General features: G+C 64.1%; 43 protein-coding genes, 1 tRNA gene and 3 pseudogenes (1 of these 47 running past the window's edge). 31 read left to right on the top strand and 16 right to left on the bottom strand.

What is annotated here, in order from left to right:
- Positions 1-302, top strand: partial view of a filamentous hemagglutinin family protein gene (locus AC3WK8_RS19150; RefSeq protein WP_103325540.1) — the 3' portion only. It extends 12,226 nt beyond the left edge of the window; 302 of the gene's 12,528 nt are visible here — the last part of the coding sequence; the start codon falls outside the window, past its left edge; the stop codon is at positions 300-302.
- A gap of 60 nt (positions 303-362) precedes the next feature.
- Here the strand turns inward: AC3WK8_RS19150 and AC3WK8_RS19145 are convergent, their stop codons facing one another.
- Both AC3WK8_RS19145 and AC3WK8_RS19140 read right to left on the bottom strand, forming a co-directional pair.
- Positions 363-1,259 carry an alpha/beta hydrolase family protein gene (locus AC3WK8_RS19145; RefSeq protein WP_256592306.1) on the bottom strand — a complete coding sequence of 299 codons (897 nt, stop codon included), beginning with the start codon at positions 1,257-1,259 and terminating at the stop codon, positions 363-365.
- Between the two features lie 44 nt (positions 1,260-1,303).
- Entirely contained in the window at positions 1,304-2,101 is a 798-nt protein-coding gene (locus tag AC3WK8_RS19140) for a crotonase/enoyl-CoA hydratase family protein (RefSeq protein ID WP_103325538.1), read from the bottom strand.
- Between the two features lie 168 nt (positions 2,102-2,269).
- Here AC3WK8_RS19140 and AC3WK8_RS19135 point away from each other — a divergent pair, with 168 nt between their 5' ends.
- Positions 2,270-2,836 (top strand): TetR/AcrR family transcriptional regulator, encoded by a 567-nt coding sequence (locus tag AC3WK8_RS19135; protein ID WP_085598287.1) that lies wholly within the window; start codon positions 2,270-2,272, stop codon positions 2,834-2,836.
- 45 nt (positions 2,837-2,881) lie between these two features.
- On the opposite strand, the gene AC3WK8_RS19130 is transcribed toward AC3WK8_RS19135, so the two are convergent.
- Positions 2,882-3,337, bottom strand: coding sequence for a hypothetical protein (locus tag AC3WK8_RS19130; RefSeq protein WP_022644122.1), 456 nt, complete (start codon positions 3,335-3,337; stop codon positions 2,882-2,884).
- A gap of 146 nt (positions 3,338-3,483) precedes the next feature.
- On the opposite strand from AC3WK8_RS19130, the gene AC3WK8_RS19125 reads away from it, so the two are divergent.
- On the top strand, positions 3,484-3,783 hold the full coding sequence (locus AC3WK8_RS19125; RefSeq protein ID WP_085598407.1) for a MafI family immunity protein: 300 nt from the start codon (positions 3,484-3,486) through the stop codon (positions 3,781-3,783).
- Positions 3,784-3,793: 10 nt separating this feature from the next.
- Here AC3WK8_RS19125 and AC3WK8_RS19120 read toward each other — a convergent pair whose 3' ends face one another.
- Positions 3,794-4,999, bottom strand: coding sequence for an MFS transporter (locus AC3WK8_RS19120; RefSeq protein ID WP_085598286.1), 1,206 nt, complete (start codon positions 4,997-4,999; stop codon positions 3,794-3,796).
- Positions 5,000-5,119: 120 nt separating this feature from the next.
- Between AC3WK8_RS19120 and AC3WK8_RS19115 the strand changes: the two genes are divergently transcribed.
- Positions 5,120-6,028, top strand: coding sequence for a LysR family transcriptional regulator (locus AC3WK8_RS19115; RefSeq protein ID WP_103325537.1), 909 nt, complete (start codon positions 5,120-5,122; stop codon positions 6,026-6,028).
- A gap of 14 nt (positions 6,029-6,042) precedes the next feature.
- Here the strand turns inward: AC3WK8_RS19115 and AC3WK8_RS19110 are convergent.
- Together AC3WK8_RS19110 and AC3WK8_RS19105 are read right to left on the bottom strand one after the other, a co-directional pair.
- A tRNA-Gln gene (locus tag AC3WK8_RS19110) sits at positions 6,043-6,117 on the bottom strand.
- A 169-nt stretch (positions 6,118-6,286) separates the two neighbouring features.
- Positions 6,287-6,991, bottom strand: coding sequence for a hypothetical protein (locus tag AC3WK8_RS19105; protein ID WP_103325536.1), 705 nt, complete (start codon positions 6,989-6,991; stop codon positions 6,287-6,289).
- Between the two features lie 198 nt (positions 6,992-7,189).
- Between AC3WK8_RS19105 and AC3WK8_RS19100 the strand changes: the two genes are divergently transcribed.
- From AC3WK8_RS19100 to AC3WK8_RS19085, 4 genes are all read left to right on the top strand, one after another.
- Positions 7,190-8,785, top strand: coding sequence for an FAD-binding oxidoreductase (locus AC3WK8_RS19100; protein WP_103325535.1), 1,596 nt, complete (start codon positions 7,190-7,192; stop codon positions 8,783-8,785).
- Between the two features lie 4 nt (positions 8,786-8,789).
- Positions 8,790-10,385: a glycerol-3-phosphate dehydrogenase/oxidase gene (locus AC3WK8_RS19095; RefSeq protein WP_103325534.1), complete on the top strand. Its 1,596-nt coding sequence runs from the start codon at positions 8,790-8,792 to the stop codon at positions 10,383-10,385.
- Positions 10,386-10,398: 13 nt separating this feature from the next.
- Positions 10,399-11,970 (top strand): FGGY-family carbohydrate kinase, encoded by a 1,572-nt coding sequence (locus AC3WK8_RS19090; RefSeq protein WP_085598281.1) that lies wholly within the window; start codon positions 10,399-10,401, stop codon positions 11,968-11,970.
- Positions 11,971-12,138: 168 nt separating this feature from the next.
- Complete coding sequence (locus AC3WK8_RS19085) at positions 12,139-14,265, top strand: TonB-dependent receptor family protein (protein WP_103325533.1); 2,127 nt, start codon at positions 12,139-12,141, stop codon at positions 14,263-14,265.
- 36 nt (positions 14,266-14,301) lie between these two features.
- Here AC3WK8_RS19085 and AC3WK8_RS19080 read toward each other — a convergent pair whose 3' ends face one another.
- Complete coding sequence (locus AC3WK8_RS19080) at positions 14,302-14,799, bottom strand: hypothetical protein (RefSeq protein ID WP_085598279.1); 498 nt, start codon at positions 14,797-14,799, stop codon at positions 14,302-14,304.
- A gap of 128 nt (positions 14,800-14,927) precedes the next feature.
- On the opposite strand from AC3WK8_RS19080, the gene AC3WK8_RS19075 reads away from it, so the two are divergent.
- Positions 14,928-15,299 (top strand): hypothetical protein, encoded by a 372-nt coding sequence (locus AC3WK8_RS19075; protein WP_085598278.1) that lies wholly within the window; start codon positions 14,928-14,930, stop codon positions 15,297-15,299.
- 123 nt (positions 15,300-15,422) lie between these two features.
- Positions 15,423-15,971, top strand: coding sequence for a hypothetical protein (locus AC3WK8_RS19070; protein WP_256592305.1), 549 nt, complete (start codon positions 15,423-15,425; stop codon positions 15,969-15,971).
- A gap of 60 nt (positions 15,972-16,031) precedes the next feature.
- Here AC3WK8_RS19070 and AC3WK8_RS19065 read toward each other — a convergent pair whose 3' ends face one another.
- The 4 genes from AC3WK8_RS19065 to AC3WK8_RS19050 all read right to left on the bottom strand — a co-directional run bounded on the left by AC3WK8_RS19065 (position 16,032) and on the right by AC3WK8_RS19050 (position 20,168).
- Positions 16,032-17,741, bottom strand: a complete 1,710-nt coding sequence (locus tag AC3WK8_RS19065) for an amidase (RefSeq protein WP_103325531.1) — start codon at positions 17,739-17,741, stop codon at positions 16,032-16,034.
- Between the two features lie 294 nt (positions 17,742-18,035).
- Positions 18,036-18,893: a tetratricopeptide repeat protein gene (locus tag AC3WK8_RS19060; RefSeq protein WP_103325530.1), complete on the bottom strand. Its 858-nt coding sequence runs from the start codon at positions 18,891-18,893 to the stop codon at positions 18,036-18,038.
- Positions 18,890-19,303 carry a hypothetical protein gene (locus AC3WK8_RS19055; protein ID WP_103325529.1) on the bottom strand — a complete coding sequence of 138 codons (414 nt, stop codon included), beginning with the start codon at positions 19,301-19,303 and terminating at the stop codon, positions 18,890-18,892. The genes AC3WK8_RS19060 and AC3WK8_RS19055 overlap by 4 nt, the downstream gene beginning before the upstream one ends.
- A 19-nt stretch (positions 19,304-19,322) precedes the next feature.
- A complete protein-coding gene (locus AC3WK8_RS19050) occupies positions 19,323-20,168 on the bottom strand; it encodes a suppressor of fused domain protein (RefSeq protein WP_103325528.1) in 846 nt (281 codons plus the stop codon).
- Positions 20,169-20,292: 124 nt separating this feature from the next.
- Here AC3WK8_RS19050 and AC3WK8_RS19045 point away from each other — a divergent pair.
- A pseudogene (locus AC3WK8_RS19045) lies at positions 20,293-20,490 on the top strand (polyamine ABC transporter substrate-binding protein); the annotation flags it as partial.
- 191 nt (positions 20,491-20,681) lie between these two features.
- Here the strand turns inward: AC3WK8_RS19045 and AC3WK8_RS19040 are convergent.
- Both AC3WK8_RS19040 and AC3WK8_RS19035 read right to left on the bottom strand, forming a co-directional pair.
- Positions 20,682-22,205: an NAD(P)/FAD-dependent oxidoreductase gene (locus tag AC3WK8_RS19040; RefSeq protein ID WP_085598405.1), complete on the bottom strand. Its 1,524-nt coding sequence runs from the start codon at positions 22,203-22,205 to the stop codon at positions 20,682-20,684.
- A complete protein-coding gene (locus AC3WK8_RS19035; protein ID WP_085598272.1) occupies positions 22,205-23,233 on the bottom strand; it encodes a LysR family transcriptional regulator in 1,029 nt (342 codons plus the stop codon). The genes AC3WK8_RS19040 and AC3WK8_RS19035 overlap by 1 nt, the downstream gene beginning before the upstream one ends.
- A 484-nt stretch (positions 23,234-23,717) precedes the next feature.
- Between AC3WK8_RS19035 and AC3WK8_RS19030 the strand changes: the two genes are divergently transcribed.
- The 8 genes from AC3WK8_RS19030 to AC3WK8_RS18995 are packed head-to-tail and all read left to right on the top strand — an operon-like array spanning position 23,718 to position 43,255.
- The gene (locus tag AC3WK8_RS19030) at positions 23,718-23,984 is read left to right on the top strand and encodes a phosphopantetheine-binding protein (RefSeq protein WP_085598271.1); all 267 of its coding nucleotides are present in this window, start codon (positions 23,718-23,720) and stop codon (positions 23,982-23,984) included.
- A 13-nt stretch (positions 23,985-23,997) separates the two neighbouring features.
- On the top strand, positions 23,998-25,347 hold the full coding sequence (gene pltA / locus AC3WK8_RS19025; protein ID WP_053129118.1) for a 1H-pyrrole-2-carbonyl-[peptidyl-carrier protein] chlorinase: 1,350 nt from the start codon (positions 23,998-24,000) through the stop codon (positions 25,345-25,347).
- A 36-nt stretch (positions 25,348-25,383) separates the two neighbouring features.
- Positions 25,384-32,775 carry a type I polyketide synthase gene (locus AC3WK8_RS19020; protein ID WP_103325527.1) on the top strand — a complete coding sequence of 2,464 codons (7,392 nt, stop codon included), beginning with the start codon at positions 25,384-25,386 and terminating at the stop codon, positions 32,773-32,775.
- A 49-nt stretch (positions 32,776-32,824) separates the two neighbouring features.
- Positions 32,825-38,149 carry a type I polyketide synthase gene (locus AC3WK8_RS19015; protein WP_103325526.1) on the top strand — a complete coding sequence of 1,775 codons (5,325 nt, stop codon included), beginning with the start codon at positions 32,825-32,827 and terminating at the stop codon, positions 38,147-38,149.
- A 49-nt stretch (positions 38,150-38,198) separates the two neighbouring features.
- A complete protein-coding gene (locus AC3WK8_RS19010) occupies positions 38,199-39,833 on the top strand; it encodes an NAD(P)/FAD-dependent oxidoreductase (RefSeq protein WP_103325525.1) in 1,635 nt (544 codons plus the stop codon).
- 1 nt (position 39,834) lies between these two features.
- Positions 39,835-40,977, top strand: a complete 1,143-nt coding sequence (pltE, locus tag AC3WK8_RS19005; RefSeq protein WP_085598267.1) for an L-prolyl-[peptidyl-carrier protein] dehydrogenase — start codon at positions 39,835-39,837, stop codon at positions 40,975-40,977.
- Positions 40,974-42,470: an L-proline--[L-prolyl-carrier protein] ligase gene (gene pltF / locus AC3WK8_RS19000; protein ID WP_103325524.1), complete on the top strand. Its 1,497-nt coding sequence runs from the start codon at positions 40,974-40,976 to the stop codon at positions 42,468-42,470. The genes pltE and pltF overlap by 4 nt, the downstream gene beginning before the upstream one ends.
- Positions 42,471-42,472: 2 nt before the next feature.
- Positions 42,473-43,255: a thioesterase II family protein gene (locus AC3WK8_RS18995; RefSeq protein ID WP_085598265.1), complete on the top strand. Its 783-nt coding sequence runs from the start codon at positions 42,473-42,475 to the stop codon at positions 43,253-43,255.
- 5 nt (positions 43,256-43,260) lie between these two features.
- Here the strand turns inward: AC3WK8_RS18995 and AC3WK8_RS18990 are convergent, their stop codons facing one another.
- Positions 43,261-43,896 carry a TetR/AcrR family transcriptional regulator gene (locus AC3WK8_RS18990; RefSeq protein ID WP_085598264.1) on the bottom strand — a complete coding sequence of 212 codons (636 nt, stop codon included), beginning with the start codon at positions 43,894-43,896 and terminating at the stop codon, positions 43,261-43,263.
- A 112-nt stretch (positions 43,897-44,008) separates the two neighbouring features.
- On the opposite strand from AC3WK8_RS18990, the gene AC3WK8_RS18985 reads away from it, so the two are divergent.
- The 7 genes and pseudogenes from AC3WK8_RS18985 to AC3WK8_RS18955 all read left to right on the top strand — a co-directional run bounded on the left by AC3WK8_RS18985 (position 44,009) and on the right by AC3WK8_RS18955 (position 51,808).
- Entirely contained in the window at positions 44,009-45,022 is a 1,014-nt protein-coding gene (locus AC3WK8_RS18985) for an HlyD family secretion protein (RefSeq protein WP_103325523.1), read from the top strand.
- Positions 45,019-46,788 (top strand): ATP-binding cassette domain-containing protein, encoded by a 1,770-nt coding sequence (locus AC3WK8_RS18980; RefSeq protein ID WP_103325522.1) that lies wholly within the window; start codon positions 45,019-45,021, stop codon positions 46,786-46,788. The genes AC3WK8_RS18985 and AC3WK8_RS18980 overlap by 4 nt, the downstream gene beginning before the upstream one ends.
- A gap of 9 nt (positions 46,789-46,797) precedes the next feature.
- Positions 46,798-47,940 (top strand): ABC transporter permease, encoded by a 1,143-nt coding sequence (locus AC3WK8_RS18975; protein WP_103325521.1) that lies wholly within the window; start codon positions 46,798-46,800, stop codon positions 47,938-47,940.
- Positions 47,941-47,944: 4 nt separating this feature from the next.
- Positions 47,945-49,063 carry an ABC transporter permease gene (locus tag AC3WK8_RS18970; RefSeq protein WP_085598260.1) on the top strand — a complete coding sequence of 373 codons (1,119 nt, stop codon included), beginning with the start codon at positions 47,945-47,947 and terminating at the stop codon, positions 49,061-49,063.
- Between the two features lie 21 nt (positions 49,064-49,084).
- Complete coding sequence (locus AC3WK8_RS18965; protein ID WP_103325520.1) at positions 49,085-50,581, top strand: efflux transporter outer membrane subunit; 1,497 nt, start codon at positions 49,085-49,087, stop codon at positions 50,579-50,581.
- A gap of 65 nt (positions 50,582-50,646) precedes the next feature.
- On the top strand, positions 50,647-51,252 hold the full coding sequence (locus tag AC3WK8_RS18960) for a LysE family translocator (protein ID WP_103325519.1): 606 nt from the start codon (positions 50,647-50,649) through the stop codon (positions 51,250-51,252).
- A 119-nt stretch (positions 51,253-51,371) separates the two neighbouring features.
- Positions 51,372-51,808, top strand: a pseudogene (locus tag AC3WK8_RS18955) (HIT family protein).
- Positions 51,809-51,824: 16 nt separating this feature from the next.
- Here the strand turns inward: AC3WK8_RS18955 and AC3WK8_RS18950 are convergent.
- Both AC3WK8_RS18950 and AC3WK8_RS18945 read right to left on the bottom strand, forming a co-directional pair.
- Complete coding sequence (locus AC3WK8_RS18950; protein WP_103325518.1) at positions 51,825-52,268, bottom strand: hypothetical protein; 444 nt, start codon at positions 52,266-52,268, stop codon at positions 51,825-51,827.
- Entirely contained in the window at positions 52,265-52,480 is a 216-nt protein-coding gene (locus AC3WK8_RS18945; RefSeq protein ID WP_103325517.1) for a hypothetical protein, read from the bottom strand. Before AC3WK8_RS18945 ends, AC3WK8_RS18950 begins: the two co-directional genes overlap by 4 nt.
- 413 nt (positions 52,481-52,893) lie before the next feature.
- Between AC3WK8_RS18945 and AC3WK8_RS18940 the strand changes: the two genes are divergently transcribed.
- The 5 genes and pseudogenes from AC3WK8_RS18940 to AC3WK8_RS18920 form a co-directional block, all read left to right on the top strand.
- Complete coding sequence (locus tag AC3WK8_RS18940; RefSeq protein ID WP_053129140.1) at positions 52,894-53,496, top strand: transposase; 603 nt, start codon at positions 52,894-52,896, stop codon at positions 53,494-53,496.
- A 32-nt stretch (positions 53,497-53,528) separates the two neighbouring features.
- Positions 53,529-55,217: a ShlB/FhaC/HecB family hemolysin secretion/activation protein gene (locus tag AC3WK8_RS18935; RefSeq protein ID WP_172681613.1), complete on the top strand. Its 1,689-nt coding sequence runs from the start codon at positions 53,529-53,531 to the stop codon at positions 55,215-55,217.
- Between the two features lie 21 nt (positions 55,218-55,238).
- Positions 55,239-57,056 (top strand): DUF2341 domain-containing protein, encoded by a 1,818-nt coding sequence (locus AC3WK8_RS18930; protein WP_103325516.1) that lies wholly within the window; start codon positions 55,239-55,241, stop codon positions 57,054-57,056.
- An 11-nt stretch (positions 57,057-57,067) separates the two neighbouring features.
- Entirely contained in the window at positions 57,068-57,490 is a 423-nt protein-coding gene (locus AC3WK8_RS18925) for an ExbD/TolR family protein (protein ID WP_053129146.1), read from the top strand.
- 3 nt (positions 57,491-57,493) lie between these two features.
- Positions 57,494-57,671, top strand: a pseudogene (locus AC3WK8_RS18920) (energy transducer TonB); the annotation flags it as partial.

Here is a 57,671-nt window from a genome sequence, read left to right as displayed (position 1 = left end):
TGACCGCGACGATCAACACGGGTGCCATGACTTCGGCCAGCGCCGCGGGCTCGGCGGCTTCCCAAGCCGCACAAGATGCGGTCCGCAACCAGCAGGCGACGGCCAGGCAGGGCCGGGCATCCATCGTCACCGTGGAGGTGCTGGGCTTTGGTTCCGAGCAGGTGCAGCGTCCGCGCGAGGAAGCCAGCCAGGCCCCGGCCTACAACCCCGACAGCCCGGTGCAGGTACTGGGCGCCGGCCCGCTCAATGAGCAGGCGCGGGCTCGCCTCACCGAAGAGGAGCGCAAGCAACTGACGCTATAAGGTTCTCTCGTGGTAGCAACGCTTTGGGGGCGATCATCGATCGCCCCTTTTTTGTCCGGATCAGTTCGGCAGCGGGGTGGGCTGGCCCAGCAGCCAGTCGAGGATATCGTCCCACAGGGGCTGGGCATCGTCGCGGAAGTAACCCATATGGCCATAGGGGCGGGCACCGGCTGGCGGCTTGAGATCGAGCCGGGTCATGGGGGCGTTGCAGTAGCCCTTGGCGAAGGCATCCAGCGAGCGCGGCGGGGCCCAGGGATCGTCCACCGAGGTGGCGAACAGGCAGGGCGTGCGTACGCTGGCGTAGAGCTCGGCCAGGTGTGCCATCTGCGGGTCGTCGAAGTAGTAGTGCGGGTATTCGCACCAGCGCTTGAGGTCGCGGTAGACCCCCAGCGGCAGGTCCTCGCCCATGCCCAGTAGGCTCCAGGCCATGTAGCCCTTGTATGCCACCAGCGGTGGCAGGACGAGCTTCCATAGCAGGCGCATTTTCAGCGCCTCGCGCCAGTGCATCCAGCCGCTCCAGCCGGCGCCGCTACCCAGGCTGTAGCAGGCGCTGACGGCCTGGTGGTTGGGTAGCAGGCCGAAGGCGTGGCCGCCGAAGGAGTGCCCGACCCAGTACAAGGGCAGCGCGTCGTGGCGTAGCAGTTCCACGGCCGCTGCCAGGTCCTGGTAGGCCCAGTCCAGGAAGGACATGGCAAACCCCTTGAGGCTCCCGGCGCGGGATTGGCCGATGCCCCGGTAGTCCAGGGTCAGCACGTTGAAACCGCGGCGCGCGGCATGTTCGGCGAAGCGCCGGTAGAAGCGCTGCTGGACACCGGCGGCGCTGGCCAGGAGCAGGTTGCCCCTGGCAGTGCCGATGGCCGGGTAGCGCAGGGCGCCCAGACGATAGCCATCGGCGGCCACCAGGGTCAACGGCTCGCTGCTGGCGGACGGCTGATCGGTACGGACTGCAATGTTCAATACAGGCATCCTTGAGGCAGAGGTTCGGGAGCGGGCTGGGTGGTTCAACGGCCGAGGAACACCGGCTGGCGTTTTTGTAGCATGGCCATCACGCCCTCGCGAGCATCCTCGCTGCGCACCTGCTGCATGAGCTGAGGGTTGAGCTGGGCCAGGGCCGCCTCTTCTCCCTGCTCCAGGGCGAGGAAGGCCGACTGCAAGGTCGCCCTGACTGCCAACGGCGCCGCCTTGGCGATGCGCTCGGCGTAGTCGATGGCCCGGGCCAGCAGGTGTTCAGGGGCCACTACCTCGACCAGCAGGCCCATGTCCAGGGCCGTGGCCGCGTCGAACTCCTCGCCGGTGAGCATGTAGCGCATGGCCCGGGTCCAGCCGGCCACCCGGGGAAAGCGCAGTGTGGCGCCGCCGGCCGGGGAAATGCCGCGCAGCACTTCCAGCTGGGCGAAGCGTGCATTGCTGGCGGCGATGGCGATATCGGCATTGAGCAGCAGCTCGATGCCGGCGGTCCAGCAGGCGCCCTGTACCGCCATCACCACCGGTTTGCTGCGCCGTGGCCCGATCACGCCCCAGGGATCGATGCCGTCTTCGGGGTAGGCGATGCCGCCACTGGCCAGCTTCGGCGTCAGCTCCATCAGGTCCAGCCCGGCGGTGAAGTGCTCGCCGTGGGCGAACAGCACCGCGCAGCGCAGTTGTTCATCGCGCTCGTATTCGCCCAGGGCCCGGGACAGGTCCTCGAGCATGGCGCTGTCGAAAGCGTTGCGCTTGGTGGCCCGGTCCAGGCCGATCAACAGCACCTGGCCTCGTTGCTCCCGGGTGACCCGACCTGCTGTGCTAGTGGCTTGGTTCATCTTGGCGTTCTCCTGAAATGCGTTGTTGGTTGAATGAGCGAGCGCCTGGTGAGTTATTGACCAAGCGTTCGGTTATTGAAACTAAACAAACATTCGGTAACCGTCAAATTGAGGCAGGGCCGCTTATACCTTAGAATCACTGGCCGTGATCCCGCCCAGGAGTGAGCCATGCGCCCCCCGAAGATTTCCCGCGACGAACTGCTCCAGCGCTGCGCCAGCACCTTCAAGCGCCTGGGGTATCACGGCACGACCATGGATACCCTGGCCGCCGCTTGTGGCCTGACCAAGGCCTCGTTCTATCACCATTACCCGAACAAGGAATCGCTGTTGCGCGATGTGCTGGAGCAGACCCACCAGGTCATCGCCGGGAGCTTGTTCGCCGTGGCTTTCGATGAGCAACTCACCCCGGGCCAGCGCCTGGAAAAGATCGGGCGCAAGTCCATGAAGCTGTTCCAGGACGGGGCCATCGGTTGCCTGATGGGGGTGATCGCGGTGGATGCGACCTATGGCAAGAGCGAGCTGATGCAGCCGATACGGGCCTTTCTCGATGATTGGGCCAAGGCCCTGGCCCAGCTGTTCGTTGCCCGGTACGAACCGGAGCAGGCCCTGGCCATGGGAAGGCAGTTGGTGGCGGACTACGAAGGGGCGATCTTGCTCGCGCGGATCTATGGCGAGCCGGCCTATATCGAGCAGGTGACCCGGCGGGCCCTGGCGAGCCTCGGCGAGGGCCTGTAGCCGCGGCGGCTGAGCACGGGCGCACAGCCGCCACAGGCCGGGGGGTCAGGGAACCGTGGCGATCATGCAGCCCATGTAGCCGGCCTCGTGGTAGATGACCCAGGTCTTGTTGGCCGTGGCAAAGTCCCGCAGACCGTGCTTGGCCACGTCGCTGTAGCCCAGGGCCACTGCCCAGCGGGCTTCCACCGGTTCGGTGTACTTGGTCAGTTTGGTGATGTCCTTGCGAGTTTCGGCCAGCAGCCGGTTACCGGCATTGGTGGCGCTCTCGACCTTCAGCTCGATGGCGTAGTCTTCGACGCCCTGGCGCGCCAGGACATCCAGGCGCAGGTCCTGGTTGGGCTTCGGATAGGGCACTTCCCGGGCAGCGCTCAGGTGGGCCGCGCGCAACAGCATCAGGAATTCCACCTGGAACCACACTTCCCAGGCGGCTCCGGTACTGATGGCCGCTTCGATGCGGGCGTGGTCGTTGAGGATCAACTGGCTCAATTGGGTGTTTTTCATGGGGCATCGCTCTTTGCAGGGGAGATGCACAGAGGAACGGGACGCAGCAGGGGTTGTGAAGGCTTGGCGGCGTGACGGGGGCCGGTTGGCAAATCCCGCGGGCGGTACCCGACAAGCGATTTCCAGAAAACGAGGAGTGTATGAGCATGCCTGTATCGATCGACCCTTGGCGAACCGACTTGATCCAGGTGCTGGACGAGGCGTCGTGGCTCATGGCCCAGGCCTACCAGCAGTTGGGTGGCCGGGTGCCGCCGGAACATGCATTGGCCCAGGCGGGGCTGGAACACGGACGGGAGATCGTCCTTGACTACCTGGAACATAACGAGGCCGGCCTGGCTTTCGAGCATCTGCGGTACATGATCGAGGAGCCGCCCCTGGTCTTGTCCGAGGCGGCCCGGTGCGCGTTGCTGCGTATTGCTCGGTACCTGGGCCAGGCACCTGCCTGAGCGCTGCCCTTCAGTCCGCGGGCCTGGCTTGCGCCTGCCCGAGGTTGGCGGCGCCCAGGCAGTAGAACAGCCCGCCGCCGACGACGAACAAGCCCAGCATCCAGAAGATCGCCTGGGGTGGCTGGCTGGCCAGGACCAGGCCGCAGAGCATCGGTCCCAGGGCGCCGCCGAGGTTGGACAGGTTCTGTGCGCCGTAGTACAGCCCGCGCAGGTGCTCGGGGGCGATGCAGTCGATGAACATGTACTCGGCAGGGAAGACGATGATCTCGCCCAAGGTGAACACGGCCATGGCCAGCACCCACAGCGCCAGGCTGCTGGCCATGGCGAAGCCGCCGATGCCCAGCAGGAACAGACCCAGGCCCGTGGCCAGCCACAGGTTCAGGTGCTGGCGTAGGATGCGCCGGCCAATGGCGTACTGCAGGCAGATCACCAACAGTGCGTTGGTGGCCACCAGGGTGCTGATGGTGGTGTAGGCAACCTCAGCCGAGGTGGTGATCACCAGGTACTGCGACAGGTAGGCCGAGAACTGGCCGAAGACCACGGCGCTGAGCAGGCCGCCCAGGGTGAAGCAGACCAGGCGGTAGTCCGCCAGCAATTGCTTGCCCAGGGCCAGGAACGCCAGGGGTGGCTGGGCGGGTTCAGTGACGAGCGGGACTCGCTCGCCCCGGGCCAGGTACAGGCAGAAGAACCCGCCACCCAAGGCCGCGGACAGCACGAAGGGCAGGCTGATATCCAGCTTGGCCAGCCCGGCGCCGAGGAACGGGCCGATCGCGTAACCGATGTTGGTCAGGGTGTACTTGATGGAAAACCCCGTGCTGCGCTGGTTTTCCGGGAGCTGCCGGGCCAGGCCGGCCTTGATGGCGATATCGAACACCGCGTAGGCCAGGTTGATCGCCAGCAGGCACAGGTAGAACGACCAGAGGTTGCGGGCGGCGAAGCTACCGACGAAGCCCAGGGTGAACACCGCGCAGCAGTACAGGACCAATCGATGGTTGGCCATCCTGTCCACCAGGAAACCGCCATAGAGGCTCAACACCGATCCGATGATCAGGCTGCTGCCCAGCACCAGGCCGATTTCGGCGACATCCAGCTGGAAGCTGCCTGCCAGGTAGATCACCAGATAGGGCAGGGTCACCGCCCGGGCCAGGGTCAGCACCAGGGTACCGGCCAACATCAGGTTGAGGGCCGCCGGATAGTGTTTCAGGGTGCGCAGCATCTGTGCCTCTTGCAGTGATACCGATGGAGTGCTGATCAGCTTACTGTGGAATTTGGTTCTGTTTTATGATGCTTTTTATCGACTGAGGTGAATCAGATTCATTAATAGACAGGATGCCAAATGTTTTCCTCCGAACGCTTGAAGGGTATCGACGTGTTTGTCTGCGTGGCCGACTGTGGCAGCTTCAAGGCGGCCGGCGAACGCTTGAACCTCACGGCGTCGGCCATCAGCAAGGCCGTCGCTCGCTTGGAAGCGCGGCTGCAGGCGCGATTGTTCCGGCGTACCACCCGCAGCCTGGCCCTGACCGATGCCGGCCTGGCGTTCTATCGCACTTGCAGTGGCGTGCTGGCCGAACTGGAAGAGGCCGAGCTCGAGCTGCAGGTGCAACAGCATGAGCTGCGCGGCAAGCTGCGCATCGACCTGCCGGGGGCATTCGGCCGGGCCCAGGTCCTGGGGCCGATTCTCGAATTTGCCCGGGAGCATCCGCAGTTGCAGCCCCATGTGACCTTCTCCGAACATCTGGCCAATCCCATCGAGGCCGGGGTCGATATCGCCGTGCGCCTGGGTGGCCCCGACCTGTGGCCGGCGGAGCTTGGGCATCGGTACCTGGGAACCGAGCAATACCTGTTCTGTGCCGCCCCGGGTTACCTGGCGCAACGTGGCGAACCAGCGGTGATCGCCGACCTGGAGCGGCACCAGTGCATCGCCTATGGCTGGGCGGACGGGCGCGTGCACCCCTGGAGCTTCGCCACCAGCGAGCCGGGGCAGATCGAGCGCCGGTTGATTGCCGCCAGTTGCGTAGTGGGTGCGGGGGAGGGCTTGCTGATGGCGGCGCTGGGCGGTTATGGCATCGCCCACTTGCCGTCGTGGCTGGTCAAGCGCCAACTGGAAGATGGCAGCCTGGTGGAAGTCCTGCCGCATCTGGCGACCCGCGGGCAGACGATCAACCTGCTATGGATGAAAAGCCGGCAGGGGTTGCCCAAGGTCAACGCGATGCTGGAGTTCCTGGCGCAAAGCCTGGTGGAGTGAACTGGGAAGGAAAATGGCAGGGGCGGCTGGATTCGAACCAACGCATGGCAGGATCAAAACCTGCTGCCTTACCGCTTGGCGACGCCCCTGTAGCTGTTGCGACGTTACTTGCCTGAAGTGCCGGTCCGGGGAGGACCGCTGCAAGAACGGGCGCAAATTTAACAACTCGCTGGCAGTTTGGGAAGCCCCCAGCGCAAAAAAAATCGGTTTGAAAACAGCTGCTTAGTCCTGCACGGGAGTTCTTTCCCCGATTGACACTCAATCGACGAGGTAGGCGTCCTGGGTATCCTGCAGCGGCCGGGCGTGCTCCAGGGCGCGGCGAATGGCAATGAGCTCCGCGCCCGCGAGCACTCGCCGGCCAAATTCATAAGTATTCCCGCCGGGGCCAAGATGCACCGATAACAACCCGCTGACCTGGTCACCGATGATCTCCAGGATCATCTCCATCATGCCTTCGTTGCCATTGGCGGCGCTCAGGCAGGTCAATCCGCCGACGTCGGCGCGCCCGCACCCATGGGCTTCATCCCAGCTCAGGCACGCGCCCTGCGGCCTGCCGATGCCAGGCAGGCTCCAGGCCTGCTGGTCCAGCGGCTGGGCCTTGAGTGCCGCCAGCAGTGGGGTATAGGCCAGGACCTGCAAGGCAAAGCGCTGCCGGCCCCGATGCAGGTCATGCATCGGCTGGGCGGGTGACTGCTGCGCCCCGCTGACCCTGGCCCGCAGCAAGTGGCTGTGGGCCAGTTCCGAAGGTTGTTCGCTCCAGCCGTTGATATCGCTCACGGGTGGGTGCCAGATCAACTGCAGGGTCTCACCGACCATCAACCGATCCTGCGGCTCGAAGAACGCCGAGATGCCCTGGCCTACTTGCGGCAGCAGCTCGCGCAGGCTCAAGGCCGGGGCGCCATAGTCGATGCCCAGGTCCGGGGACCAGAACAGCGGGGAGCAGGTTCTCAGCGAGGCGGGCATGGGGCGATTCGATCCTGGGGACGGGTAGGGGATTGTTCGGTAGCACAGGCGACTTGTCACCTGCCTCGCTCCTGGCGCGGGCGTGGCTGACTCAATCGGCTACACCAACTGGCTCGATGCGACCGTGACAGGTGGCAGCGGCGCACTAGTATAGGGAGCCTTACGCAAGATCTATAAGAACAGCAGAAGGACATACGCATGCGACGCTGGAATGGCTGGGGGGATGCATCCACGGTGGTCGAATTGCCGGCCGAAGGCGCGGGCTTTCTTGCCGAGCGCCTGGGGCCGGGATTCAGGTTGCCGGAAGCTTCCCTGGAACAGGCCCTGGCCCGGGTACCTGCATCGCGGTTGCCGACCCACCCGCTGTACAGCATCGAGCCCCAGGAGCGGCTGTTGCACGCCCGGGGCCAAAGCCTGGCGGACTGGCTGGCGTTGCGTGAAGGCGAGCTGGGGGTCTATCCGGATGCGGTGGCGTTTCCGGAAAGCGCCGGGCAGATCCGCCAGTTGCTGGCATTGGCCGAAGAACATGACTGGTGCCTGATCCCCTATGGGGGCGGCACCTCGGTGGCCGGCCACATCAACCCCGTTTGGTCCGAACGGCCGGTGCTGACGGTGTCCCTGGCGCGCATGAGCCGCCTGCTGGACCTGGACGAAGACAGCCTGCTGGCCACCTTCGGCCCCGGCGCCAGCGGCCCCCAGGTGGAGAGCCAGTTGCGCGCCCGGGGCTACACCCTCGGGCACTTCCCGCAGTCCTGGGAGTTGTCGACCCTCGGCGGTTGGGTGGCCAGCCGTTCCAGCGGCCAGCAATCGCTGCGCTACGGGCGCATCGAACAATTGTTCGCCGGCGGCACCCTGGAGACCTTCGCCGGACCGATGCCGATCGCCACGTTCCCGGCTTCCGCCGCCGGGCCCGACCTGCGTGAAGTGGTATTGGGCAGCGAAGGGCGCTTCGGGATCATTTCCGAGGTCAAGGTACGGGTCAGCCGCTTGCCGGACGACGAGCGTTTCTACGGGGTGTTCCTGCCGGACTGGCCCCAGGCCCTGCAGGCTGTGCGGGCCTTGGCCCAGGCCCGGGTGCCGTTGTCGATGCTGCGCCTGTCCAACGCCGTGGAGACCGAGACCCAACTGGCCCTGGCCGGCCACCCGACGCAGATCGCCTGGCTGGAAAAGTACCTGGCGCTGCGGGGCGCGGGTCAGGGCAAATGCCTGTTGACCTTCGGCGTGACCGGCAATCGCCGGCAGAACGCCTTGTCCCTGCGCCAGGCGCGCCAGCATTTGAAGGCCTTTGGCGGGGTGTTCACCGGCACCCTGCTGGGCAAGAAGTGGGCGCAGAACCGCTTTCGTTTTCCCTACCTGCGCGAAAGCCTGTGGAATGCCGGCTATCTGGTGGACACCCTGGAAACCGCTACCGACTGGAGCAATGTCGATACGCTTTTGCAACGCATCGAGAACAGCCTGCGCGACGGCCTGGCCGCCGAGGGCGAGCAGGTGCATGTGTTCACCCACCTGTCCCATGTCTATGGCGAAGGCTCGAGCATCTACACCACCTACGTGTTCCGTCCTGACCGCCAGTACCCGGCGACCCTGGCCCGCTGGCAGGCGCTCAAGCATGCGGCCAGCCGGACCATCGTCGAGCACCGGGGCACCATCAGCCACCAGCATGGGGTGGGCAAGGATCATGCACCCTACCTGCCACGGGAAAAGGGCGCACTGGCCATCGAGACCCTGCAGGCCCTGAGCCGCCATTTCGACCCGGCCGGACGCTTGAACCCCGGCACCCTGCTGGAGCAGTAAGGCCATGGGCCAGGACTGGAACGGCCAATGGCGGCAACAGGCGCTGCCGAGCCTCGCGGCGCAGCGCTGGGACCTGATCGTGATCGGCGGCGGCATCAGCGGCGCCGGGATCCTGCGTGAGGCGGCCCGGCGTGGTTGGCGCTGCCTGTTGCTGGAGCAGCGGGATTTCGCCTGGGGCACCTCCAGCCGGTCTTCGAAGATGGTCCATGGCGGCTTGCGCTACATCGCCAAGGGCCAGTGGCGCCTGACCCGGGACTCGGTGCGCGAGCGCCAGCGCTTGTTGCAAGAGGCTCCCGGGCTGGTGGACTCCATGAGCTTCCTGATGCCCCATTACCGGGGCCAGTTTCCCGGGCCGCGGGTGTTCGGCAGCCTGCTGAGCCTGTATGACGCCCTGGCCGGACGGCGCAACCACAGGTTCCACGATGCCGGGCAGTTGCAGTTCCTGGCGCCTGGGGTCAAGGAGCCGGGCCTCTTGGGCGGCACCTGTTTTCTCGACGCCCTGACCGACGATGCGCGGCTGGTGATGCGGGTATTGGCCGAGGCCCGGGCCGATGGCGCCCAGGCGTTCAATGGCCTGCGCGTGACCCGCTTGTTGCGTGATAACGGGCGGGTCTGCGGGGTCGAGATCGATGACAGCGAAGGCGGCGCGCCCTGCCAGTTGCGCAGCGAGAGCCTGGCGGTGGCCACCGGGGCCTGGGCCGAGCGTTTGCGTCCGGCGGATGCCGGGCGTCAACTGCGACCGTTGCGTGGCAGCCACCTGTTGCTGCCGGGTTGGCGACTGCCGGTGGCCCATGCCTTCAGTTTCATGCATGCCGAGGATCGCCGGCCAGTGTTCGTCTTCCCCTGGGAAGGCGCCACCGTGGTCGGTACCACCGACCTGGACCATCGCGAAGATCTGGACCTGAGCGCCAGCATCAGCCAGCAGGAGCTGCATTACTTGCTGGCGGCCTGCGCCCAGCAGTTTCCCGAGGCGCGGATCGTCGCCGGCGACGTGCTTTCGACCTGGGCCGGGGTGCGCCCGGTGGTGGCCGCTGGCGGTGCGGACTCCGAGGACAAGCCCTCCAACGAAACCCGCGAGCATGTGCTGTGGCAGGAGCCGGGATGCGTGACCCTGGCCGGCGGCAAGCTCACCACCTTCCGGCCCCAGGCCATCGAGGTGCTGGCCGCTTGTGGGGCGATGATCGGACGCAGTGTCAGCGACGACGGCGCCCCGGTGTTCGCTCCGGTCCCGACCGTGGAGATTCCCGGCCTCAGCGGCGCCCAGCAGCGGCGCCTGGCCGGGCGCCATGGTCGCGACCTGCCGCGGCTGGCACAACTGGTGGAGCAGGTGGGCCACGAGTGCGTCGGCGCCAGCGACACCCTGTGGGCCGAGCTGGCCTTTGCCGCCGAGGCGGAAATGGTCCTGCACCTGGACGACCTGCTGCTGCGCCGCACGCGCCTGGGCCTGCTGCTGGCCAAAGGCGGCGCCAGCTACCTGCCAGCCATCCGCAACCTGTGCCAGGAGCGCCTGGGCTGGAGCGACGCCCATTGGCAAGCCGAAGAACAGCGTTACCTCGCCCTGTGGCAACGCCACCACAGCTTGCCCAGCACTGATGCCTAACCAAGAGAGCCCCATGGATAATCACAACAACAAGCGGGACTACCTGCTGGCTATCGATAACGGAACCCAGAGCGTACGCGCGTTGCTGTTCGACCTTCAGGGCAACCTGATCGGCAAGGGCAAGGTGGAACTGGAGGCCTACTACTCGACCCAGCCCGGTTGGGCCGAACAGGACCCGGACTACTACTGGGCCAAGCTCGGCGAAGCCTGCCAGATCCTCTGGCAGCAGACCGGCATCGACCGTTCGCAGATCCGCGGGGTGTCCCTGACCACCCAGCGCGGCACCCTGATCAACGTCGATGCCCAGGGGCGGGCGCTGCGCCCGGCGATCCTCTGGCTGGACCAGCGTCAGGCCGAACTCGAGGGCAAGCTCAAGGGGCCCTGGAGCTGGCTGTTCAAGCTGATTGGTGCCGAGGCCACGGTGGATTACTTCCGCGCCCAGGCCGAAGCCAACTGGGTGGCGCAGAAGCAGCCTGACATCTGGGCCGCCACCGACAAGTTCCTGCTGCTGTCGGGGTTTCTCACCCATCGCCTGACCGGCCATTTCGTCGACTCGGTGGGGTGCTGCGTGGCCTACCTGCCGTTCGACTACAAGCGCCTGCGCTGGGCCGCTCCCAGCGATTGGAAATGGCAGGCCCTGGCGGTACGCCGCGAACAACTGCCGACCCTGCACAAGCCTGGTGAAACCCTGGGCCGGATCACCGCCGAGGCCAGTCGCCACACCGGCATTCCCGAGGGCCTGCCGCTGATCGCTGCGGGAGCCGACAAGGCCTGCGAGGTGCTGGGCTCCGGGGTCCAGGATTCCACCACGGCCTGCGTCTCCTACGGCACCACGGCCACCATCACCACCACCCGCTCGCGTTACCTGGAGGTGGTGCCGCTGATTCCGCCGTATCCGGCAGCGGTGCCGGATCACTACAACTGCGAGGTGATGATCTTCCGTGGCTATTGGATGGTCAGTTGGTTCAAGCAGCAGTTCGGCCTGCGCGAGGTGCAGCAGGCGGCGGAGCAGGGGCTGGAGCCGGAACAGTTGTTCGACGCCCTGGTCCAGGCAGTGCCGCCAGGGTCCATGGGCCTGACCCTGCAACCCTACTGGTCGCCGGGTATCCGTGAGCCGGGGATGGAGGCCAAGGGTGCGATGATCGGTTTCGGCGACGTGCATACCCGGGCGCATATCTACCGGGCGATCCTCGAGGGCCTGGCCTATGCCTTGCGCCAGGGCATGGAGCGCATGGAGAAACGCTCGAAGCTCAAGATCACCCGCCTGCGGGTGGCCGGTGGTGGTTCCCAGAGCGATGCGGCGATGCAACTGACCGCCGATATCTTCGGCCTGCCGGTGGAGCGTCCGCATGTCTACGAGGCCTCGGGACTGGGCGCGGTGATCGCCTGCGCGGTGGGGTTGGGGCTGTACCCGGATTTTTCCACGGCCATCAGCGCCATGACCCGGGTCGGCGCGGTGTTCGAGCCCCAGCCCCAGGCCCGGCAGATGTACCAGCGGTTGTACAGCCAGGTGTACTTGCGCATGTACCGCCAGCTCAAGCCGCTGTACCAGAGCATCCGCGAGATCACCGGTTATCCGGCCTGAGGTAGGCCCCGATCAGGCGGGCGTCGAGGCTCGCCTGCCATCGCTCCATGCTCCCTTGCGCCGGGCCGCCCCCGCGTCCTGGCAAAAAAGCCAAATCGGCCTGTGTTTTCTTCGTTCATTCCTGCGTCGCAACCTTCACTGTCCATTGCCCACGCCGGAGTCGTACCGATGCTTTCGCCCAGAACCCTGCCCACCACTTTGTTGGGCCTGGCCCTTGCCTGTCCGGCCATGGCCGAGCCCGGGGGCCTGGAACTGGCTCCGGCACAGGTCCTGGGACAAGGCCAGGAGGACGCCGGGCAGGGGGCTGAAGAAGCCCGGGCGCGGCTGGCCCAGGTTCCCGGCGGGAGCAACCTGGTACAGATGAGCCGGCCATTGCAGGGGCGGGTGGCCAGCAACCAGGACGTGCTGGCCTACCAGCCTGGGGTCTATGCCCAATCGGCGGGCAACGAAGGGGTGAAGATCTCGATCCGTGGCTCGGGCATCAACCGTGCCCCCGGGGCCCACGCCTCGGGGCTCTACACCCTGCTCGACGGCCTGCCCCTGACCGGCCCTGGCGGTACCCCCTACGAGTTGCTGGAGCCACTGTGGGTCGACCGCGTGGAGGTGCTACGCGGGGCCAACGGCTTCGATCGCGGCGCCCTGGCCCTGGGCGGCGCCATCGACTACATCAGCCATACCGGCTACGACGCGCCGCTGTTGCAGGTGCGCTACGTCACCGGCAGCCACGGCTACCAGCAGCGCCAGGTCAGTTCCGGGCAAGTGCTGGGGGACTTCGACTACTACGTCTCGCTGACCGATTCCAATGCCGACGGCTACCAGCGCCATACCGCCAGCGACAGCCGGGGAGTCATGGCCAACTTCGGCTATCGCTTGAATCCGAACCTGGAAACCCGTTTCTACCTGCGCTATCGGCAGACCGACAACGACCTGGCCGGGCGGGTGACCAAGCATTCCATCGAGCATTCCCCCAGGGCGGCCAACCCGGCCTATGTGTCCCGGGACGACCGGCGCAAGCAGCCGGGCAGCACCTTCGTCGCCAACAAGACCACCTGGTACATCGATGACGATTCGAGCCTGCAGGCCGGCCTGGTCTACCACGACTACCCCATGGACCTGCGCGAAGGCCCCAACCGCCTGAAGGTGGCCTACAGCGATGTCAGCGGCACCCTCGACTACAAGCGCCGCGACACCCTCTGGGGCCTGGAGAGCCGTAGCACCCTGGGCCTGCGGGTGACCAAGCACCTGCCCAACGACGGCGCCAGCGAGTTCGTGCGTATCCCCACCGGCAATACCAATAATTACGCACCGGGCACGCGGATGCGCAATTTCACCTACCAGGGTTCGGACAGCGTCGTGCATTTGAGCAATGACCTGGAGATCGCCGACGACCTGTGGCTGACCACCGGCCTGGCGGCCATCTACACCCGCCGCGAGAGCGCGGTGACCTATCCTGCGGGCGGCGGCAAGACCAGCCTCGGCGACTGGGACTATGCCCCGCGCCTGGGCCTGCGCTACCAGTTGAACCGCGATGTGCAGTTGTTCGGCAACCTCAGCCGTTCGGTGGAGGCGCCGCATCCCTGGTCGCTGATCTATAGCTCCAACATTCGCTTCCCGACCGGCAGCGGCGTCGCCACGGGAACCCAGCGCGATCCAATCAAGCTGCAGAACCAGACCGCCACCACCCTGGAGCTGGGTGGCCGTGGCGACAGCGCCCTGGGCCAGTGGAGCCTGGCCTGGTACTACGCCCAGATTCGCCATGAACTGTTGGCGGTATGGCCGGATGCCAGCGCCACCATGCCTTATGAACTCAACGCCAGCCCCACGGTGCACCAGGGGGTGGAGGCCAGCCTGGAGAGCGAGCTGTGGTCGCGGCCCGGGGTGGGGCGCCTGGGCCTGCGCCAGGCCTACACCTTCAGCGACTTCCACTACCGCGACGATCCACGTTTTGGCACCAACCGCCTGCCGGGCCTGCCGATGCACTACTACCAGGGCGAGTTGCGCTACGACTGGCCGCAGGGCTTCTTCGCCGCCGTCAACACCCAGCTGGTGTCCAAGGTGGCGGTGGACTACGCCAACAGCTACTACGCCGACCCCTATGCGCTGTTCGGCGCGACCCTGGGCTACAACGCGCCGAAGAACGACTGGCAGGCCTGGGTCGACCTGCGCAACCTGACCGGCCAGCGTTATGCCGCCACCGTCACCCCGGGCTACGACGACAAGGGCCTGGATGCCGCCCGTTCGACCCCGGGCGAGGGCATGGGGGTGTATGTCGGGATGTCCTGGAGCCTGCGCTAAGGCCGATGGTTGTGCCGGTAGCGACGGCGTGCCTGGTCAGTTGCGAAAGTACAGCTCGTCCAGTTGCCGCCGGCGTATCGCCAGGTACTCCTCCCAGACCTTGGGGAAATCCTCGTCCCGGGTCAGGGGGAAGGTCAGGTAGATGAACTTGCCGATCACCCGGATGTACTGGCGCTCACGCTTGAAGGTCGGTTGTTCGCAGACCGAGACGCTTTCATCGTAGCCAGGATGGTGGTGATGGATGTTCACCCGGTGCGGGGCAAGCATGGAGCGGGCGAAGTCCAGCACCCAGCCGTGGTCCGGCCCCATGGCCAGGTAACCCTGGGTGCCGTCTTCGGAGAGGCTGATGCAGGAGCGGGCCTGGGCGCCATCTTCGTCGTTGACCAGCACGATCTGGCTGTCGAAGTAGCCGATGCGCTGTTGCCCGGGGCCTTCCAAGAGCAGGCTCCAGCCTTCGGCGCCCATGCGAAATTCGCCACGGTAGGTGAACCGGGCAGTCCAGCCGTTGGCCAGGGGAACATCGTGGTTGTTCATCGGTGTCCTAGGGGCAAAAGGGTCGGCAGTAGGGTACAGGGCGCCAGCGAGGTTTGACGAGGCCGGACTGTTGGTGCCGGGGCGCGCATCCATTAGCATGGCCGCCGCGCAATTTCAGGAGAACCACCATGCACGCAGGGGACCTGCAACGGATCTACGAATTGCTGACCGGATTGCTGCGAGCGATCCAGGGCGGCGAGCCCGGTGCTTTGGCGCAGTACGGCATCAGCACCGCAATTTATGAGGAAGTGCTCGAGGAACTGGAGGCTGGCGCGGCTTGCCTGGCCAGCCTCGCGCTACCCGACTGGGAGATGGCGCTGGCGCCCGACAGGAGCGGGCGAGTGGACTTTGACTGCTACCCGACCCAGCAGCCGGGCACGCTGCGGGTGACGTGCCGGCTGTGGTCCGCAGGCCGGCCCGGCGAGCTGAGCCTGACGGCCGACTATTGCCCAGGCCAGGCCGCTTCGCCGCTGCAGTTCAGGCTGCTGGAGGTGCAGTAGCCGCTGCAGGTCAACGCGGTGTTCGATAAGGCTATCTAGCTTGCCCGGAGTGCTTTACATTCGCCGCCCTGACGAATGGACGTCAGGCCAGGTGTGAGAGTTGATCGGGAGGATCAGGCTGTTATGCACAGATTTGCACACATGATCGATGACCAGTGGCTCGAGCACAGTTACCCGCCGGTTTTCGAGATCGCGCCCTTCAACGGCGGCGAGCGGGTGGTGGCCGGCGTGCCGGGGTCCGATCCGCAGGTGCTCCTCAGCCTGGCCCGCTGTCTCACCCAGCCGCTGCTGTTGCTGTTCGTGTTGCACACCAGCCGCGAAGACGTGCCGGTAGGCCGCTACATGAGCCCGATGCTGTCCCTGGCCGAGGTCGCGGACTTCATCGATGAGTTCAAGCCATTGCTATGTGGCGACAGCCGCTTCGACTTCTGGGTGCACTCGCCCGAAGACCAGGCCACGGTGGTCTGGGACCGGCACAACCTGATCTACGCCTACGGCCCGCTGGAAAGTTATGCCAGCGCTCTGTACGGCCTGGGGTTCGGCCATGGCGAAGCGCAGATTCCGGTGCCCCATATGCATTACTACCATCCGCAACTGGATGAGCTGTGCAGGCAGTTGATCGCGCGGTTCGACTGGCAGTATTCGCCGCTGCAACCCGTGGATGAGCAGTGAGGCCTTGAGCGGGCAGGAATGAGGATCGGGGCCATGGCGGCCCCGATTGCGTTTTTTGCGTTACTGCGTGGCCAGCTTGGGCGTGCGCGGCGGCACCAGGCGCTTGCTGCCGGTGGACTCGTAGGCCGAGGCCAGGCGCAGCAGGTTCGCATCGTCATAGGCCCGGCCGGCGAAGGTCAGGCCCACCGGCATGCCGATGTCCGCCATCACGCCCATGGGCACGGTGACGGTGGGCACGCCCAGGTGGCGGATGGCGAGGTTGCCGTTGGCCACCCAGATGCCGTTGCTCCAGGCGATGTCCGCCGACTCGGGGTTGATGTCGGCATCCGCCGGGCCGACGTCGGCGACGGTGGGGAACAGCACCGCGTCCAGCCCTTGGGCGTCCATCCAGTCTTCCAGGTCGAGCTTGCGGGTCTGCTCCAGGCCGCGCAGGCCGTCGGCCAGGGTGGCGATCTGGTCCCAGGTCTTGAGGCCGCGCTTGGCCATGTTGACGTACTCGTCCATGCCCGCCGCCAGGTCATCCTCGCGATTGGGCAGGGTGCCCGGGTCATGGGGGAAGATCTGCGCTCCGTCGACATCGGCCAGGCGGTTGAGCTTGGGGTCGTCGTTGGCCCGCAGGAAGTCGTCGAAGGCCCAGCCCGAGAGCTCCCACAGCTCGTCATGGAGGAATTCCTTGCTGACGATGCCGCGATTGAACACGGTGGGCGCGCCGGGGCGGTCGCCTTCGCAGTTGGATACCAATGGGAAGTCCACTTCCAGCACCTCGGCGCCAGCGGCTTCCAGGGCCTGGCGCGCCTGGCGCCAGAGTTCGATCACCGACTCGCGGGTGACGATGCGCTGGCCGGTGGGGCCGCCGATCCCCGGCTTGGCGCTGGTGCCAGCCTCGGCGTCGGCATTGATGTACATGCGCGGCACGCCGAAGCGCTTGCCCTTGAGGGCCCCGGCATCGGCCGCCAGCTGCGGGTAGGAAGCGGGACGCAAGCTGGCCACGGCCGGAATCGGCACCCAGGGCTGCAGGCGCCACAGGTCACCGCGTTTATCCGGGTCTTCGGCGACTACCACGTCCAGCACTTCCAGCAGGTCGGCCATGGTCCGGGCGTAAGGCACCACCACGTCCATGGTCGGGGTCAGCGGCCAGTTGCCGCGCACCGAGATCACGCCGCGCGAGGGGGTATAGGCACACAGGCCGTTGTTGGAGGCCGGGCCACGACCGCTGGACCAGGTTTCCTCGGCCAGGCCGAAGGCGCTGAAGCTGGCGGCGGTGGCGGTGCCGGCGCCGTTGGACGAGCCGGAGGCGAAGGGCGCGGTCAGGTACTGGGCGTTGTAGGGGCTTTCGGCGCGGCCATAGACCCCACGCTGCATACCGCCGTTGGCCATGGGCGGCATGTTGGTCTTGCCCAGGCAGATGGCGCCGCCGGCGCGCAGGCGCTCGATGGTAAAGGCGTCGCGCTGGGCCACCAGGTCCTTGAAGGCCGGGCTGCCGGACGCGGCGGTCAGGCCCTTGACCAGGTAGCTGTCCTTGGCGGTGTAGGGAATGCCGTCCAGTGGCCCGAGGAGCTGGCCCTTGGCGCGGCGGGCATCAGAGGCTTGTGCTTCCTCCAGCGCCTGGGGGTTGCGCACCACCACGGCGTTGAGGGCGGTGGCAGTGGCGGGGCCGTCGTAGGCATCGATCCGCGCCAGGTAGGCCTGGACCAGTTCCACGGCGGTGGTCTGGCCGGACTCGAGGGCGGCACGCAGTTGGGCAATGGAGACTTCGGTGACTTCGATCATGCGGGTTCTCGTGGTACGGCTTGGCGCGGCAAGGGTTGAGTCGGGGCTTGGGTTGATACCAGTCAGCCAAGCGAGGTGATCTTCTGTAGGAGCGCAGCTTGCTCGCGAGGGTCGTGAACGGTAGCGCCTGTTTACTGGGTAAACCCAGCGCTCTGAAGTCCATCGCGGGCAAGCCTCGCTCCTACCTTGCCTTGACTGATCGGCATTGGGGCTTGGGGGCCTTTTTAGCACCAAGTGCCCGTCAGCGGAATCTCCGCTCGATCGCAGGTGCGCACTTTGGGCCAAAAGGCCGGGTCATCTGGCATGTGGGTCGATATGGGCCTTTACCCGCCAGTCATCCTGGCCGGCCTGGGGGATTGGCTGGCCGACAAAACGATAGCTACCCAGGTTCTGGAGGATGGTTTGGTCCAGGGACGTGTCGCCGGAGCTTTCCAGCAGCTTGAGCCGCGGCTCAGCGGAGCCGGGCACGAACTGCACCTCGACCACCGCGGGCTTTACATCAGGTCCGAGCTTGAGCTTGCCGAGCGTTCGGTGCTGGAGCAGTCGCAGCTTGAGGCTGAGCCGGCTCCTGGCGGAGTCGGTCCAGACCTGGTTGTACCGCGCTTGTTGCTCGGCATTCAGCTCCAGGCCCTGGTCACGCAGCCGGTCGATGCCTTTGCAGGCAGCGTCGCCGCTCTGCTTGAGAACGCTGAAGTACATCTGCTGCGCGCCTGGAAGATCCTGCGGGCCGCCTTTGCCTTCTTCCATCAACCTGGCCAGGGCCAGGGTACTTTCCTTGCTCCCCACCGCCGCGGCGCGCTGGTAGTGATCCCTGGCCAGGAGGTAGTCGCCTTCTTGTTCGTCCAGGCGCCCGAGATGGTGGTAGGCCCTTGGGTTTGTCTGGGCCTGCGAGAGATACAGGGCTTTGGCCCGGGCAGTATCCTGCGCGACTCCATGACCGCGTTCGTACAGGGTGGCCAGCAGGGTCTGGCACATCGGATTGCCGGCTTCGCCCTGGCGGCGGATATATTCGAGCATCTCCCGGGAGATGGTCTCCTGGTCGCGGTAGTGCCAGCAGCGCAGGCCGACCATGGAATCGTTCTGGGCGTTGGGGCCGCTCTGGCAGCCACCAAGCAGGCTGCCGAGCAGCAGTAAGGCAAGGATCTTGTTCATGGCAGGATTGGATTGAATAAGCCCAGGTAGTCCAGGGTCGTGGTGCCCTGTAGGGCAGGTTGCTGATCATCCAGCGCGGCGCTGGCGACGAGAATGAAATGGCTATGTTCGCTGGCGATTTGCGAGTGCAGTCGTTGGCGCTCGGCTTCGCTGCTGATCAGCGATTCCAGGTAGCGCGGGTATTCTTCCCGGGGCAGCAGTTCGATGAAGTCCGAGTCCAGGTGCAGGCCCAGCTCTTGCGCCAGGCGCCAGGAAGGATTGCTGTCCTCCCAGGCCTGGTATTGAGCATCACTGGCCTCGGGGCCGGGTTCGGCTTCCCATTGCTCGAAGGCGAACAGCTCGGCCTCGGCGTGGCTGGCGAAGCGGGCGGCAAACAGATGAAAGGTGAAGAACGACGGCTGTTCCGACATCGACGGGCTCCTGGCTGGCTCAAATCACGCTGGCGCGTTGCAGATGGCTGACATGGCCCAGGCCGGCGGCCTCCAGCCGGGCGACCAGGTCCTGGCGGGCCTGGGCGCCGCCATTGCGCACGTAGTCCAGTTCCGAGGCGGTGATCAGCACCACCGGTACCAGGAGCACCGGCGACAGCGGCATGTCGGCCACGGTGGTGGGGAAGCTGGCCGCGGGGCCGCCGATCAACACCCCGGCGCAGTCATCGGCGCTGACGAAATGCGCGGGCAATTGTTCGCTCATGGAGCGGGACTGGCTGACCCCGGGCAACTCCAGGGACAGCACGCCATGACGCTCCAGCCGCGGGCGATACCCCCCGGCATTGGCCACCGTCGCCGCCACGCAGCGCAGCAGCTCGAAGCACCAGCTGGCGGCGAAGGGGTGCACTTCGCCCAGTGGCCCCTGGGCGTGGGCGGGGATATCCGGGGTATCGATGAACAACTCCATTTCGAAGCCGTTGCCCAGGTCTTCGCCTTCGACGCCATCGAACGGATCGGACAGGCCCTCGGTGGCGAGGATGATGCTGTGGGGGCGACGCACGATGCGATAGGCCTGGCGCGTCGAGGGCCAGTCAGGGCCACCGGTGAAACTGGGGCTGACGGCGAAACCCAGGACGTCCTGCTCACAGGTCCCTATGGCTTGCCAGTGGCGGTCCAGGCTGGCGGCGCCGGCGTCGAGCAGGGCGATCAGTGCCTGCTCTTCGGCGCTGGGCTCATAAGGCGTCGGGGCCGGGCTGGAGCCTTCGGATTCGCTCTGGGGTTGAGCTTCTTGGCGGGTGGCGGCAGGTGTCTTGAAGGCGTTGAGCAGTTTGTGCAGGAGATTCAACGGGCGGTCCTTGCTGGCATTGGAGTTGTTCGAGGGCGTTGGCCGGGGCGCATTGTGCCGGGTTGGCGAGGGCCTGGAAACCTGTAGCGAGGGGCATTTTCCTTGATGACGGACGCAGGTCAGCGCCAGGACCTCGAGTCCCAAGCTATATCCCAAGGCCAACAAGGACGCGGCCGAGTTTGTCGAGCAGGCATTGCGCGACAACCCATGGATCTATCCGGACAAGCCAACCCTGGCCCCACGGGTTCCGCTGGAACCCTTGCCGCTGACGCTGGAGCGCATCCGCACCCGGGTCGGGAGCAAAGTCAAAAGCGCCATCTGAAGAGGTTTTGCGTACAAACAACCCAGGTCCTTGCGACCAGCGCGCGGCATGGGCTGGTCACTTCAGGTTGCCTGGGTTCGCCCGGGGTTTGTCTCGACGGTCCTGGTCGTATCAAGGGATGGGTCGTACCAGCATCTTTGGCCACAGAAGGAGTCGTCATCCTACGCTGGCAGGCAGTGAAGGGGCGCCGATCAATCCGCGAGTACCGGAGCCTTGACGATGAATCGGTTGGAAATTCTCGAATAGCCGAAGGGCAGTAACTGAGGCTCGTGTTCCTTGAGCAATTCATGTAGCACCCGGGCTGTTTCCGTAGCTGGCAAACACTGGTCCCGGGCCTGGCGCACGACCTGGCATGACTGTTCGAACAGGCGCTCATAGGTAGGGGAGTCCAGGGAAATGCGGCCGGGAAAGCGTGCGGTTGCAAGCGCCAGGTCGAACTGCTGGCCGTCGTCGTACTGCTGCAGTTCATGCAGCAGGCCTTGCAGGAACACGCAGCACAGGTTCGAACCACTCAGCCAGACCCGATGCCATACATTCCACAAATGGAAATCCTTGAACGCCTCGTAGGAGCAGGATACCAACTGGTCATTGGTGCTGATGGCGTTCAGGCAATGTTGTTCCACGTCGATGAAGTTTGCCCTTTGCCAATCGTCCTTGCGAGCGGCCTCCAGCACCTTGGGAGCCAGGCGCAGGATCGACTCGAAGGTGGTGATCAGGCCCCTGGAGAACAGCGGATCGATGAACCCCGCGGCTTGCGGGAGCAGGCAGAAGCGATTGCCGACGCACTGCGTACTGCGATAGTTGATACGCGGTGCATAGATCCACTCCCGGGCGTTGACCGCGTCCTTGAAGTGCTCGGCGATGGCCGGATACTTTTTCAGCAGCTTGCGAAATTCGACTTCGGGAGCCTCCGTGGGGCGATATTTGGCGTGGTTGAACTGGAATCCGACGCTGCATAGCAGGTTGGTGCCCTGGGGGTGATTGTTGAAGGGAATGACCCATAGCCAGCCTTCCTCGAAGATGTGGTGCAAGGTGCTCTGGAACAGCTGGATGGGCGAGCGGCTGCGCGACAAAGGAGCCAGGGCGTCTTCGTAGCTCTTCACGTTGAGCATATGGGTGAAGAACGAGCAGGTATCGGTCTCCAGGCCCTCCGTGGTGCGCACGCCCAGTTGGCGGGCGAGCGGGGCGCCCTGGGCTGCGGCATCGATGATGAATGATGCTTGCACCACTTGCTCGGCAGGCAGCCTGACCTGGACCGCGCTGGCATCGAGGTTGATGCCCTCGATCCGGATGTTCTGTCTCAGCTCGGCACCGTACTTCAGGGCGATCAGCAGTGCGAAGGCATCGACATCCTGGCGGAACAGATGTGCTTCCGGTGCATCCAGCGATGGTGCGACGAGGTGTTCGGGAGAAGAGGGGGCGCCCGCCTGGTGCCAGGCGAAGCTGAACCCCAGCTTTAGCCCACAGGCGCTCGACCCGACGTGTTGGATGATCTTGTCCGGGCTCGAAAGGTACTCGATTTCCGGTATGCCGAAGCGCTGTGAGAGCAAGCGCAGCAGCAAGCCGCTTTCCGGCGTCATGGCTTCGCCGATGGAAAACCTGGGGTGCTGGGCTGCATCCAGCATCAGCACCTTCAGGCCGGACTTGGCCAGGATAGCTGCCGTCAGGGCGCCGCTGATTCCGCTTCCGATGATAATCACGTCGTACTTGTTCATCATGCTCGGCTCTTGTTCTGCATGGTGGAAGTCCACGACAGCGATGCCTGCAGCGCGCTGTCGAATGGCAGGGGCGGTATGGCCAGGGGCGCCGCCGTGGTAAAAGGCCGGTCCCAGTACGGCGGATTGCCGATCGAACGCTTCAGTTCGTTGATGAACAGGCTGGTCTTGGCCGGGACCACGCTGCTGCGAGCTCTCAGGGCATAGATCGCTCCATGCTGGGGAGCGCTTACGCTGTATTCATCGAGAAAGGAAACCAGCTGGCCACTGGCGATCTGTTCATATACCAGCCAGGTCGGCGCATGAATGATGCCGATGCCCTGCAGAGCACCATCGACCAGCAACTCCGCACTATTGACCGACAGCCGGCTATCGGGGATGAGCTTCCTGAGCACTCCGCCGACCTTGAACTGCCAACTCAGGGACAGGTTGCTGCAACTGCTGTGGATCAGGCAGGCATGTTGGGACAAGTCGTCCAAGGTCTGCGGGCAACCGTGCTGCCTGATGTATTCGGGGCTTGCGCAGAGCACCCGGCGCATATCCGCGAGCCTCGAAGGGATCAGGTCGCTGTCCGGCAAGATGCCGAGCTTGATGCATACATCGACATTGTCGATCCTCGGATCGGCAACCTTGTCGTCGAGGGAAAAGTCGATCTTCAAACCTGGATGATGATTCAGGATCCGACTCAACAAGGGCGCGACATGGCGGCGCCCGAAGGCGACTGGAGCTGAAACCTTGAGAACGCCCATCGTCGACGCCGTATGCTCTTTTACTTCAGTCCTGGCATGTACGATGCTTCTGGAGATGTTTTTTGCATGTTCAAGGAAGATCAGCCCTATATCAGTGAGTATCAGGCACTTCGTTGAACGGTTGAACAGGCACGTCTCCAGCTCTTTTTCCAGGCTGTTTATTCTACGCATGACCGAGGAAGGGGGGATTCCAAGTAGCCTGCCAGTCTCGGAGAAGCTACCCGTTTTGGTAACGGATATATAAAGGTCTATGTCATTGACAACGCCTAGTGCCTTCATTTCTAAATCCTTTTAGAATCTGTAGTGTCTTATTTTTGTAAGGACGATTTACAGATAAATCATGTCCTCCTCCTTAGTAAGGCCAGCCTTTTTTTTTGTCAAGTCGCGTGGATTGCCGTCTTTATTGCGCTTGATAAAAATCAATACATAAGGTTTCAAAGCGGTACTGATGTTCCGGATCGAATCCTCGCAACGGTTAAGTTAAAGGGCGGGGTTGCGCTATCTTGGGCGAAATGAGTCTAGTGGCTAATTGCAATAGATGGCCGATTTATGCTTGGGCGACCCTTCAGGCCAATGACTGGTGGGATGCTGTCATTTTTGTGAAATATTGTTAGTTGCCGATCCAGTTACCCCCGAGAAGGTCCTCACCTTTGCGAATGTGCAAAGGCGCTTTGCAAAACAGACTATTCACAAGTGCTCTCTTATTGTCGATCTTGTGCGGGTTCTTCCAACCCACGAGTGTCGACTTCAGGAGTGTACGTCTATGGACGGAGCGGAAATAAAAGAGCGAATTCGTCGTTACATCATGAAGGACTTGATCGGGCCAAGTGCGAAAGATGACGAACTGGATGACCAGACTCCATTACTTGAGTGGGGCATTCTAAATTCAATGAATATCGTCAAGCTGATGGTCTACATCAGGGATGAAATGGGCGTGTCCATCCCAAGTACGCACATTACCGGTAAGTACTTCAAAGATCTGAATGCAATATCCAGGACAGTTGAGCAATTAAAGGCCGAGTGCGCATAACAGGGAGTGTGCAATGAACGATCATGATTATGACGTAGTAATTATCGGGGGCGGGCCGGCCGGTTCGACGATGGCGTCCTACTTGGCCAAAGAGGGTGTCAAGTGCGCAGTGTTCGAAAAGGACTTGTTCGAGCGCGAACATGTCGGCGAGTCGTTGGTTCCAGCCACCACTCCGGTACTGCTGGACATCGGCGTGATGGAAAAGATCGAGAAGGCCAACTTCCCGAAGAAATTCGGGGCTGCCTGGACTTCGGCCGACTCGGGACCTGAAGACAAGATGGGCTTCCAGGGGTTGGACCATGATTTTCGTTCGGCGGAAATTTTGTTCAATGAACGCAAGCAGGAAGGTGTCGACCGTGATTTCACCTACCACGTCGATCGCGGCAAGTTCGACCGTATCCTGCTGGAGCACGCCGGTTCGCTGGGGGCTAAGGTGTTCCAGGGGGTAGAAGTCGCCGACGTCGAGTTCATCAGCCCAGGCAATGTCATCGTCAACGCGAAGCTGGGCAAGCGCAGTGTCGAGATCAAGGCGAAGATGGTAGTCGACGCCAGTGGCCGTAACGTATTGCTGGGCCGGCGCCTGGGCCTGCGAGAGAAAGACCCGGTTTTCAACCAGTTCGCCATCCATTCCTGGTTCGATAATTTCGACCGCAAGTCGGCGACCCAGAATCCGGAGAAGGTCGACTACATCTTCATCCACTTCCTGCCACTGACCAATACCTGGGTCTGGCAGATCCCGATCACCGAGACCATCACCAGCGTCGGTGTGGTCACGCAAAAGCAGAACTACACCAACTCCAATCTTTCGTACGAGGAGTTCTTCTGGGAAGCGGTCAAGACCCGCGAGAACCTCCATGACGCCCTCAAGGCGTCGGAGCAGTTGCGCCCATTCAAGAAAGAGGCGGACTACAGCTACGGCATGAAGGAAGTGTGTGGCGACAGTTTCGTCCTGATCGGCGATGCCGCGCGGTTCGTCGACCCGATCTTCTCCAGTGGTGTCAGCGTGGCTTTGAACAGTGCACGTATCGCCAGTGGCGACATCATCGAGGCGGTGAAGAACAACGACTTCCAGAAGTCCAGCTTCACCCGCTACGAAGGCATGATCAGGAACGGCATCAAGAACTGGTACGAGTTCATCACTCTCTACTACCGCTTGAACATCCTGTTCACCGCATTCGTCCAGGACCCACGCTATCGCCTGGATATCCTCCAACTGCTCCAGGGTGACGTCTACAGCGGCAAACGCCTGGAGGTGCTGGACAAGATGCGCGAGATCATCGCCGCTGTCGAAAGCGATCCGGACCACCTCTGGCACAAGTACCTGGGCGACATGCAGGTCCCTACCGCCAAGCCTGCTTTCTAAGAAACGACACATACCCCAGTCGAAGGAGATGACTGAATGGATGCCCGTGCGCCCATGGATTTCGAACCCATTGCCATCATCGGTAGTGGTTGCCGCTTCGCCAAAGGCGCAACGACACCCGAAGCATTCTGGGAACTCCTTCGTGCTGGGACCGATTTCATCGGACCGGTACCCACTCAACGCTGGGACTCGGAGGCAATCTACGACGAGTCCGCCGCGCAAACCGGTACGACCTACTGCAAGGTCGGGGCGTTCTTGCAAGATGTCGATCGTTTCGACGCCCATTACTTCGGTATCTCGGCCTCCGAGGCCAGGGAAATGGACCCGCAGCAGCGCCTGTTGCTGGAGGTCGCTTGCGAGGGCGTGGCACGTGCCGGCATGACTCGCGAGCAGCTCAAGGATAGCCGCACCGCGGTATACGTCGGGATGCTGGGCATGGATTACCTGGCATTGCACTCACGCGAGTCGGGGGTCGGGCAGATCAATCCCTACTATGCCGCCGGCAAGGAGTTCAGCTTCGCTGCCGGGCGTATCGCTTATCACCTGGGGGTGCACGGCCCGGCGATGACCGTGACCACTGCCTGCTCCTCATCCTTGGTCGCCATGCACTTGGCTTGTCGTGCCTTGCAAGCCGGTGAAGCGGACCTGGCCCTGGCGGGCGGGGTGAACCTGATGCTGGCCCCAGACCTGACGATCTACATGAGCCAGATCCGGGCGATTTCCCCCAGCGGCCGGTGCCGGGTGTTCGATGCCGCTGCCGATGGCATTGTTCGAGGCGAGGGTTGCGGGGTAGTGGTGCTCAAGCGCCTGGCGGATGCCATGCGCGATGGTGATCCGATCCAGGCGGTGATCAGGGGCTCGGCCATCAACCAGGATGGCGCCAGTGCTGGCCAGACCGTGCCCAATGCCAACGCCCAGGCTGCGGTGATCGCCGAGGCGTTAGAGGTTGCCGGGTTGACGGTGGAGGATATCGACTACGTCGAGGCCCATGGCACAGGAACGCCCTTGGGCGATCCCATCGAGCTGTCCTCCCTGGCCCAAGTGTTCCAGGGCCGTGAACGCTCGCTGATGGTGGGATCGGTCAAGGCCAACATGGGGCACCTGGACGCGGCGGCCGGCATGGCCAGCGTACTCAAGGCCATGAAGGTCCTGGAGCACGCCGAGGTGCCCCCGCAACTGCATCTCACGCGCTTGAACGAGCTGGTGGACTGGAAGCGTTCCAGGCTCTGCATCCCCACGACGCTTGAGGCCTTGCCCAAACGCTCGCTCCTGGCCGGAGTCAGCGGTTTCGGACTCAGCGGCACCAATGTCCACATGATCCTGGAGGACGCCAGGGCCTATCGTCAGGCGCGATCGCAACAAGTGCCTGCGGCACAACTTCGGCCCTGGATCCTTCCGGTATCGGCCAAGGCCGCCCAGGGCGTGGTGGACCAGGCCAGGGCCTATGCCGACCAGTTGCCGGAGCAGGATGATCGGCAACTGCGAGCCTTCGTCGCCAGCGCACTACATCGCCGGGAACATTTCGCTTTTCGTCGTGCGGTGGTCGGTGTCGATAGTGCTCAGTTGAAAAGCCAGCTGGCACAACTGGCGCTCCCCTGCGCGGCATGCGCCACGGACGAGCAGAGCGAACCAGCGGCGGTCTTCGTCTTCACCGGGCAGGGCGCCCAATGGGTCGGCATGGGCCAGGACCTGCTGGAGCGCGAACCGGTGTTCCTGTCGATGATCCAGCGTTGCGACCAGGCCATGGCCCTATGGGCGGACTGGTCGATCGAGGCCGAATTACGCAGCGCAGAAGGCGCATCCCGGTTGCACCTCACCGAGTTTGCCCAGCCATGCATCTTCGCCATCCAGGTGGCGCTGGCCGAGTGCCTGGGCCAATGGGGCGTGAAGCCTGCGGCTGTGGTCGGGCATTCCATGGGCGAGGTGGCTGCCGCCTATTGCGCTGGAGCCCTGGACCTGGAATCGGCGGTACGGGTGATCCATTTCCGGGCCCAGGCCATGAAGGGCACATTGGGCCAGGGCCGCATGTTGGTGGTGGGGCTGGCGGCGCAACCGCTTCAGGCGCGCTTGGCGGTGGATCGGCAGCTGGAGTTGTCGGTGGTCAATAGTCGTAACAGCTGCGTGGTGTCCGGCAGCCCTCAGGCGGTGCTGGAGTTGGACCGGCAGTTGCGCGAGGAAGGTGTCTTCACGTACCTGATGCCGGCCGAATATGCCTTCCACTCCTACCAGATGGATACCTGCCTGGAAGCCATTCGCCTGGGGCTGGATGGCCTGGAGGCTGGACCGGCATCTATCCCATGGGTCTCCACCAGCGCCATGCCTGATGTCGCAGCGATAGCCGATGTCCAGTACTGGCTCGACAATGCCCGCGGCGCCGTGCGCTTTGACCGGGCTATCGAGCACCTGGTCGACCAGGGGCATCGATTGTTCGTCGAACTGGGCCCGCACAAGGTGTTGGCGCCATCGATCAACCAGATATTTGCCGACCGCGGTGTCGAAGGGCTGGTTTGCGGGGCACTGCACAAGCAGGGCGACGCCGCCACGGAACTGGCGGCAATCCTCGCTCGACTGTACGAGCAGGGCGTGGCGCTCGACTGGCAAGCCTATCAGCCCAGGGAACAGGCCTTCGACCTGCCGGCTTATCCTTGGCAGCACCAGAGTTTCTGGTTCACCCCTGCGCCGGTGGCGCCCCTGGTCGAGCCGTTGATGGACCTGCGAGCGCAAGTAGTGGTCTATGACGCCCAGGGCAATATCCGCGCCCAGGCCCATGATTTGCTGCTGAGCCAGCCCGGACAGGCGGAACCCGACTTGCAGGTGGCGATGTCGGTCGCAGCACGGGAACCGGTGGGGACAGTCATGGCCGCCGACGTACGCAGCCAGATCAAGACCCTGCTGACCGAAATCATCGGTGCGGCTTGTGTCGATCCGGACCCGGATCGCGGATTCTTCGAGCTGGGCCTGGACTCCATTTCCCTGGTCGAATTCAAGCGCAAGCTGGAGCAGCGCCTTGGTCTCAAGCTTTCGGCCACCGTAGGTTTCGACCATCCCACGCTCAATCGTTTGAGCCACTATCTGCAAGGGTTGTTGTCCAGCCAAGCGCAAGCCGCCCCGGCAGGCATAGGGGGTGAAGCAGGAAACGCAATTGCGAGCGACTGCCCGGCGCAGATCGCCGTGGTGGCCATGGCTTGTCGGTTTCCCCAGGCGGACAGCCCCGAGGCGCTCTGGCAATTGCTGCTCGAACAGACCCCGACCGTAGTGCCAGTGCCCCAGGAGCGGTTGGTTGGTGCGGTGGCCTGCGACGCTTTCCCGCGCTTTGCCAGCCTGATCGAGCGCCCTGAGGGATTCGACGAAGATTTCTTCCGGATTTCCCCCAAGGAGGCCAGGAGCATGGATCCGCAGCAGCGCCTGCTGCTGATGGTGGCCTGGGAAGCCTTGGAACGGGCCGGCCTGAGTCAGGAAAAGCTGCTCGACCAGCGGGTTGGGGTGTTCGTTGGCGCCAACTCCCACGACTACGAAGCCAGGGTCTTGAACTGCCCCGAGGGCTTGGATGCGCACTACGGAACGGGTAGTTCGTTTTCCGCCATTTGCGGACGCCTCTCGCATTTTCTCGGCGTGCGCGGCCCGAGCCTGACCGTCGATACTGCTTGCTCGTCTTCACTTGCCGCCATCCACCTGGCCTGCAACAGCCTGCGCAGCGCGGAGTGCGATGTGGCCATCGTCGGCGGGGTGAACGTCATCGCCTCGGCGGCGATCTTCCAGTCCATGGGGCAGGCCGGTGCATTGGCGGCGGACGGTATCAGCAAGACTTTCGATGATCGCGCCGATGGTTATGGCCGGGGAGAGGGTTGCGGCGTGGTCATTCTCAAGCGCCAGGCCAGGGCCGAGCAGGATCGGGACCCCATCGTCGCCACCATCCTCGGTTCGGCGATCAACCATGATGGTGCCTGTGCCGGCCTGACGGTTCCCAACGGACCGGCCCAGGAAGCGCTGATCCGGGACGCACTGGCCAACTCGGGGGTGCGGCCCGAGCAAGTCGGCTACGTGGAGGCCCATGGTACCGGGACCGTGCTTGGTGACCCCATCGAACTCAATGCCTTGCATAACGCCTATCGCCAGGGATGCGCCGATGGTACGCCGGCGCTGACCGTCGCTTCGCTCAAGGCCAATATCGGCCACCTGGAGGCAGCCGCCGGCATTGCCTCGCTGATCAAGGCCTGCCTGGTGGCAGAGCGGGGCCTGGTGCCGCCGCAGCCCTACCTGCATATCGCCAATACCCGGGTGGCGTGGGAGCAGATGAACCTCAAGCTGCCCCGCCAGGCGGTGGCCTGGCCGGAGCCGAGCGAGGCGCGGATCGCCGGGGTCAGTGCCTTTGGTTTTACCGGTACCAACGTACATGTATTGCTCAAGGGACATCGCTCGCTCCCCGTTGCGCCGTTGTCGTGCGATGCCGAGCCCGTGGCCTTGTGCTTGTCTGCGGCTACTGCGGCGGCCTTGGCGGCCCTGGCCGGTCGTTACCTGGACTTCCTGGGTGAGACCGAGCATGCCGCCCAGGAGATCTGTTCCAACGCTCTGGTACGCCGCACCTGGTTCAAGGAGCGCTTGGTGGTTCATGGGCGCAACTGCCAGGAATTGCGCGAGGCGTTGCAGGCCTGGCTCGATGGCTCTTCGGTAATTGATGACAAGGTGCCAGGTTGCGATGAGCCCTGGGCGCTCCTGGCCGATGCCTTCATGCGCGGGGAGCGGACGTCCTGCCCCGAGCGTTTGCCAGAAGGGCATCGGGCACTCGAGCTACCCGGCTACCCCTGGCAGCTCAACGATTACTGGCTCGACACCGTTGCCCCAGCGTTGCCCGGTCAGCCGTCGCGAGCATTACCGGCTCATCCCTGCCTGCATTCTCTGGCACGTCCGACGAGCGACATCTGGTACTGGTCTGCATTACTCGACCCCCAGGGTGATTACTACGAGCCCCTGGCTGGCCGGGGCCAGGAGTTCAAGCCGCACTGGCTGCTTGATGCGGTGCTGCAGGCCATCCGGGAAACACCACGGGGCCTGCAGCAGATTCGCGACCTGCGCATTGCCCGTGTAGGCCTGGCCGCCGGGCAGCCTGTGATCTCGCACCTGACCCTGCACCTCCAGGCGTGCGGTGCCACTTTCGAGCTGGCGGTGCAGGGCGTCCATGACGAGGTCCGCCAAGTGTGCATGAGCGGAACGCTGCAGGAGTGTGAGACGCCCCTGCCAGGCGAGCTGGAGGCGTCTGGCGAACAGTGCCTGGAAGTTTCCGAAGATGGCTTGTCCGGATTGTCGGTAGGCTCGGCAGCTGGGCCGCGCCAAGCACTGAGCCACTTCGCTGCGTCCCTGGCGCCGGAGCAACGGCAAGCGGACTTGTTGGAAAACGCGATCAAGCTCTTTGAGGGTGCCAGTGCCGCGACCCTCCTTGGGTTTTCCCGGATCCAGGTGCTTGCCGGCCTGCCGTCGAGCCTGAGGGTGGTACTGGCTCCTGGGGAGGATGGCAAGACGGGTTGCCTGCAAGCTTTCGACTTGCAGGGGTGCCGGGTCGCTCTATTCGAGGCGCCACTGTTCGCCGAACCTGGTTCGCGATACCTGGCCGAGATCGCTGAGGCAGCGCCCGAAGTACCGATGATCCGCCGGGAGTGGCGCGACTATCCGTTGCCCGAGACCAGCGAACCGGTTTCGGGATATTGGTTGGTGCTGGCTCGGCAGGCCGGGGATACACGACCGCTGCAAGCGGCCTTCCAGGCAGGGCATTGCTCGATCGAGATCATTGCCTTGCAGGACGGTACGCAACCGTTACCGCAGCGGCTTGCCCAGGTGTTGCGCCGGGTCGGCACGGACGCTTCCTGTCGCGGGCTGGTAGTACTTGGTGCCGCCGGTGCTGTGGCTGGGGAGGGCTGCAGCCTGTCGCCAGCGCTGCTGGCCGGCACCGACGTGATGCAGGCCCTGGCCGCTGCTGCGGCGAGCGGTGCCAAGCCCGCCAAGCCGATCTGGTTCGCCGTGGCCGGCAGCCAGGCCAATGAGCCGGTGGCGGCCGCGAGCCAGGCTGCATGGCAAGGAGCGGCGCATATCTTCGCCATGGAGCATCCCGCCTGGTGGGGTGGACTGGTCAGCCTCGACGGGCGCGACAGGAGAAGCTACGCCAGTCTTTGCCGGCTGCTGCGCGGGCAACCCAGCCATGACCATCTGGCGATCGAAGGTGTTCGGATCCGGGCCCAGTACCTGGTGGAGGAGCCAGCTGCTGCTGTACGGCCGCTGGACCCGCCACCGCTGGCGGGAACGGTGCTGGTGCATGCCTGCCCCGGAAGCGACCTGGAACCGGTACTCAAGGCGCTTGCGCGGCGCGGGGCAGCGCGGGCGTTGCTGCTCAGCCACGCTCCGGAACAAGTGCGCTGGTCGCAACCAGCGCCGCTGCCGCTGTCGACAGCCATGTTGCCGCAGGAGGCAGGCTTGGCCTTGGCGCAGCTTCTTGGCTCACTGCGCGCGCAGGGCCCCATCGCCGGCTTCGTTCATCTGGGCACTGACTGGCGCACCGTGGCCCTGGCCCGAGCGGAGTTCGGCTCCCAGGCGCAGGCGCTCGCCCGCCAGCTTGAAGTCCTGCAACAGATCCACCAGGCCTTGGACGACCCTCGGGCGTTCTTCCTGATCATGGGCAGCGCCACCTCCCTGCTGGGCGGTGCGGGTTTTGCCGCTTGTGCCATCGCCGATGCCTATGCCGCCTGGATCCACGACCAGCGTCTTCGCCAGGGCCTCGCTTGCCAAATGCTGCAGGTGACGCAAAGCGAGCGTGAACTGGAGCACGACGCCAACGCCAGGGCGGCGCTGCAAGCCAGCGGGCTGCAACCGCTGAGCCAGGTTCAAATCGAGCAGGGCATCCTGCGCCTGCTCGAGGGCGGTCATGGCCAATACGGCCTGCTCAATGTCGAGTGGCCACAACTCAAGCGCCTGTACCAGAGCATCCTCCCTTGGCCGCTGCTTGAGCACATGGGCATGCAGGACATCGAGCAAGACTCACGCCTGGACGAGTTCGCCGGCATGCCTCCCGCGCGCCAGAAGCGAACGATGCAGGCGCTGGTGTGCGAAGTGATAGAGCAGGTGTTCGGCATCACCGATGGCCGGGACCTGGACGTACGCAAGGGATTCTTCGACATGGGGATGTCCTCGGTCATGTCGCTGGACCTGCGCGCCAGGCTCAACCGTGCACTGGGCATCGACCTGCCGTCGACCTTCGGTTTCGAGTACACCTCCATCGAGCAGGTGACGAATTACCTGATGGACCAGCTCCTGGAGTCCGCACCGGTTGTCGCTGCCCAGAGTGCCGCACAGGCAGGGCAACAGCAGGACCTGAACCAACTGTCTCGGGCGCAGCTGATTGGCGCACTCGAGGATGAGCTGCGGGATCTTGCCAATTACTAGCCCGGCAGTTGCGTGGCGACTGCCAGAGAATCACCGATCGAGGCCTTTTATGGATAACGATATCCGCGATGCAAGCAAGGACCAGCTGCAAGAGAGCCTTGCTCAGGCGATCACCACCATCCGTGCGCTCAAGGACAAGGTCGCCGGCAAGTCCCAGGTATCCGGCGAGCCCATTGCCATCGTCGGCCTGGGCTGCCGGTTGCCGGGGCATGCCGATAACCCCAGGCGTTTGTGGAGCCTGTTGAAGAACGCCACCGATGCGGTGGGAGACATGCCCAGTGACCGGCTCTACGGTACGGACTACTACGACCCCGATCCACAGGTGCCTGGCAAGGCCTATGTCATGCGTGGTGGATTCATCGATGCGGTGGACCAGTTCGACCCGACCTTCTTCGGCATCTCGCCAAAGGAAGCGCAAGGAATGGATCCGCAACAGCGGCTGGCCCTGGAAGTAGCCTGGGAGGCCCTGGAGCATGCCGCTATCGCTCCCGACAGCCTGCACGGCAAGAAGATGGGGGTGTTCATGGGCGTCAGCACCAATGACTACGTGCGCCTGCGCCAGCAACTGGGCGTGGCCGAGGACGTCAATGCCTACCAGTTCTATGGCGAGACCAGTTTCGTCGCCGGGCGCATCGCCTACACCCTGGGCTCGAGGGGGCCGGCGGTGGTGCTCGACACCTCGTGTTCCTCGTCCCTGGTGGCCCTGCACCAGGCCTGCAACAGCCTGCGTAATCGCGAGAGCGACGTGGCGCTGGCCGGCGGGGTCAACCTGATCCTGTCGCCCTACGGTTTCATCCTCGTCAGCAAGTTGCGTGCGGTAGCGCCCGATGGGCGCTGCAAGACCTTCGATGCCGCGGCCGATGGCTACGGGCGTGCTGAAGGCTGCGTGATCCTTGCCCTCAAGCGCTTGAGCGATGCGGTACGCGACCAGGATCCGATCATGGCCGTGATCGAGGGCAGTGCGGTCAACAACGATGGAGCCAGCAGCGGGATCACGGTGCCCAATATCCATGCCCAGGAGGAAGTCATCCGGCTGGCGCTGGGCCAGGCCGGGCTCCAGGGTGTGGAGGTGGACTATGTCGAGGCCCACGGCACCGGTACGGCCCTGGGCGATCCGATCGAACTGCGTGCACTGCATGCGGCGCTGGGCCAGCAGCGCGATGGTGCGAAACCGCTGCTGGTCGGTTCGATCAAGGCCAACATGGGGCACCTGGAGCCAGTCGCCGGGGTCACCGGGCTGGCGAAGATCCTCTTGTGCATGCAGCACGAGGCCCTGGTGCCACAAGTGCATTTCCATACTCCCAACCCTCGAGTGGAGTGGGATCGCCTGGCTCTGAAGGTGGTCACCGAAGCCACGGCCTGGCCGCGTCAGGGCAAGGCGCGCCACGCCGGGGTCAGCTCGTTCGGCGTTACCGGGACCAACGCCCATGTGGTGGTGGGGGACCCGCCGCCCAGGACGCGTGGTGCAGGACACGGCAGCCCCTGGCAACTGCTGACTATCTCGGCCAAGGGCGAAACCCCGCGACGCCAGGTTGCCGGGCGCTACGAGCGTTTCATCGCCGAGCATGACGAGCTCGAATTACGCGACCTGTGCTACACGGCGAACCTGGGGCGCGCGCATTTCGGCCATCGCTTCGCGGCCGTTGCCGATAGCCGCGATGGGCTGCGCGAGCAATTGGCGGCTTATGCATCGCGCAAGGTCATTGGCAACGTCTTCGACGGCCGCTGCCAAGGGGCCCCCGAGGGCCTGGTCATGCTGTTCCCCGGTCAAGGTTGCCAGTACCGTGGCATGGCCCGGGAACTGTATGAGCACGAACCGTTCTTCAAGGCCCGGATCGACGAGTGCCGAGCCCTGCTCGGCCCGATGATGGAGGTGGATCTGCTCACCCTGGTGCTCGACGACTCGGCCGCCAGCGAAGGCTACCTGGAGCAGACCCGTTACGCACAGCCAGCCATATTTGCCGTCGAGTACGCCCTGGCTCGCCTATGGATGCATTGGGGAATCGCTCCGGATGCGGTGTTCGGCCACAGCTTTGGCGAAATCAGCGCCATCTGCGTGGCCGGAGCGATTTCCCTGGCCGATGCCTTGCGCATGGTGGAGGCGCGTGGTCGCCTGGCGCAGCAACTGATGACCGCGGGCGGGGCAATGTATGCCCTGGGCATGAGCGAGGAGCAACTGGGCGCGGTGCTCCGGGAGTTGCCGGGTACTAGCGTCGAATTGGCCGCGGTCAACAGCCCGCAGGACCTGGTGGTAGCGGGTCCGCAGGCTGAGGTGCAGGCGCTGGCCGAGCGCCTGCGGACCAGTGGCTGCAAGGTGCGCAAGCTGGGCGTGTCCCATGCCTTCCACAGTGCCGCTACCGAGCCGATGCTCGAAGCATTCCGCGAGGAGGTGAAGCAGCTTCGTTTCAGTGAGCCGCGTATGCCCGTCATCGCCGGCGTCACGGGGCAGGTGCATACCCTGTCGAGCCTGAGTTCGCCTGACTATTGGTGCATGCATACCCGCCAGGCCGTGAGGTTCAGTGCTGGCGTCACTACCTTGCGTGAAGAGCTGTCGGTCGGGACGTTCCTCGAGGTGGCCCCCGATGCGGTTCTCACGCCGCTGATCGGCCGTGATGAAGGCGCAGGCGAGGTCCTGGCCATCCCCTGCATGCGTCATGCCGGCGAGCCCTCGCGGGACCTGCGTATCGCTGCAGCGCAGCTCTACGTCGCTGGCTACGATCTCGACTGGGCGAGACTGCACGAGCATGACGGCGCATTGCGCCAACCCATGCCCAGCTATGCTTTCCAGCGTCAACGCTATTGGTTCGACGTAGCCCAGGGCGCATCGTCCGGCGTCTCATCGGCCCCGCCCGGCTCATCGAGCTTAATGGGGCACCCGGTCAAGGCACCGACCCCGGCGTTCGAGGCGACCCTGGACTGCGCCCGACTGCAGGCGTTGGGAGCTGAGTGTCGCGATGACTTGGTGTTGTTACCGCCCGCCCGCCTGCTGGCGGCTTTCACGGCCCAGATCATCGACCAGCTGCAACTGGAGTCCTGCGCTATCAGCCTGGCGAGCATGCCCCAGGCCCTGGTCATGCATCCGGATGACCAACTGAACCTGTTCACCGAACTCAAGCCGCTTGCAGGCTCGGCCTGGGAAGTGCGCTGCTTTGCCTTGAGCGATGCGGCCAAAGCCGCCACTGCCGATTGGCAAGCGGTCTTGTCGCTGACCCTGCAAGCGCACCCCGTCAGCGCCGGGCCACTACCGTGTGCGGAGCAGGAGTCGACGCATGAGCCGGGGTTCGTCTACCACATGCAACTGCCGGCAGAAACCGACGGTCACGGCAACCGCTTGGCCCAGGTGCTGGAGTACCTTGGCCAGGCGATACCGGATAACGCAGGCGCAACGGTGGCAGGTCTTTGTCGCTTGTTCTGCACGCGGGCCAGCATGCACGAGGTGCAAAGCCTGGCCCTGGTCGCTAGCCCGGCGGATCCGCAACAGTTCGATTGCACCTTGTATGGCAGTGCTGGCCAGCCTGTGGGGCGGCTGGAGGGCGTGAGCCTGGCCGCGGCAGGCAACGAGCAGGCGCTGTGTGGCCCCCTTTGCCAGCCAGACGTGCTCTACAGCCTCGACTGGCTGGAGCGCCCGCGCAAGCAGGCCGACGTGCTTCGCCCGGATCGGTTGTTCACCCTGGTCGCGAGTTCACCGGAGCTGGCCCAGCCACTGGTCGAGCAGTTGCAGTCGGCCGGGCACCGGGCGTTGGTCATGTCTCCCCAGGCACTGCTCGAAGCCAGTCGAGTCGCCCTGGCCCAGGCCCCGGGCCAGTCTCCTTCGCTGGACAGCCAGGCGCTGGCCGCCGAGATCATCGTGCTCGACGGCAAGGACGTCGTCGATGCCCATGGCACCAGCCTACAGGAGCTGTCGAACCTGTCGGCGCAGCTGTTTCACCCCGTGCTGGAGCTGGTCCAGGCGCTGATCGCCCTGGGCGAGCGCGGCGGCCGGCTGTGGCTGGTCACCCAGGGGGCGAACGCCGTCGGCCTGGCGCCCGGGCAAGCCATGCAGGTGGCGACGGTACCCTTATGGGGGCTTGGCAAGACCATCGCCCTGGAGCATCCCGAGCACTGGGGCGGCCTGATCGACCTGGCTCCCGACGATCATGATTGGGCCCGGGCGTTGGCTGCACAAGTCATCGATCCCGATGGGGAGGACAAGATCTGCCTGCGCCCCGGCAAGCGTTATGTCCAGCGCCTGAATCACTTCAGTGAGGCTCGCTTGCCCAGCCGCGGTTATGTGCCTTGCGCCCAGGGTAGCTACCTGATCACCGGCGGCATGGGCGGGATCGGCCTGGCCATGGCCCAGTGGCTGCTGGACAAGGGGGCTGCCGAGGTGGTGATCACCGGCCGGCGTCCGCTGGAGCGGGTGGGCGCCGAGTTGGCGCGATTCGGTGCGCAGGCTTCGCAGGTTCGCTACGTGCAGGCGGATATCACCTCGCGCCAGGACATGCTCGGGGTATTCGCAGGGTGCGCATCGCCAGGCCTGAAGCTCAAGGGCATCTTCCATGCGGCGGGTATCTCCATTCCCCAAGACCTCGAGGATATCGATAACGAGAGCTTCGATCAGGTCATGCGGCCAAAGGTTGAGGGAACCTGGTTGTTGCATGAACTCTCCCTGGACCAGGACCTGGAGTTCTTCGTCATGTGCTCGACGATCGCCAGCGTGTGGGGGTCGCAGCACGTGGCCAGTTATGCCGCCGCCAATCAGTTCCTCGATGGCCTGGCCTGGCACCGCCGGAGCCAGGGTCTGCAGGCGCTGGTGATCGACTGGGGGCTCTGGGCCGGAGGCAGCCACCTGTTCGACGAACAGGTCCTGAACTTCCTCACCAGCGTCGGCCTGAAACAGATCGTGCCGGCGCAGAACATCGGCCTGTTGTCGCGGATTCTAGCCAGCGGCATGACCCAGCTAGTGGTATCGGGGGTCGACTGGGATCGCTTCAAGCCACTGTTGGAGTCCCGCGGCCCGCAGCCCCTGCTGGAGTACATCCGCAGCCAGGTGCCGGCCGCCAGGGTCGCCGAAAGCACCGGTGGCGACATCCTGGAGCGGCTTTCGGCCACCGACGAGGCCGGAGTACTGGCCTTGCTCGATGGCTACGTCTGGGAGCAGTACGCCCAACTGCTCGGGGTCAAGACCGAGCAAGTGCGGGCCAAGCTCGAAGACGGCGGCAGCCTGATGGACTACGGCCTGGATTCGTTGCTGGTCATGGACATGGTTGCCCGTTGTCGCCGTGATCTGAAGCTGGAGATCAAGGCTCGTGAGTTTCTCGAATGCCCGGGCCTGATGTGGCCGGATTTCCTGGCCCGCTCGATAAGGGAACAGGGTTGCCTGGCCGAGGCCTGAAAGGCCTGCGGCACAGATACCTGAAGAATGATCTGCCATTGAGGTGGTTATGAATGATGCGCTGTTTGGCCAGGTGCCAAACCATTACGACGTTCTTTTGGCCGGCAACAGTATCAGTGTGACGATGCTCGCTGCCTGCCTGGCCAGGAACGATGTCCGTGTCGGCTTGCTGCGCAACCGGCACCTGCCGCCCGACCTGACGGGCGAGGCGACGATTCCTTATACGTCGATGATTTTCGAGTTGATCGCCGACCGCTATTCGGTACCCGAGATAAAGAATATTGCCCGTACCCGCGATATCCACCAGAAAGTCATGCCGTCTTCCGGGGTCAAGAAGAACCTCGGATTCATCTACCATCAGCCAGGCCGAGCAATGGACATGGGCCAGGCGCTGCAATTCAACGTGCCTTCCGAACATGGCGAGAACCACTTGTTCCGGCCTGATATCGATGCCTACCTGCTGGCTGCTGCAGTGCGTTATGGCGTGCAACTGGTGGAGGTGGCGGATGCCCCGCGGGTCGTGCTCGACGATCGTGGAGCCAAGGTGGCGGTGGCGCAGGGAGGCTGGGTCAGCGCCGACTTCATCGTCGACGGCAGCCCGGCCGGGCAGATGATCGCCCGCCACGCCGATTTGCCCTCGGAGACCTGCACCATGCAGGCCCGGACCCGGGGATTTTCCACCCATATGCTCGGGGTGGTGCCGTTCGATGCCTGCGTTGAAGACGATTTCCCCGGCCAGTGGCATGAAGGCACGTTGCACCATGTGCTCGAGGAAGGCTGGGTCGGGATCATTCCTTTCGACAACCACGCGCATTCACGTAACCCCTTGGTCAGCGTACTGGTGTCGGTACGCGAGGATGCCTGCCAGGGTGCCGACGGCGACCAGGTGCTGGCAGGGCTGGTCGACAAGTATCCCGGGTTGGCCAAGCACCTGGGCGGTGCCCGGCGAGTACGGGAGTGGGCGGTTCGCGAGCCGCTGCGCGAAGTGTGCCCTTCGGCGCTCGAGCGCCGCTGCCTGATGTTCGACGAAGGCGCGGCGACCAATGACCTGCTGTTCTCGCGCAAGCTTTCCAATGGAGCGGAGCTGGTACTGGGCCTGGCCCATCGCTTGATCGATGCCGTGCGCAGCGGGGATTACCGCAGCCGGGCGCTGCGCGAGTTCATCGTCACCCAGGACAGCATCATCAAGCTGAGCGACCGGATCGCGGCAGGTGCCTATGTCGCGTTTCGCGACCCCGAGCTTTGGAACGCCTTCGCCCGGGTCTGGCTGCTGCAGTCGATCGCCGCCACCATCACTGCGCGCAAGGTCAACGATGCCTTCGCCAAGTCCCTGGATCAACGGGCTTTCGAGGAGATCGACCGACTGGCCGAGGATGGCTTCTGGATGCCCCTGTACCAGGGCTACAAGGATATTCTCAACACTACCCTGGACCTTTGTGATGACGTCGAAAGCACCAAGGTTTCCGCGGCGCAAGCTGCAAGTTGCATTTTTGCGGAGCTGGCCAAGGCCAGTTTTGTACCGCCTATCTTTGATTTTGCTAATCCTCACGCTCGTGTCTATCAACTGACCACCCTGCGAAAGCTCAAGGCGCTCTGGTGGGGCCTGATGCAGGTGCCTTCGGAGGTCGGCCGGCTGATCTTCTATCGATCCTTCAGAAAACCATCCATGCGCAAGGAGAGTTGAAATGGACTTCAACTATGATGTCGCCCAGAAAAAACACGTTGCCATGATCGCCGAACTGTGTGCCGGCCAACTGGCCGAGAGCCGCAACCCACATTCGAGCTATTTCACCGCCCAGCAGTGGGCGGCTTGCGGCGAGGCGGGCTTGTTGGGGTTGTCGATTCCCCAGGAGTACGGTGGTCAGGGCCTGGGGGCGTTATCGACGGCCATTGCGATGCATGCCTTCGGCCTGGGCTGCACGGATATGGGATTGGTTTTCGCAGCTGCGGCGCATCAGTTCGCCTGCGCCATGCCCATCGCCGAATTTGCCTCGACGCAGGTCAAGCGCGAGGTCCTGCCCAAGCTGGCCAGTGGCGAGTTCATCGGTTCCAACGCGATCACCGAACCCGAAGCGGGCTCGGACTCCAGCAACCTCAAGACCCGGGCCTGGCCCCAGGCGGACGGCAGCTACCGGCTCAGCGGCCACAAGAGCTTCGCCGGCAATGCGCCGATCGCCGACATCTTCGTCACCTATGCCACCAGTAACCCCGAGTACGGCGCCCTGGGCGTCAGCGGGTTCGTGGTGCAACGCAACACTGCGGGTATCAGGGTCAGCGATCCATTGGCCAAGGTGTGCCTCAAGAGCTGCCCGGCCGGCGAAGTGTTCTTCGACGATTGCCAGGTTCCCGAAGCCAATCGCCTGGGTGAGGAGGGGCAGGGCCGGCAGGTGTTCCAGAGCTCGATGGGTTGGGAACGCGCCTGCCTGTTCGCGGGATTCCTGGGCATGATGGAACGGCAGCTGGAGCAGGTTATCGAGCACGCCCGTACCCGGCGCCAGTTTGGCAAGGCCATCGGTGACAACCAGGCGGTCTCGCATCGCATCGCCCAGATGAAGCTGCGCCTGGAGTCGGCCCGGCTGCTGCTGTTCCGGGCTTGCTGGGGTATGGACCAGGGCGACCCAGGGCAACTGAACATCGCCTTGTCGAAGCTGGCGATCAGCGAGGGTGCGCTGGCTTCGAGCATCGATGCGATCAGGATCTTCGGCGGCAGGGGCTGCCTGGAGTCCTTCGGTATCGAATCGATGCTGCGTGACTCCATCGGCACCACGATTTTCTCCGGCACCACCGACATGCAACACGAGATCATCGCCCGGGAGTTGAAGCTATGAAGCTGCTGCATGAACGGGTGATGCATAGCGCTGCGCGCTATCCGCAGCACTTGGCCGTGGTGGACGAAAACCAGGGGCTGAGCTACGAGGCGCTGGAGGCGAGGACCCGGGAATTCGTCGCCATGTTCTGTGCCCTGGGGGTGCGCCAGGGCCAGCGGGTCGTGCTGTGGGCACACAAGTCGGTCGATCTGGTGGCGGTGATGCAGGCCGCCCTGCGCTTGGGCGTGGTGTATGTTCCGGTCGATCCGATGAGCCCGGTGGCGCGTCTGCAAAAGATCGTCCATGACTCCCAGGCAGTGCTGCTCATCTGCACCAGTGCGCGCCTGGAGGAGCTCGTTGCATCCGAACTGCAGCAGGTGCGTTGCGTGGTGTTGGACGATGTAGCCAACGCTCGTCACTGGCGCAATATAGAGGCAGGTTCCGGTGTGGTGCCGCAACTCGATATCCAGCCCGATGACCTGGCCTATATCCTCTATACCTCCGGCTCTACAGGCGTGCCCAAGGGCGTATCCCTCAGCCATGGCAACGCTCTGGCGTTCGTCGATTGGGCGTGCTCCAGCTACGGCTTCGAGGCGGGCGATCGTTTCGCCAACCATGCGCCGTTTCACTTCGACCTCTCGGCCCTGGATCTCTATGGCGCGCTCAACAGCGGCGGGACGGTCTACCTGGTGCCCGAGTCCAGCGCCTACTCTGCGCGATTGCTGACCGAGTTTGTCAGGTCCCATGAGATCACGGTGTGGTATTCGGTGCCCTCGGTGCTCATGTTGATGATGCAGGACGGCCACCTCCTGAGCGATCTGCAAGGAACCTTGCGGGTCGTGTTGTTCGCCGGCGAGCCTTTCCCGATCAAGCACCTGCGCGAACTGCGTAGTGCCTATCCCGATGTGCGCCTGGCGAATCTGTTCGGCCCTACGGAAACCAACGTGTGCACCGCGTTCGAGGTGACTGCCATCGATCCCCGGCGCCTGTTGCCGGTGCCCATCGGCACTGCGGCGTCCGGCAATCGCATCTGGGCACAGAAAGACGATGGCAGCCCCTGTGCCGTTGGCGAAGAGGGCGAACTGATCGTCCAGGGACCTACGGTCATGTTGGGTTATTTCGGCAAGCCGGCGCATCAGGGGCCCTACAAGACCGGAGATATGGTCAAGCAGTTGGCGGATGGCAATTACGAATACCTGGGGCGGCGCGACGACATGCTCAAGTTGCGTGGCAACCGTATCGAGCGTGGGGAGGTGGAGGCAGCGTTACTGGCCCATCCCCAGGTCAGCGAGGCGGCGGTACTGGTGACCGGGGAGGGAATGAATGCCCAACTGTGGGCGGTGCTGGTCCCCGAGGGGCAGGCCCGGCTGTCGATCATCGACCTCAAGCGTCACTGCGCCCAGCGCCTGCCGCGCTACATGATCATCGACCATTTGCTGTGCCTGGATGCGCTACCGCGCAACGCCAACGGCAAGGTCGATCGCTTCGCCCTGGCCCGGCGAGTGGAGGGTTGAACATGCGGACTCCGTCACGCTTGGACCAGGAGCTGTGGTTTCCCTATGCCAGCCGGCCACGGGGCAAGATGCGGCTGTTTACCTTCCCTTACGCCGGAAGCGGGGCATCGGTATTCCATCGCTGGTTCCTGCCGCTGTACGACCAGGTCGACTTGTATGCGTTGCAGCTACCGGGACGGGAGGGGCGCAGCCGGGAGGCTCCCTATGTCGACCTGCAAGTCGCGGCCCATGCCGTGGCCGACTGTCTGGAGCAGTTCAGCGACGATATTCCCTGCTGTTTCTTCGGGCATAGCATGGGGGCATTGCTGGCGTTCGCGGTCGCCAATGTGCAGCAGCAGCGCCGGCAGCGGCTGCCCCTGCAACTGGTGCTGTCAGGCATGGTCGCACCCCATCTGCCGCAGCGGGTGGAGCCCTTGCACCAATTGCCGGCACAGCAGGCCATTGCAGTGCTGCAAGCCATGGGAGGGGTGCCAGCTGTGGTGCTGGCCGAGGAAGACCTGATGCAGATGTATCTGCCCATCATCCAGGCGGATATCGCGATGGTTCATTCCTATGGCTGTGTCCATGCCGGGCCAGTGGAAGTCGACATCACCTGCTTGAGCGGCGCCCAGGACTTGATCGCCCCGCCCGAGCCCATGGGGCAATGGCGGGAGTACGCGGGCTGCAGTTTCGAGCAGTTCGTTTTCCCCGGCGGGCATTTTTTCCTCGATGGTCAGGTCATGTCTCGGGTGAAGTCCGTCCTGGGCGGAGCCATGCACCAAGCGACCGGCAGCCTGGTGAGTTGAGCGGCTCAGGGGGCGATGGAGGCCAGGCCGGATCGGGCGAACAGCTTGAGGTGCGTTTTCAGGGCGTGCGCATCGTGCTGCAGCACGGCCTGCAACGGACTGGCTTGCTGGCGATCGATCACCGCCAGCATCAGGCACGGCGCAATGATGCTGATGACGCACCGGGCCAGCGCCGGATCGCCCGGAGCGAAGCCGGTGATCTGGCTGATGATGGCCTCCAGCAGGCGGAACTTGGGCATCACTTCTTCTTGGATGAGGCTGGAAAAATGAACCGTAGGCGACAGTATTTCCCGGGCGCAGACCTTGCTTTGCCAGCTTTGTTCATCCAGTACCCGGCCGACCAGGGTATCGATGAACACATCGAGCTTGGTCTGTGCCGGTTCGTCGCTGCGGGCGATGCGCGCCAGGACCTCGACGTCGATCAACTGTTGGTGCCCCTCTATCAGCACCACTTTGTACAGCTCTTCGCGGCTGCCGAAGTGGTAGTTGATGGCTGCCAGGTCGGCGCCGGCTTCCTCGCAGATCAGCTTGCTCGCGGTAGCGGCATAGCCATGCTGGGCGAACAGCCGTGCTGCCACTTCGAGGATGCGTATTCTGGTGTGTTCGCCATCGCTTCTGCTGGCTCTGCGTCGAGTGCTCATGGGGTTCCTCATGGTCGGGCATAGGGGGTTGCTTCACGGCCAGTATCTGTTATTTTTCAATTTCAATTCAAATTGAATTTTAACTAGGCCTTGGCAAACAAAGGACTCATGGATGAAGAAGCAGTTGATTGCAGGGGTTGCCGTGCTGCTGGCGGTAACGGCAGGAGTTTCCTGGTTTCTCCTCAAGCCCGAAGAGTCGGACGGCCGTCTCAAGCTTCATGGCAACGTCGACATCCGCCAGGTATCCCTGGCGTTCGAAGGCAGTGAACGGATCGCCGCGCTGCATGCCGAGGAGGGCGACCTGGTGCAGGCTGGCCAGGTATTGGCTGAACTCGACACGCGCACGCTGCGCCTCGAGATTGCCCGCTCCAGGGCCCGGATCAATGCCCAGGAACAGGCATTGCTGCGCTTGAAGAACGGTACCCGGCCCCAGGAGATCGAGCAGGCTCGGTCGCGGTTCGAGGCAGCCCAGGCCGAAGCACAATTAGCCCAGTTGGAACACCAGCGCCTGCGGCGCATCGCCGACGATACCCAGGGCAAGGGCGTGAGCCAGCAGCGCCTGGACCAGGCGGCCGCCCGTCTGCGGGTGGCCAAGGCCCAGGTTCAGGAACAGCGCGAGTCCTGGGCCCTGGCCAAGATCGGCCCACGGGACGAAGACATCGCCCAGGCAGCAGCCGACCTGCAGGTCTCCAGGGCCGATCTCGACCTGCTGGAACATGACCTCGCCCGGGCCCAGCTCAAGGCCCCGACCCAGGCCCGGATACGCACCCGCCTGCTCGAGCCTGGCGACATGGCCTCTCCGGCGCGACCGGTATTGGCCCTGGCGCTGACCGATCCGAAATGGATCCGTGCTTATGTCAACGAACAGCAGCTCGGACAGGTGCGACCGGATCAGCCAGCGCGAGTGTTCACCGACAGTTTTCCCGACCAGGCCATCGATGGCCGGGTGGGGTACATCTCCTCGGTCGCCGAGTTCACCCCGAAGTCGGTCGAGACCGAGGACCTGCGCACCAGTCTGGTCTACGAAATCCGGATATTGGTCAAGGATCCTGGTGACCGCTTGCGCCTGGGCATGCCGGCCACCGTCTACCTCGACCAGGCGCCGGATGCCGGGGACACGCCATGAGCGCCGCAGTGGCTACAGTCCAGGCATCCGAACTGGTCAAGCACTTCAAGGCCGGCGCCCGGCAACAGGTGGCCCTGGACCGGGTATCCCTGGAGGTCCCCAGTGGCCAGTTGAGTGCTCTGGTCGGTCCAGACGGCGCGGGCAAGACCACCTTGCTGCGGCTGATCGCCGGATTGATGCAGGCCGACGCGGGCCAGTTGAGCGTACTGGGCCTGGATGTCGGCGCACAGCCACAGCAAGTACAGGACCGCATCAGCTACATGCCACAGAAGTTCGGGCTCTATGAGGACCTGACTATCCAGGAGAACCTGGAGTTGTATGCCGATTTGCATGGTGTCTGCGGCCCGGAGCGCGACCAGCGCTTTTCCCGGCTCTTGCACATGATGGACCTGGAGCGGTTTCGTGGACGCCTGGCCGGACAGCTTTCCGGTGGCATGAAACAGAAGCTGGGATTGGCCTGCACTTTGGTCCGCTCCCCGCAACTGCTGCTGTTGGATGAGCCTACGGTAGGGGTGGACCCGCTGTCGCGCCGGGAGCTATGGAGCATCATCGAGCAGTTGATCGAGCAGGAGAACCTGACGGTGCTGATCAGCACCGCCTACATGGACGAGGCCCAGCGCTGTGCCCAGGTCTTCGTGCTGTACCAGGGCCAATTGATCGCCCAGGGGCCACCCGAACAACTGTGTCAGCTGGCCCAAGGCATGTGCTATGGCATCGCACCTCCCAGCGGTACTGCCGCCAGGTCGTTGCAGGCCGGCCTGCTCGATGACCGCGAGCATGTGGTCGATGCGGTGCCGGAAGGTGGCCAGGTGCGCTTCATTTGCAGCGCCCAGGCGGAGTTGGCACAGATCGAACCCCTGGCCGGCCTCGCCGAGCCCCGGCCCCTGGCAGCGCGCCTGGAGGACGGATTCATGGTGCTACTCAGGCAGCAGGTCCAGGAAACCGTCGCGGTGGATGCGGCGCAACAGCCAGCGGCCAACGACAGCCAGGAGGAGGTGGGGGCACAGCGTCCGGTGGTCATCGAAGTACGCGATCTGGTGCGCAAGTTCGGCGATTTCACGGCAGTCGCAAGCACCTCGTTCCAGGTCCTGAAGGGCGAGATCTTCGGCTTGCTCGGCCCCAACGGGGCGGGTAAGACCACCACCTTCCGCATGCTCTGCGGCTTGCTCCCGGCATCCAGTGGCTACCTGGAGGTGGCCGGGGTCAACCTGCGTACCGCGCGGGCTGCGGCACGCCGTCGCATCGGCTACGTGTCGCAGAAGTTCGCCTTGTACGCCAACCTGTCGGCCGTGGAGAACCTGCGCTTCTTCGGCGGCGCTTATGGACTGCATGGCGCCAGGCTAAGGACCAGGATGGAGCGGATGCTCGAGCAGTTCGAACTGGGCGAACAACAACATGTGCGCAGCGGCGAGCTGCCAGGTGGCTACAAACAGCGCCTGGCGATGGCGGTCGCTTTGCTGCACGAGCCGGAGATCCTGTTTCTCGATGAGCCAACCAGCGGCATCGATCCCCTGGCCCGGCGGGCCTTCTGGCGGCGGATCACCGCCTTGGCGGCAAGCGGTACGACGATCGTCATCACCACCCATTTCATGGAGGAGGCCGAGTACTGCGATCGTATCGTGATCCAGGATGCCGGGCGCTTGCTGGCCCTGGGCACCCCGGAACAAGTCCGCCACCAGGACAACCAGGCACTGGCCGACATGAACAGTGCATTCATCGCCGTTGTCGAGCGAGCCCGGGCCCAGGCCCGCGCCGCGGCGCACTAAGGAGCCAGCATGTCCGACTTCAATGGAGCGGGTTCGGGTTTGTGGCGCAGGCTACTGGCGCTGACCAGGAAGGAGTTCCGCCAGTTGCTGCGAGACAAGAGCAACATGGCCATCGGTGTGATCCTGCCCATCGTGCTGATCCTGATATTTGGCTACGGCTTGTCGCTGGATATCCGCAACACGCCCTTGGCAGTGGTCCTGGAGGACAGCTCGCCCGCGGCCAGGGACGTGGTAGCCAAGCTGGAGAGCTCGGCCTACTTCTCGGTCACTCGGGTCACCAGCATGGTCGAGGCACAGGCACTGATGGACAAGCGCCGGGTCGATGGCATCGTTCGGGTTCCAGCCGACTTCTCCAGGCGGCTCGAACAGCACGACGCTCGCTTGCAGTTGTTGCTGCATGGCGCCGATGCCAACAGCGCGGCGACCCTGGGGCGTTATGTCAGGGGTGCGTTGGCGGTCTGGCAGCAGCAGTATCTGGAACGCACCAGGCAGGCTCCGCCCTCGGGGCGGGTGCTGGTGGTGGAGCGGATGTGGTTCAACGCCGCCAACAGTAGCACCTGGTATCTGGTTCCGGGGCTGATCGCCCTGATCATGACGCTGGTGGGGGCTTTCCTGACCTCGTTGGTGCTGGCCAGGGAATGGGAGCGGGGCACCCTCGAGTCGTTGTTCGTCACCCCGGTCAAGTCGATCGAGATCCTGCTGGCCAAGATCATTCCGTATTTCGTGGTGGGACTCCTGGGATTGGTGATGTGCCTGGTCTCCGCGCGGCTGTTGTTCCAGGTGCCGATCCAGGGATCGCTGTTGCTCCTGCTGTTCAGTTCCATGCTGTACCTGCTGGTGACCCTGGGCATCGGCCTGTTGATTTCGGCCAAGACCCGCAATCAGTTCCTGGCCAGCCAGATCGCGATCATCTTCAGCTTCCTGCCGGCGTTGATGCTTTCAGGGTTCCTGTTCGACCTGCGCAATGTGCCGACCTTCATCCGCTTGGTCGGTTCGATCCTGCCGGCGACTTACTTCATGGAGCTGGTGAAGACCTTGTTCCTGGCCGGCAACAACTGGGCGCTGGTGGCGAAGAACCTGACGATCCTCGCGGTCTATGCGGTGTTCCTGTTGAACGCAGCACGCCTGTGCACGCGCAAGAAGGTGGGGTGAGCCAATGGACAAACTGATGAGCTTCCTACGTGAACTGTTGTTCCTGATCCAGAAGGAAATCCTCGCTATCGTCAAGGACCCGGCCAATCGGGTGATCCTGATCGCCCCGGCGATCGTCCAGTCCTTGCTCTTCGGTTATGGCGCGACCTACGACCTGAACTACGTGCCCTATGCCGTGCTGGACCAGAGCCAGGGGCGTACCTCGCGGGAACTGATCGCGCGTTTCGATGCTTCCGGGGTCTTCGCCCGTACGGCGACGCTGACCAGCGTCGGCGAGATCGCCCCGGCCATCGATAATGGCCAGGCGCTGCTGGTGCTGCACATCCCTGCGGACTTCGAGGAGCGCCTGGCCCGCCAGGACAATGCCAGCCTGCAGCTGGTGCTGGACGGCCGCAACTCCACGACCGCCGGGATGGCGGCCGGGCATATCGCCAACCTGGTGGGTGACTTCAACCAGCAGTTCCTGGGGGCCGCCAACGCTCCCCTGCGTTTGGAAACACGTGCCTGGTTCAACCCCAACTTGCAGACTCGCTGGAACATCGTGCCCGGCCTGATCGCCGCCTTGAGCATGATCCAGACCCTGATGCTGGCGGCGCTCTCGGTGGCCAGGGAACGTGAGCAAGGCACCTTCGACCAACTGCTGGTCACGCCGCTCACCCCTTTCGTGATCTTGCTGGGCAAGGCGCTGCCATCGGTGCTGATCGGCCTGCTGCAATCGAGCCTGATCCTCCTGGTCGGATTGTTCTGGTTCAAGATCCCCATGATCGGTTCCGTGCTGGACCTGTACCTGGGACTGTTCGTGTTCACCAGCGCCTGCGTGGGGATCGGCCTGTCCATATCCGCCCTCTCGGCCAACATGCAGCAGGCCATGGTGTACACCTTCGTGCTGATGATGCCGCTGATCCTGCTGTCCGGCCTGATCACCCCGGTGCATAGCATGCCCCAGGCCTTGCAGCTGCTGACCTACCTCGACCCGTTGCGCTTTGCCATCGACCTGGTCAGGAGGATCTACCTGGAAGGGGCGACCCTGTCTGATGTCTCGGCGAACCTGGTGCCCATGTTCGCCGTCGCGCTGGTGACCCTGCCACTGGCCGCCTGGCTGTTTCGCAATCGATTGGTTTGAATTGGCTTGATAAGGAACGTCATGAAAACGATTCATGCTGGATATCTGCTCAACGGGTTGGCAGCGACCTTGCTGATGGCTGTCTCGGCCTGCACTGTCGGACCTGACTTCAAGGCGCCCGAGGTGCACAGCCCCGAGCGATGGACGGATTGGCACAGTGGGCCGGAGTTGCCGGCAGCACCTGGAACACCATCCATGGCCGTTGTACCTGGCAACGACGGTAACTGGTGGCAGGTATTTGGCGATCCGATCCTGGACCGCTTGCAGACCCGAGTGCGGGAGGACAACCCGGACCTGCATACCGCGTTGCTGCGGTTTGCCCAGGTCCGGTTGCAGCGCCAGATCGTCGCATCCCTGGAAACACCCGAGGTGTCTTTCTCCGGCGCGGCCTCCAGGAATCGACAAAGCCGCTACGCCCCGAACAATCGCATGCTCGAGGCCTTGGGTGGCGACCGCAAGACCCTGGAAAAGGCCCTGACCGATCCCTACAGCCTGTACCAGGCCGGGTTCGATGTTTCCTGGGAACTGGATCTCTGGGGGCGGGTGTCGCGCCTTGGCGAAGCAGCCGAGGCCGAGGTCGATGGTGCAGCCGCGACCCTGGACGATGTACTGCTCAGCGTCTCCAGCGAACTGGCGAGAAACTACATCGAGGTGCGTACCGCGCAGAGCCAGACCAGCCTGCTGGAGCAGGAAGCGAAGATCCTCGCCGAGCACCTGCAAGTGGTGACGGTACAGGCTCGTGAAGGTGAGGAGGACGGTTTTGCGGTGGAGCGCCAGGAGGCGCGACTGGCAAATTTGAACGCCCAGATACCCGGCTGGAAGGCACGGCAGACCCAGGCCGCCAACCGCATCGCCGTGCTGCTGGGCGAACGCCCTGGCGCCCTGGACGCTTTGTTGGGCGGCACACCCAGGCCGGCCCCTGGCAACTCATTGCCGGACTTGCGGCTGGGGCTGCCGGCCGAGCTGGCTCGCGAGCGTCCGGATATTCGCGCCGCGCAAGCCCGGCTGCACCAGGCCACGGCCGGCATCGGAGTAGCCGAGGCAGAACTCTATCCCAGCGTGATGCTCGGGGCCGACTTCGGCTTCGAGTCCTATAAAGGCGGCAAGTTTGCCGACTGGAGCAGCCGGACCTGGTCGGTAGGGCCGCGCCTGGACCTGCCGCTGTTCGACCGTGGGCGTCGCAGCAAGACCGTGGTCTTGCGCAAGCTCGAACAGCAGGAAGCGGCCGTGGCGTTTCACCAGACTGTGCTGGCGGCATGGCAGGAGGTGGACGATGCCTTGAGCCGCTACCACAACGAGTACCAGCGTGTGGCACACCTCAAGGACAGCTACGACAGCAAGGCTCGCAGCTACGAATGGACCCGTGCCCGGTACGTCGCCGGGGACGCCAGCTACCTGGACCAACTCGATGCCCAGCGTTCCCTGCTCGATGCCCAGCGTGACCTGGTCGATAGCGATAGCCAGCTCAGGACGCACCTGATCAGCATCTACAAATCCATGGGTGGGCACTCCATCTGACCCATTGCAACGCAGTAGCCGTATTTCCTCTAACAAGAACAACTTTCCTGACGGAATAGGAAAACATGCAAATGGACGACCTCTACAAGATCGTACTGTTCTCATCCCTGATACTGATAGTGCCGGGGCCCTCGAATACCTTGCTGCTGGCTTCGGGCTTCAAGTTCGGTGTATTGCGCTCTTTGCCCCTGGTGCTGATCGAGATGCTCGGCTACACCGTCTCGATCTGTACCTGGGGTTGGGGTCTGGTGTTGTTGTCCCAGGACCATCCATGGTTGATCCACCTGATCAAGCTGGCCTGTGCCTGCTATATCGCGGCCCTGGCGCTGAAGACCTGGAAGACCTCGACCAGTGGCACCCATCAGGTCGAGCGCTTCGACAGTTGGCCGCGCCACTTGCTGATCGCGACCGTACTCAATCCCAAGGGGTTGATCTTCGCCAGCGTGATTTTCCCGGCCGCTTCGTTTGCCAGCCTGGGGAGTTTCGTTCCTTCATTGAGCGCATTCTTCCTGGCGCTGGCACCCATCGCCTTGCTTTGGGTCTCCCTCGGTGCAGGCATTCGGGCGCAGTATCTGGGCCGGGTATCGGGCCCGTTGTTTTCCAGGGGCACGGCCATCGTCCTGGCGTTGTTCTCGGCCACGTTGACCTACACCGTCGTGCGGGCGGTGTAGGCCGGTTCCAGGCGTTGGAGAAGCATGGGGTGGCGGGTATAGAGTTGCTCGCCCTCGAGCGAAGCTTGAGCACTCCGTGCCCGGCGGCCGATGCCGGGACCAACATCAAGGGAAAATGAATGTCGCTGATTTCGCAACGTGTCGAACTGGCCGCCAGGGCGCCAATGACAAGGTGATTTGCCGGATGCCTTCGGGCTGGGCGGTCATGGGGGATGTGCAGTTCCTGCCGGGCTGTTGCCTGCTGTTGCCGGACCCGGTGGTGCCTAGCCTGAACGACCTCGATACCCAGGCCCGGGCCGCCTACCTGCTGGACATGGCGCGTCTTGGCGATGCGGTGCTGGAGGCCATCGGGGCGTTGCGCATGAACTACGAGATCCTCGGCAATTCGGAGCCGGAGCTGCATTGCCATCTCTTTCCCCGCTATGCCTCGGAGCCGGAGGGCAAGCGTCGCATGCCGGTCTGGTTCTACGATTGGAAAACCGCCGTTGCCTATGCCGAGGCGGAGCATGGTGCGTTGCGTGAGCGCATAGCCCGCCTGTTGCAATCGACCAGCTGAGGTTCGCGCCGGCAGGTCAGTGCGCTGAGTGTCGGTGAGCGACGGGAAACGTCAGGCCGGTGATGGTCACTGTGGTCCTCGCGACGAGGACGCTGGCGATCTCGTTGATGACCAGCTCCAGTGCGCTGGTATTGGGGAACAGTGCATACAGCAGTTCGAAGTAGAGGTAGTCCTTGATCAGATCGGCTGCCAGTTGCGGCTGGTTCCCCAGCAGATCCTCGAACTTCGGGTAGTCCAGTCGCTGCAATTGCACGATGTCGGCAAAACCCTGGGCCAGGTCGTCTTCCCGACATTGGCTGATGAACCCATCGGCGCATTGGATAAAGCCCTGGGCCAGCTCCCAATGGTCTATCAGCAGCTCAAAGGGGGTTGTCTCAAGGGATGTAGCTTCGCCGAAACCCAGGCTCCGATAGCCGACCCGCCGAGGCTCGATGAGCTTGCCTGCCGAAGTGAACTTCATGGGTGGGTTCCGGTTTTGCCAGTGGCAGGTCGGCCCGCGCCAGCGTCGAGCGGGCCGGCCTGGCCAGGGATCGCGCTGGCAGCCCAGTCGCTGCCGCTGGCGGGCAGGGCGATACCGGGCTGGGGCCGCAGCTCGACGGCGCTATTTACGCTGGCCTGGCTGGCTTCGGTGCGGTTGGCCAGTTGCGCGGGGCTGAAGTGAAGTTCGTCCATGTTGCCGAGTAGTCCTTGGGGTTGCGCGAGTCTACTCCGCCACCAGCAAAAAGCTACGGCGCACCAACTGTGTAGCCGCTGTCGAGCCTGCGAGCCTGCAATCGGTCGTGCAGCGGCCGTAGAACCTCGACTCACCTGACCCACTGCAAGGGTGCCCGCTGCGCGGTCATGCGCAGCCTGCGGCAGCGGCTACACGGGGCTGCGGCTCACCGCGCAGCGGCCGCAGGACCCGGACCCACCGTGCCACCTGGCGGACGGCTTCAGGCCGCTGCCCAGTTTGTGAATGAAGCTTTTATGACAAAAGTTCGGTAGCACATCGCCACGCACGTCTTGGGTATGTAACGCGCTTGAGGGGGCCGCCAGGCCACTTTTTTAAGCCGAGGCGGGACGCCGGGAGTGAGGCTATGGGGACTATGGAACGCTACTCGAAAGTGGGCATGCAGGAGCTGGACCAGCGGTTGTCGAAGATCGTCGAGGCGGCGCGCAAGAAGCCGGTCTCGGTCTATCGCTATGGGGCGCCGTGGGTCTGGATCGTCTCCCAGGATGACTGGCAGGGCGCCTTGAAGGAGGTGTCCAGCTACATCCCGCCAGGGCACTCGCTGGTGCTGCTGCGCCCGCAGATCGAAGAGCTGCTGGACCGCCATGCCGAGTTGTTCGAGACCCTCAATGCCGAGGCCGGCCTGTGCATCGCCCCACGCACGGTGATGCACATCCTGTTGCTGCAGCTTTTGTACTCGGTGCCCAGCGAACAGCAGCTCTACGAACAGCTGAACTACAACCTGCTGTTCCGCTGGTTCGTCGGCCTGGGCCTGAACCAGAAGGTCTGGAGCTTCAGTGTCCTGAGCCGCGATATCGCCGCGCTGTTGAACAACCCTCGGGCGGTGCACCTGATCCACAAGATCATCGGTGAAGTGTTCTGCAAAGCCTTGCTGCAGATGCCGGAGTTCTCGCTGAACTTCGCGCTGCTGCATACCTGGCTGGCACGTCACGACAACACCTCGATCACCAGCAATTGAATCGGCCAAACGCTGTGCAGACGGCGACGGCAATGCGCGTGCGCGCGCCAATTTTCAGACTTCTAGGGGGCGGTGTGGAGTATTCGGGCAAATCAGGACGACCGGGCAGTAGCGGGCGCTGGTGGCCGTTGTGCGGCTGGTTGGCATGGCTGGCGCTGGCGCCGGCGGTGCAAGCCGAGGAGGGCGGCCAGGTGCCGGCCGAACCCGCGCAGGAGGCCCAGGTCCCGGCGCGCTTGGTGGACGTCAACGAGTACTTCGTGCGCGGCAATACCGTGCTCGACGCCAGGGCCATCGAAGAGGCGGTGTATCCGTTCCTCGGGCCGCAGAAGGCCTTGAGCGACATCGAGGGCGCCCGCGACGCCCTGCAGAAGGTCTACCAGGCCCGTGGCTACCAGTCGGTGTATGTCGAGTTGCCGGAGCAGAAGGTCGATGACGGCATCGTCTACCTGCAAGTCAGCGAGACCAAGGTCGGCCGGGTGCGCGTGGTGGGCGCCAAGCACTACTCGCCATTGGAGATCCGCGAGCAGGTGCCGGCTCTGCAAGAGGGCCAGGTGCCGGACTTCGCCACGGTGCAGAACCAGCTGGCGGGGCTCAATCGCGGCGCCGGGCGCCAGGTCATGCCCCTGGTGCGCGAAGGCCAGCGGCCGGGGACCATGGATGTGGACCTGCAGGTGGAAGACAAGAATCCCTGGCGCGCCAGCATCGGCCTGAACAACGACTACAGCGCCGATACCGAGAAGCTGCGCACCGTGGCCAGTGTCGGCTACGACAACCTCTGGCAACTGGGCCACAGCGTTTCCCTGACCTTCTTCACTGCGCCCCAGGACACCTCCAACGCCAAGGTCTGGTCCGGTTCCTATACCGCTCCCTTGAGCGATCGCTGGAGCCTGCAGTTCTCCGGCTACCAGTCCGACAGCAACATCGCCACCATCGGCGGCAGCAACGTGCTGGGCAAGGGCCATTCCTACGGGGTCGCGGCGATCTATGCCTTGCCGGCCAGCGACAGTTGGGCCAACTCGCTGTCGGCGGGCGTGGACTTCAAGGACTTCGACGAAGAGATGCGCTTCGGCCGCAGCAGCGACCAGATCCCGCTCAAGTACGCACCGCTGACCTTCGGCTACAACGGCTACCGCTACAGCGAGAAGTCGCAATTGAGCCTGGGCCTGAACCTGGTGATCGGTACCCGGCGTTTCTTCGGTTATGGCAGTGATGCCCGCGAGTTCCACTACAAGCGTGACGAAGCCAGTGCCAGCTTCTCGGTGCTCAAGGGCGATGCCAGCTTCACCTATACCTTCGCCAACGACTGGCAATCGGCGTCCAAGACCGCTTTCCAGCTGGCCTCGGGCCCGCTGGTCTCCAACGAACAGTACTCCGCCGGTGGCGCCACCTCGGTGCGTGGCTACCTGGCCGCCGAGCGTACCGGCGACGAAGGTTGGCTGTTCTCCCAGGAACTGCGCACGCCGTCCCTGGCCAAGTTCCTCGGCAGCTACGTGCAGGAATGGCGCTTCTACGCCTTCGCCGAAGGTGCGCGCCTGAGCCTGCACGAGCCACTGCCCGAGCAGGAAGACCAATACAGCCTGGCCAGTGTCGGCCTGGGCACCCGCGCCAGCTTGAGCAAGTGGCTGTCCGGCAGCCTGGACTGGGGTTACCCCCTCAAAGACGGCCCCAACACCCAGAAATACGACCCGCGCCTGCACTTCAGTGTGCAAGCCACGTTCTGACTTTTTACGGAGAACCCTTCCATGCAACGCTTATTCCTGAGCCTGTTGATCTGCCTGGGCTTCGTGCTCCCGGCCACGGCCCATGCCTGGTGGCAGGACGACTGGCACTACCGCAAGCAGATCAGTGTCGATACCACGCCCCAGGGGGCGGCCATCAACGAGGCCCTGGGCCGTACCGCGCTGCTGGTACGCCTGCATACCGGCAACTTCACCTTCGACGGGGTCAAGGAGGACGGCTCCGACCTGCGCTTCGTCGCCGCCGATGACAAGACCGTGCTCAACCACCAGATCGAGAGCTTCGACCCCCTGATGGGCATGGCGCTGATCTGGGTCGACGTACCCAAGGTCGAAGGTGGCCAGCGCCAGGACATCTGGATGTACTACGGCAACCAGAAGGCCCCGGCCACCGCCAACGGCCAGCTGACTTTCGATCCCAGCTACACCGCCATCTACCACTTCGAGGGCGGCAACGGCATCCCGGCCAAGGACACCACCGCCTATGGCAACACCGCGCAGGGTGCCACCGGGGCGAGTATCGATGGAGTGATCGGCCGTGCCCTGCAGTTCAGTGGCCAGCCATTGCTGCTGCCGGCCAGCCCCTCGCTGCAGCACAATGCCGGCGGCGCCTTCACCTTCAGCGCCTGGGTCCGCCTGGACCAGGCCAGTGGCGAACAGCTGCTGCTGGCCCGGCGCGAAGGCGCCGGCAGCCTGCTGGTCGGGGTCAACCAGGGCATGCCGTTCGTGGAAGTGGACGGCCAGCGCGCCGTATCCACCCAGCCCTTGAATCCGGGGCAATGGCAGCACCTGGCCCTGAGCGGCGAGGGCAGCCGCCTGGCGCTGTACGTCAATGGCCGGGAAACCGCGAGCCTGGCCCAGGCCATTCCGTCGTTCAATTCGCCGCTGGCCATCGGCGCCGACCTGCCGGTCGCGGCAGGGGCCGAGGCCAGCCATTTCCTGCCGTTCACCGGGGCCATGGACGAGTTGCGCCTGTCCAAGGTGGCACGTCCCGCGGCGCTGCTTTTGGCCGATGCCAGCGCCCAGGGCGCCGAGTCGAAACTGGTGGCCTACGGCGTCGATGAAGAACAGTCGGGCTTCGGCTTCGGCAGCCTGGGCTTCTTGCTCAAGGCGGTACCGGTGGACGCCTGGGTGATCATCCTGGTGCTGGTGGCGATGATGATCCAGTCGTGGGTGATCATGCTGCGCAAGAACCGCATGGTCAGCCGGGTCAGCGCCGCCAATACGCTGTTTCGCGAGCAGTTCGCCAAAGTCGGCACCCGTCTTGAGATGTTCGCCGATGACCAGGCCCTGGCCGCGCGCCTGGAGCACTCCTCGCTGTGGCGCCTGTACCTGGTGGCGGTCAAGGAGATCCGCACCCGCCGCGAGCAGGGCGCCGATACCTCGTCGGTGTCGGCGGCCACCATCGAAGCCATCCGCTGCTCCATGGACGGGGTGCGCACCCGCGAGAACCAGCAGCTGAGCGCCAAGCTCTCGACCCTGTCCAACGCCATCGCCGGCGGTCCCTACATCGGCCTGTTGGGCACGGTGCTGGGGATCATGGTGGTGTTCCTCGGCACCGCCATGGCCGGCGACGTCAACATCAACGCCATCGCCCCGGGCATGGCCGCGGCCTTGCTGGCTACCGCCATGGGCCTGTTCGTCGCGATCCCGGCACTGTTCGGCTACAACCGCCTGATCACCCGCAACAAGGAAGTGGGGGCCGACATGCGGGTGTTCGTCGACGAGTTCATCACCCGCCTGGCGGAGCTGCACGGCGAGAGCCAGCAGCATGAGAACGCCCACTGGCGGGTCAGCCACAGCAACGCATCGGTCCCGGCCTGAGGAGAACTGCCATGGCTTCCGTGAACGCCTCCCATGACGACGAAGACGATGCCGCCGTCGACAGCATCAACATCACGCCCCTGGTGGACGTGCTGATGGTGGTGCTGGTGATGTTCATCCTCACCGCCACCGCCCAGGTCTCGGGCATCCAGATCCACTTGCCCAAGGCCAGCGCCTCGGTGTCGTTGTCGGAGGCCAAGACCAAGGCCATCTCGGTGAACGACGGCGGCCAGGTGTTCCTCGATGCCTACCCGGTGACCCTGGGCGAGCTGGAGGAGCGCCTGCGCATCGAGAAGGCGCAGAACCCGGACTTCCCGATCATCGTCCGCGGCGATGCCACGGTGCAGTACCAGAAGGTGATCGAGGTCCTCGACCTGTTGCGCCGCCTGGAGCTGTCCCAGGTCGGGCTGGTTACCGGCAAACCCCAGGGCTGAGTCATGAGCGCACAACAACCTATCCAGCTCCCGCCGGTTCAGCCAAAGCAAAAAGCCGTGCGCCTGCTCAAGTGGGGCCTCGGGCTGCTGCTGGCGGGCGTCGCCGCCTGGCTGCTGTGGCAGTGGGCCAACGACATGGCCGGGGTGCGCCGGGAAGCGCCGAAGGTGCCGACCATCATCC

This window comes from Pseudomonas sp. FW507-12TSA, assembly GCF_058781435.1.
The sequence above is the reverse complement of the archived record's forward strand: the minus strand, read 5'-3'. Positions and strand labels throughout refer to the sequence as shown.

Excerpts from the sequence above, each read along its gene's own strand:
- AC3WK8_RS19140 (WP_103325538.1), bottom strand. The coding sequence starts at position 2,101 with ATGAACCAAGCCACTAGCACAGCAGGTCGGGTCACCCGGGAGCAACGA.
- AC3WK8_RS19135 (WP_085598287.1), top strand. The coding sequence starts at position 2,270 with ATGCGCCCCCCGAAGATTTCCCGCGACGAACTGCTCCAGCGCTGCGCC.
- AC3WK8_RS19130 (WP_022644122.1), bottom strand. The coding sequence starts at position 3,337 with ATGAAAAACACCCAATTGAGCCAGTTGATCCTCAACGACCACGCCCGC.
- AC3WK8_RS19125 (WP_085598407.1), top strand. The coding sequence starts at position 3,484 with ATGCCTGTATCGATCGACCCTTGGCGAACCGACTTGATCCAGGTGCTG.
- AC3WK8_RS19120 (WP_085598286.1), bottom strand. The coding sequence starts at position 4,999 with ATGCTGCGCACCCTGAAACACTATCCGGCGGCCCTCAACCTGATGTTG.
- AC3WK8_RS19115 (WP_103325537.1), top strand. The coding sequence starts at position 5,120 with ATGTTTTCCTCCGAACGCTTGAAGGGTATCGACGTGTTTGTCTGCGTG.
- AC3WK8_RS19105 (WP_103325536.1), bottom strand. The coding sequence starts at position 6,991 with ATGCCCGCCTCGCTGAGAACCTGCTCCCCGCTGTTCTGGTCCCCGGAC.
- AC3WK8_RS19100 (WP_103325535.1), top strand. The coding sequence starts at position 7,190 with ATGCGACGCTGGAATGGCTGGGGGGATGCATCCACGGTGGTCGAATTG.
- AC3WK8_RS19095 (WP_103325534.1), top strand. The coding sequence starts at position 8,790 with ATGGGCCAGGACTGGAACGGCCAATGGCGGCAACAGGCGCTGCCGAGC.
- AC3WK8_RS19090 (WP_085598281.1), top strand. The coding sequence starts at position 10,399 with ATGGATAATCACAACAACAAGCGGGACTACCTGCTGGCTATCGATAAC.
- AC3WK8_RS19085 (WP_103325533.1), top strand. The coding sequence starts at position 12,139 with ATGCTTTCGCCCAGAACCCTGCCCACCACTTTGTTGGGCCTGGCCCTT.
- AC3WK8_RS19080 (WP_085598279.1), bottom strand. The coding sequence starts at position 14,799 with ATGAACAACCACGATGTTCCCCTGGCCAACGGCTGGACTGCCCGGTTC.
- AC3WK8_RS19075 (WP_085598278.1), top strand. The coding sequence starts at position 14,928 with ATGCACGCAGGGGACCTGCAACGGATCTACGAATTGCTGACCGGATTG.
- AC3WK8_RS19070 (WP_256592305.1), top strand. The coding sequence starts at position 15,423 with ATGCACAGATTTGCACACATGATCGATGACCAGTGGCTCGAGCACAGT.
- AC3WK8_RS19065 (WP_103325531.1), bottom strand. The coding sequence starts at position 17,741 with ATGATCGAAGTCACCGAAGTCTCCATTGCCCAACTGCGTGCCGCCCTC.
- AC3WK8_RS19060 (WP_103325530.1), bottom strand. The coding sequence starts at position 18,893 with ATGAACAAGATCCTTGCCTTACTGCTGCTCGGCAGCCTGCTTGGTGGC.
- AC3WK8_RS19055 (WP_103325529.1), bottom strand. The coding sequence starts at position 19,303 with ATGTCGGAACAGCCGTCGTTCTTCACCTTTCATCTGTTTGCCGCCCGC.
- AC3WK8_RS19040 (WP_085598405.1), bottom strand. The coding sequence starts at position 22,205 with ATGAACAAGTACGACGTGATTATCATCGGAAGCGGAATCAGCGGCGCC.
- AC3WK8_RS19035 (WP_085598272.1), bottom strand. The coding sequence starts at position 23,233 with ATGAAGGCACTAGGCGTTGTCAATGACATAGACCTTTATATATCCGTT.
- AC3WK8_RS19030 (WP_085598271.1), top strand. The coding sequence starts at position 23,718 with ATGGACGGAGCGGAAATAAAAGAGCGAATTCGTCGTTACATCATGAAG.
- pltA (WP_053129118.1), top strand. The coding sequence starts at position 23,998 with ATGAACGATCATGATTATGACGTAGTAATTATCGGGGGCGGGCCGGCC.
- AC3WK8_RS19020 (WP_103325527.1), top strand. The coding sequence starts at position 25,384 with ATGGATGCCCGTGCGCCCATGGATTTCGAACCCATTGCCATCATCGGT.
- AC3WK8_RS19015 (WP_103325526.1), top strand. The coding sequence starts at position 32,825 with ATGGATAACGATATCCGCGATGCAAGCAAGGACCAGCTGCAAGAGAGC.
- AC3WK8_RS19010 (WP_103325525.1), top strand. The coding sequence starts at position 38,199 with ATGAATGATGCGCTGTTTGGCCAGGTGCCAAACCATTACGACGTTCTT.
- pltE (WP_085598267.1), top strand. The coding sequence starts at position 39,835 with ATGGACTTCAACTATGATGTCGCCCAGAAAAAACACGTTGCCATGATC.
- pltF (WP_103325524.1), top strand. The coding sequence starts at position 40,974 with ATGAAGCTGCTGCATGAACGGGTGATGCATAGCGCTGCGCGCTATCCG.
- AC3WK8_RS18995 (WP_085598265.1), top strand. The coding sequence starts at position 42,473 with ATGCGGACTCCGTCACGCTTGGACCAGGAGCTGTGGTTTCCCTATGCC.
- AC3WK8_RS18990 (WP_085598264.1), bottom strand. The coding sequence starts at position 43,896 with ATGAGCACTCGACGCAGAGCCAGCAGAAGCGATGGCGAACACACCAGA.
- AC3WK8_RS18985 (WP_103325523.1), top strand. The coding sequence starts at position 44,009 with ATGAAGAAGCAGTTGATTGCAGGGGTTGCCGTGCTGCTGGCGGTAACG.
- AC3WK8_RS18980 (WP_103325522.1), top strand. The coding sequence starts at position 45,019 with ATGAGCGCCGCAGTGGCTACAGTCCAGGCATCCGAACTGGTCAAGCAC.
- AC3WK8_RS18975 (WP_103325521.1), top strand. The coding sequence starts at position 46,798 with ATGTCCGACTTCAATGGAGCGGGTTCGGGTTTGTGGCGCAGGCTACTG.
- AC3WK8_RS18970 (WP_085598260.1), top strand. The coding sequence starts at position 47,945 with ATGGACAAACTGATGAGCTTCCTACGTGAACTGTTGTTCCTGATCCAG.
- AC3WK8_RS18965 (WP_103325520.1), top strand. The coding sequence starts at position 49,085 with ATGAAAACGATTCATGCTGGATATCTGCTCAACGGGTTGGCAGCGACC.
- AC3WK8_RS18960 (WP_103325519.1), top strand. The coding sequence starts at position 50,647 with ATGCAAATGGACGACCTCTACAAGATCGTACTGTTCTCATCCCTGATA.
- AC3WK8_RS18950 (WP_103325518.1), bottom strand. The coding sequence starts at position 52,268 with ATGAAGTTCACTTCGGCAGGCAAGCTCATCGAGCCTCGGCGGGTCGGC.
- AC3WK8_RS18945 (WP_103325517.1), bottom strand. The coding sequence starts at position 52,480 with ATGGACGAACTTCACTTCAGCCCCGCGCAACTGGCCAACCGCACCGAA.
- AC3WK8_RS18940 (WP_053129140.1), top strand. The coding sequence starts at position 52,894 with ATGGAACGCTACTCGAAAGTGGGCATGCAGGAGCTGGACCAGCGGTTG.
- AC3WK8_RS18935 (WP_172681613.1), top strand. The coding sequence starts at position 53,529 with ATGCGCGTGCGCGCGCCAATTTTCAGACTTCTAGGGGGCGGTGTGGAG.
- AC3WK8_RS18930 (WP_103325516.1), top strand. The coding sequence starts at position 55,239 with ATGCAACGCTTATTCCTGAGCCTGTTGATCTGCCTGGGCTTCGTGCTC.
- AC3WK8_RS18925 (WP_053129146.1), top strand. The coding sequence starts at position 57,068 with ATGGCTTCCGTGAACGCCTCCCATGACGACGAAGACGATGCCGCCGTC.